Origin of the sequence: Kitasatospora sp. NPDC048722, assembly GCF_040650235.1 — a bacterium.
GTDB lineage: Bacteria > Actinomycetota > Actinomycetes > Streptomycetales > Streptomycetaceae > Kitasatospora.
Genome location: NZ_JBEZGX010000004.1, coordinates 226,380 through 267,056 on the forward strand (window position 1 = coordinate 226,380; position 40,677 = coordinate 267,056).

Below are 40,677 nucleotides of genomic sequence, written 5' to 3' on the forward strand. Positions count from 1 at the left end.
TGGTGTCGGCCATGTCCGTGTGCTCCTTCGTCGGGTGCCGGGGGCGGGGGTGCTCCAGGTGTGACCCGGCGTCACTCTCCTGGCCGGACCTCACGACGGCCCAGGGACCGACGGGACCAGGGAGGGGGCCACTGGTCCTGGAGGATCGCGCCGCAGCGGTGGTGAGCGCGGAGCGGACGCAGCTCGCGCCGGGAGCGCACTACTGGTCGACGCGCCCCCGGGACCCTCGGGACGTCCACCCGGGACGAGCGGCGACCGGCGAGGGACCGTTGTCCCCTGCTGCGCGGGGCCCCGCCCTTCGAGGATCAACCTCAGCGAACGCGGCCACCGGCGCCGCGCCACCTCTCCCGGACCGTCACGAAGGAGCTCCCCCATGCCCACAGCCGACCAGGGAAGACCACCGGCCGACAGCGCAGGACCGTCGGCCGGTCCGCCCCCGGACCGGGGCCGGACCTTCGGACTGCCGGCCGCGACGGCGCTGGTCGTCGGCAGCATCATCGGTACCGGGGTGTTCGCCCTGCCCTCCGCCCTCGCGCCCTACGGGCCGATCTCGCTGGTGGCCTTCGCCCTGGTGACCCTGGGCGCCCTGGCACTCGCCGCCACGTTCGGACGCCTGGCCGAGCGCGTTCCCGGAAGCGGTGGCCCCTACGTCTACGCCCGGGAGGCCTTCGGCGAGTTCGCCGGCTTCCTGACCGCCTGGTCGTACTGGATCACCGCCTGGGCCGGCAACGCGGCCATCGCGGTGGCCTGGGTCGGCTACGTCGAGGTGTTCGTGAACAAGGGCCACCACACCTGGGGGTCGGTCGCCATCGCCCTGGCCGGGCTCTGGTTGCCCGCCGCCGTCAACCTCGTCGGCGTGCGCAGCATCGGGGCCTTCCAAGTGGTCACCACCGTCCTGAAGTTCCTTCCGCTGGCGTTCATGGCGACGGCCGGACTGCTGTTCGTCAGGTCCGGCAACTTCGGTGCGTTCAACGCCTCCGGCACCCCGGCGGTCGGTGCGGTCTCGGCGGCCGCGGCCATCGCCCTGTTCAGCTACATCGGGCTGGAGACGGCCTCGGTGGCGGCCGGACGGGTCCGGGACCCGCGGCGCAACGTGCCCCGCGCGACCCTCTACGGCACGCTGGCCTGCGCCGTGATCTACCTGCTCGGCACCCTCGCGGTGTTCGGGACCGTCCCGCACGCCCGGCTCGTCGGCTCCACCGCGCCGTTCACCGACGCCTTCAACGCCATCGCCGGCGGCACCTGGGCCGGGAACCTGGTCGCCGCCGCGGCGATCGTCTCGGGCCTCGGCGCGCTCAACGGCTGGACGCTCATCTGCGCCGAGATGCCCATGGCCGCGGCCCGCGACGGCCTCTTCCCGGCCGCGTTCGGCCGCAGCCGCGGCGAGGTGCCCGCCTTCGGCATCGTCTCCGCGACCGTCCTCGCATCGGTGCTCACCGTCGTCAGCTACACCCGGTTCACCCGGGTCTTCACCGAGATCGTGCTGCTCAGCGTGCTCACCGCCGTCATCCCGTACCTGGTGTCGGCCGCCGCCCAGCTGTACTGGCTGGCCGTGCGGGGCCGGGCGGAGCTGGACGGCCGGAGGTTCGCCCGCGACGTCACCGTCGCGGCCCTCGCCCTGGCCTTCTCCTACTGGTCGATCCAGGGCAGCGGCTACCAGACCGTCTACTACGGCCTGTTCACCGTCCTGCTCGGCATCCCCGGCTACATCTGGCTCAAGCGGCCCCACCCCGTCCGGGCCGGCCAGGACCCGGCCGCCCAGAACTGAACGCGGGTTCCACCAGCACCCCGTACGAAGGAGTACCGCCCATGTCCGCTCTTCGAGTCGATTCCGAGGCCGGGCGCCTGCGCCAGGTCATCCTGCATCGCCCCGGCCTGGAACTGTCCCGGCTCACCCCGCGCAACGTCGACGAGCTGCTGTTCGACGACATCCTGTGGGCCAAGCGCGCCCGTGAGGAGCACGACGCGTTCGCCCAGGTGCTGCGCGACCACGGCGTCCGCGTCCACCACTACGCCGAACTGCTCGGCGAGACGCTCGAACTGCCGCCGGCCCGGGCGTGGCTGCTGGGCCGGGTGGTCACCCCGGCCACCGTGGGCCCGGCCCTGGTCGACCCGGTCCGGGAGCTGTTCGGCGAACTGGACGGCCGGACGCTGGCCGAGTACCTCATCGGCGGCGTCCTGAAGGACGACCTGCCGCTGCGCGACCCGCACAGCCTGCTCTGGCACACCCTCGGCACGCAGGACTTCGCCCTCCCGCCGCTGCCCAACCACCTCTTCCCGCGCGACAACTCCTGCTGGATCGGCGCCCGCTACAGCCTCAACCCGATGGCCCGCCCGGCCCGGCGGCGCGAGACCCTGCACACCGCCGCGATCTACCGCTTCCACCCGCTGTTCGCCGAGACCGCCCCGCCCCTGCTCGACGGCACCGATCCCGAGCCGGGCACCACCATCGAGGGCGGCGACGTCCACGTCGTCGGCGAGGGCGTGGTCATGGTCGGCATGGGCGAGCGGACCACCCCGCAAGCCGTCGAACAGCTCGCCCGGACCCTCTTCCAGTACGGCACCGCCCGGCGGGTCATCGCCGTCCGGCTGCCCGAGAGCAGGGCCTTCATGCACCTCGACACCGTGCTGACGATGATCGACCGGGACACCTTCGTCCGCTACCCCGGGCTGGCCGATCCGCTGCGCTCGTGGACCCTCGTGCCCGCCCCCGACCGGCCCACCGGCCTCGACGTCCGTCCCGATCCCGACCTCGCCCGCTCCCTCGCCGAGGCGCTCGGCCTGGAGGAGGTCCGCTTCCTCGCCGCCGACCAGGACGTCCGCGCCGCCGAGCGCGAGCAGTGGGACGACGGCAGCAACTTCCTCGCCCTGGAACCCGGCGTCGTCGTGGGCTACGAGCGCAACACCACCACCAACACCCACCTGCGCAAGCAGGGCGTCGAGATCGTCACCATCGCCGGGTCCGAGCTCGGCCGCGGCCGGGGCGGCCCGCGCTGCATGAGCTGCCCGATCCAGCGCGACGCCGTCCACTGACCCCACCCGAGGAGCCACAGCCATGACCATCGACCTGCGCGGCCGCCACTACCTCGGCGAACTCCACTTCACCGCCGCCGAGATCCACCACCTCCTCGACCTCGCCGCCGAGCTGAAGGCCGCCCGCCGAGCGGGCACCGAGACGCCCCGGCTCACCGGCCGGAGGATCGCCCTGATCTTCGAGAAGAACTCCACCCGGACCCGCTGCGCCTTCGAGGTCGCGGCGGCCGACCAGGGCGCGACCACCACCTACCTAGGTCCGGACGGCTCGCACATAGGCCACAAGGAGAGCATCGCCGACACCGCGCGCGTCCTCGGCCGGATGTACGACGCCATCGAGTACCGGGGCTTCGAGCACGACGCCGTCACCGAACTCGCGAACCACGCCGGCGTGCCCGTCTACAACGGCCTGACCGACGCCTGTCACCCGACCCAGAGCCTGTGCGACGTCTTCACCATGCGCGAGCACAGCCGCCGGCCGCTCACCGACATCTCCTTCTGCTACCTCGGCGACGCCCGCAACAACACCGCCAACTCCCTGCTGACGATGGGAGCCCTGCTCGGCATGGACGTGCGGATCGCCGCGCCGCGCGCGCTGTGGCCGGAGCCGCAGGTGGTCGCGGCGAGCCGGCAGCTGGCCCTCGGCAGCGGCGCCCGGATCACCCTCGTCGAGGACGTGGAGGAGGCGGTCGGCGGCGCCGACTACCTCTACACCGACGTGTGGGTCTCGATGGGGGAGGCGCCGGAGAGGTGGCGGGAGCGGATCGAACTGCTCCTTCCCTACCAGGTGAACGCCAAGACCCTCGCCGCCACCGGCAACCCGGACACGGCGTTCCTGCACTGCCTGCCCGCCCTGCACGACCGCCGCACCGACCTCGGCGCGCAACTCGCCGAGGAGCACGGCCTGGACGGACTGGAGGTCACCGACGAGGTCTTCCGTTCGCCGGCGAGCCTGGTCTTCGAACAGGCCGAGAACCGGATGCACACCATCAAGGCGATCCTGGTCGCCACGCTCGGGAGGAACTGATCATGCGCATCGTCGCCGCACTGGGCGGGAACGCCCTGCTCCGCAGGGGCGAACACCCCGACGCCGACGTTCAGTTGCGCCACGTGCGGGAGGCCGCGCGGTCGCTCGCCGAACTCGTCGAGGCCGGGCACGAGGTCGTCGTCACCCACGGCAACGGCCCCCAGATCGGCCTGCTCGCGGTCGAGAGCGAGACCGACCCGGCGCTCACCGCGCCCTACCCGCTGGACGTCCTCGGTGCCCAGACCCAGGGCATGATCGGCACCCTCCTCGCCCGGGAGCTCCTCGCCCGCCTGCCGGGACGGCCGGTGGCCGTGCTGGTCACCCACACCGAGGTCGACCCGGACGACCCGGCGTTCGAGCACCCCGCGAAGTTCATCGGGCAGCCGCTGACCGACCGACAGGCCGTCCGGCTGGGACGCGAACTCGGCTGGGCCACCGCGCAGGACGGGCCGGTGCGCCGTCGCGTCGTGCCCTCGCCCGAGCCGAGGGACGTCCTCGAAGCGCCCGTCGTGCGACAGCTCCTCGGCAGCGGCACGGTCGTGATCTGTGCGGGCGGCGGCGGCGTGCCGGTGGTCCGCGACCTCGACACCGGCCGCACGACCGGCGTCGAGGCGGTCGTCGACAAGGACCGCACGGCCGCCCTGCTGGCCGAACAGCTCGACGCGGACGCGCTGTTGATCCTCACCGACGTCACCCACGTGTTCACCGGCTTCGGCACCTCCCGCCCCCGCCCCCTGCTCACCGCCACCCCGGTGCAGCTGCGCGGGCTGGAGCTGCCCGAGGGTTCGATGCGGCCCAAGGCCGAGGCCGCCGCCTCCTTCGTCGAACGGACCGGCGGCCTCGCCGCCATCGGCCCGCTCGACAACGCCCTCGGCATCCTCCTGGGCACCACGGGGACCACCGTCCAGCCCTCCTCGACCGCCGTCCCGACAGGAGCACGCGCATGAACCCGCCGCAGAGCCGACCCGCCGTCGATGTCGAGGTGACGACGCGAGGAGCCGTGTCCCAGGCCGCGCCCGGCTACGCCCGGGCCAAGGTGGGGGCCGTGCTCGGACGGATCCACGAGCCCGTGCTCGGGGTCCGCGTGAAGCTGACCCAGGAGGCCCACCACGCGATCGTCCGTCCGTCCGTCGCCCAGGTCGTCGTGGACCTCGACGGACGTCCGGTCCGGGCGCAGGTGGCGGCCGCCACCATGCAGGAGGCCGTCGACCTGTTCGTCTTCTTCACCGACGCGGCCACCGGACGGGGCAACGTCCTCTACCACCGGTACGACGGCCACTACGGCCTCGTCACCCCCACGGCGGCGTGAGCGCCGGGCCGGGACGGGGGCCCCTGGTGGAGGGGCCGCTGGTCCCGGCCCGGCCGGGCCTGTCCGGTCCTGTCGCCGGCGCGCGGCCGGCGGGACGATGAGTGCGGCCGTTCGTCGAACCGGAAGGAGATGGCCGTCATGGAACTGCCCGTCATGGAACTGCCCGTCACGGTCGGGGTCGACGGCTCGTCCGCGAGTCTGCGGGCGGCCTGTCTCGCCGCCGAGGAAGCGCTGTCGAGGGGGCGCGCGCTACGCGTCCTGCACGCGTTGCCGCTCATGCCGCACCTGCTGTCGGGGAGGGACACGCGCCCCCGGTGCGGCGAGCGGGGCGCACTGGCGGAGGTGCGGCACGTGCTGGCCGTCCGCCACCCGGAGCTGCGCGTGCGGGCGGAGGAGGTGCACGACGTCGCCACGGCGGCGCTGGTGGCCGCGGGGGAGGAGGCCGAACTGCTCGTCGTGGCCGCGCGCGGGGACGGAGGCTTCCCCGGGCTGCGCGTCGGTTCGACCGCCCTCCACGTCGCGGCCCGCGCCGGGTGCCCGGTCATCGTGGCACCCGTCACCGAGGACCCGGTGTCCCGGGAGCACGTCCTCGCCGCGGTGGACGCCCGTCGCCCGGCCGAGGCCGTCCTCGACTTCGCCTTCGACCTGGCGCGCCGCCACGGTCTGGCGCTGCGCGTGCTCCACGCGTGGCCACCCGGGGGGCCGGGCCGGTCGGAGCGCGAACTGCTCTCGACGGCTCTCGAACCCTGGCGGGCCGCGTACCCGGACGTGCCGCTGACCGAGGACTGCGAACCGGGCGGTGCCGGGCGGGTGCTCGTCGAGGCGTCGGCGAAGGCGCGGTTCCTGGTCCTGGGCCGACGGCGGTGCGCACCGGTGGGCCGGCTCGGCCCGGTGGCCCACGCGGTGCTGCACCACGCCGAGTGCGCCGTCGCCGTCGTGCCCGAGGCATGACCCGGCCGGCGTGCCGACGGACGAACAGGAGACGGATCATGTCCTTCGAAGTCGTGGCGGGCGTCGACGGCTCCGCGCCGAGCGAGGCCGCCGCCCGCTGGGCCGCGTACGACGCGTACCGCCGGGGCGTCCGGCTGCGGCTGGTCGCCGTCACCCGGGACACACGTGCCTTCGGCGACGACGTGCCGCTGGGAGTGCCCGCGTTCGTGCCGGTGCTCCGGGACCGCCTCACCGACCTCCTCCCGGAACTGGCGATCACCTGCGAGGCGGTCCCGGGAACGCCGTGGAGCGTGCTGGCCTCCGCCGGCCGGCGGAGGGGCCTGCTGGTGCTCGGCTCGCGCGGTCCGGGCGGTCTGGCCGGGCCGCTCGCCGGCTCGGTCGCGCTCCGGACGGCGGCTGAGGCGCACTGCCCCGTCGTCCTGGTCCGCCCCGGAGCGGAGGACGCGGAGGCCGGGCGGGGCCCGATCGTCGTGGGCGCCGAGGCGGACCGGCCGTGCGGTGCCGTGCTCGACTTCGCCTTCGCGGAGGCGGCCCGGTGCGGGGCCGGGCTGAGGGTCCTGGCGGCCCGGGGCGGGGGCGCCCCCGCACAGGAGTCGCGGCTCGCGGACGTCGTGGCCCGCCGTAGGGACAGGTACCCGGACGTCCTCACCACGATCGAGGTGTCCGGCCGGCCGGCCGTCAGCCAACTGGTCGAGGCCTCGCACAGGGCGGCCCTGGTCGTCCTCGGCCGCCGCTCACCCGAACCTTCGCTTGCAGCACTGAGGTTGGGCCCGGTGGCACACGGCGTGATCCACCACGCGCACGGCCCGGTGGCGATCGTCCCGGGCCCGTGAGCCCGGGCCCGTGAGCCCGGGCCCGTGAGCCCGGGCCCGTCGGCCTGGTGGCACGGCGTCGGCCGGTCAGCCCGGGTCAGCGCCGCGTGCGGTAGTGGTCTCGCCAGACCAGGCGGTAGACCCTGGTCCAGCGGGGGACGGAACGGACTCCGGGGATGAACGGCACGAGGACCAGGGCGAGGCTGAGCACCGCCATGATCGCCCAGACTTCGGCATCGGCGTTCTTCGAGCTCTTGAACGGGTCGATCTGGTACCAGAACGTGTACAGCCAGAGCCAGGCCTGCCCGGGGTAGTTCCCGGTCTCGTTCATCATTCCCCACTGGGAGCCGGTGAGGTGCTGCGCGGTCGCGCGGTCCGACAGGTAGGAGCCGTCGGCGAGGAGCAGCATCGGCTTGGTGTAGTCGGTCTGGTAGAAGCGTCCCCGGGTCAGCAGCTGGCCGTCCAACGAGCCCGCCTGGGCGAGCGTCAGCAGGCCGGCGGCCAGGGCCGGCACCGGGCCGTAGTCGGCGGGGGCGACCTTCGCCGGGTCGCCGTCCGGCGCCTTGCCCAGGGCGTCGGCGTAGGCCGAGCTCCAGGCCTGGCGCTGGTCGGGCGTCGCCGCGTTCCACTGTGCGAGCGCCGTGGTCACCTCCGGCGGCTCGGGGGACTCCCGGAGCGGCCGCAGCACGAAGTCCTCGGCGGGATCGACGGGGATGCGGACCCCGGCGGCACGCTGCAGACCGACCGGGCCGATCTTCTGGCCCGCTCCGGGAGTGTCGTTGTAGGGCGGGCCGTACTGCGCGGAGGTGCTGGAGCCGGCGAGCTCGGCGACGGCCGTCGCGGTGAAGTCGTTCGGGGCCGCCGAGGACCAGGACGCCAGGGTGACCGGCGTCTCGTCCGGGGAGGAGAAGAGCCCGGCCAGCCCCGCGCTGAGCACGGCCACGACCACCAACGCGATCGTGAACTCCTTGAGGAGGTCGTACGGGCGGGTGGGGAAGGCCTCCGGCGCGGGCACCCGGGCGCCCTTCACCGCTCGTCCCCGGGCGCCCTTCACCGCTCGTCACCGGGCGCCGTGGCGCCGATCGGCGGCACGATCCCGCGCATCCGGACCAGCAGGACGTGCCAGACGGTCAGCAGCCCGATCACGAGCGGGAGCAGGACGATGTGCCACATCAGCATCTGGCCGAAGTCGAGCACGTTGAACCAGGCGCCGACGCCGACCGCGTTGAGCGCGTCCTTGGCCTGTCCGGAGATCCACTGGGAGTCGAAGTTCTGCTGCACCACGTACCCGGTGAACGCGGTGCCGATCGAGGCCAGGAAGGTGACGGCGCCGGTCATCCAGGTCAGGGCCCGGCGGCCGCGCCAGGCGGCCATGAAGAACTTGCCCCACAGGTGGATCACCATGACGGCCATGAACAGTTCCACGCTCCACAGGTGGACGCTGTTGACGTACTTGCCCACGCTCGACACGTGCCACCACGCGGGGCCGAACAGCGCGAGCACCCCGCCGGAGACCAGCACCACCACGAGGGCGGCCACGGTGAGCACGCCGAAGACGTAGATCCACGACGCCATGTACGCCGGCTGGCTCTCCGGGAGGAGCTTCTCCGGCGGCAGCTTCCGCAGGGCGTACCGCCGGAGCGCCCCGGTCCAGCTACTCGTCATCACGCTTCCCGCGGGGGAAGGGCAGCAGCAGCGCGGCCACGAAGACCACCACCATCAGGCCGATGACGACGAGGTTCGCCACCGAGATCTGGATGACGCCCCAGTGCACGTAGTGACCGGGGCGGTCGAGGTCGACGGGCGCCGTGAGGACGCGCGTCGCCGTTGCCGCTGCCATCGCGGCTCCCTTCCGACTGCGGGACGAGTTCTGGCGCCAGTCTCGTCCGGTGGGCGCGCGTCGGCACCCGCAGGTGGGCCGAACGCGGAGATCGCGGACCGCGCGAGGGGGTGCGCCGTCCCGCCGACCCGGCCGACCGAGCAGCTCCGCCGGCCCGGACCGTCCGGGGGGGGGGTGGGTTGTGCCCCGTGATCCAGGGAGGGACGGTGGAGGTGTGGTCGATGGCTCGGGCGGTGGGAGCGTGCCGCCCGTCCGGGAAGGAGCGGGTGCTGATGGCCGGCATGGCGGACCGCATCGCGGAGTTGTTCCGGATCAAGGCCGGCAAGGTCCTGGACCGGGCCGAGGACCCGCGTGAGGTATTGGACTTCGCGTACGTGCAGCAGGTGGAGCTGCTGCAGCAGGTACGGCGTGGTCTGGCGGACGTGGCGACGAGCCGGAGACGGGTGGAGCTGCAGATCGTCGGCCTGCGGAAGTCGGCGGGGAAGCTGGAGCAGCAGGCCCAGCAGGCTCTTGCCGCAGGCCGGGAGGATCTGGCGCGGGACGCGTTGGCCCTCCGGGCGGCCGTGCAGCGTCAGCTCGGTCGGATGGAAGAGGAGGAGCCCCTGCTGCGCGAGGAGGAGGACAAGCTCACGGCCGCGGCGCAGCGGCTGGAGGCGAAGGTGGAGTCGTTCCGCTCGCGCAAGGAGAGGCTCAAGGCCGAGTACACGAGGGCCGAGGCCGAGACCCGCATCGGCGAGACCCTCTCCGGCGTCGGGGAGGAGATGGGGGACGTCGGTGCGGCGGTGCAGCGGGCCCAGGACCGTACCGAGCAGTTCCGCGCCCGCTCGGCCGCGTTGGACGAACTGATGGCCTCCGGCGCTCTGGAGGATGCCACCGCGCCGAAGGGGCCGGAGGACGTCCGCTTCGAGTTGGAGCGGATCACCGCCGACCAGGAGGTGGAGGAGGAGCTGAGCCGGCTGAAGGCGAAGCTGCCTGCGGTCCCCGGCCCGGCGGACGAGGGACCGGCCACCGAGCGGCAGGCGGAGTCGGGCGGGGAGTCGTCGGTGTGACCGAGCGCGCGGCGAGCGACCCGACGGCAACGAGCGCCGTCTCGCGGAGGTCCGGGCGCCGCCGGAGGATGGATGGGGACGGGCCGCACGGACGCCCGGGGTTCGGAAGGAGCCGCAGTGAACGGCGACGCGGTCCAGGAGCGCGCACGGGGGGCGGGAGCCGACACCGGAGCAGCTGGGGATCCCGTCTGGGCGTGGGCCCGGGCGCAGCTCGACGGGCTGCCCGGCGGGCGTGGGCTGAACATCGCCCACGAGGCCGTCGACCGGCACGTGGCGGCGGGGCGCGGAGGCAGGACCGCTCTGCGCTGCATCGCGGAGGACCGTACGGTCACCGAGGTCACCTACACCGAACTCGGCCGGCGCAGCAACCGCTTCGCCAATGCGCTGCGGACCCTGGAGGTGCGCAAGGGGGATCGGGTCGCGTCACTGCTCGGTCGTTGCCCGGAGCTGTACGCGTCCGTGCTGGGCACGTTGAAGAACTCCTCGGTGTTCTGCCCGTTGTTCCCGGCCTTCGGGCCGGAGCCGGTGTCCCAGCGACTGCGTCTCGGGGAGGTGCGGGTCCTGGTCACGACCGCGGAGCTGTACCGCCGCAAGGTGGCCGACGGGCGCGGGCGGCTCCCGGAACTGGCCCACGTGCTGATCGTCGGCCCGGGATCCGAGGACCTTCCAGGGACCGTCGCCTTCGACAGCCTGACGGCCGGGGCGTCCGAGGACTTCACGATCCCCGCCACCGACCCCGAGGACATGGCGCTGCTGCACTTCACCAGCGGGACGACCGGGACCCCGAAGGGAGCGGTCCACGTGCACGGGGCCGTGGTCGCCCACCACGCGACCGCCGCCCTCGCCCTCGACCTCCGGCCGGACGACGTGTTCTGGTGCACCGCGGACCCGGGATGGGTGACCGGCACGTCCTACGGGATCATCGCCCCGCTCACGCACGGGGTCACCATGGTCGTCGACGCGGGCGAGTACGAGGCCCGGCGCTGGTACGGCATCCTGGCCGAGCAGCGGGTGAGCGTCTGGTACACCGCACCGACCGCGATCCGGATGCTGATGCGGATGAGCCCGAGGGGCGGCCCACCGGACCTGCCGCGCTCCTTCGACCTGTCGGCGCTGCGGTTCGTGGCCAGCGTCGGCGAGCCGCTCAATCCGGAGGCGGTGCGCTGGGGGCCCGAGATCCTGGGCCGGCCGATCCACGACAACTGGTGGCAGACCGAGACCGGCTGCATCATGATCGCCAACACCGCCGGCACCGAGATCAGACCCGGATCGATGGGACGGCCACTGCCGGGGGTCACGGCCGGCGTCCTCGCGCGCGGGCCGAACGGACGCGCCGCGGTCACCGGCGGCCGGGTCCGGGTGCTCGAGGAGGCCGGCGCGGAGGGCGAGTTGGCGCTGCGGCCGGGCTGGCCGTCGATGTTCCGGGGATACCTTGGCGCCGAGGCGCGCTACCGGGCCTGCTTCGCGGACGGCTGGTACCTCACGGGGGACGTGGTCCGGCGCGACGCCGACGGATACTTCTGGTTCGTCGGGCGGGCGGACGACGTGATCAAGTCGGCAGGCCATCTGATCGGCCCGTTCGAGGTCGAGAGCACGCTGATGGAGCACCCCGCGGTCGCCGAGGCCGGAGTGATCGGCCGCCCCGACCCGGTGGTGGGGGAGATCGTCAAGGCCTTCGTCTCGCTGAAACCCGGGTTCGAGGCGGGCGACCGACTGGCCCGGGACCTCACCGCGTTCGCCCGGCGGCGGCTGGGCCCGGCCATCGCCCCGCGCGAGATCGCCTTCGACCAGCACCTGCCGAAGACCCGCAGCGGCAAGGTCATGCGACGGCTGCTGCGTGCCCGCGAGCTGGGTCTGCCGGAGGGCGACCTGTCGACCCTGGAGGACTCGTCATGACCCGCCGAACCGCGGCGAACGCCCGCCGGGGCAGGACACGAGCGGCCGACGGGACCGACCCCCGCCTCGACCTCCTGCGCGGGATGCTGCGCATCCGCCGCTTCGAGGAGCGCTGCGTCGAGCTCTACAGCTCCGGTGAGATCCGCGGCTTCGTCCACCTGTGCATCGGGGAGGAGGCCGTCTCGGTCGGCGTGAACCGGGCACTCACCCCCGACGACGACGTCGTCACCACGTACCGCGAGCACGGCCACGCACTGGCCCGCGGCATCCCGGCGGAGGCGGTGTTCGCCGAGATGCTCGGCCGGGTCACCGGGTGCAGCAGGGGACGGGGCGGCTCGATGCACCTGTTCGACGTCGGCCGCCGGTTCTACGGCGGTCACGGCATCGTCGCCGGCGGCCTGCCGGTCGCGGCCGGGCTGGCCCTGGCCGGCCGCATGCGCGGTGAACCCCGGCTGACCTGCTGCTTCTTCGGTGACGGTGCGCTCGCCGAGGGCGAGTTCCACGAGACCGCGAACCTCGCGGCGCTGTGGGACCTGCCCCTGCTGCTGATCTGCGAGAACAACCTCTACGCCATGGGCACCCCGATCGCCCGCGAGCACGCCCAGATCGACCTGGCGGCGCGCGCGGCCTCCTACGGCATGGTCGCCTGGGCCGTGGACGGCATGGACGTGCTCGCCGTCGAGCGTGCCGCGCGCCGTGCGGCGCAGGCCGTCCGGGAGGGCGGCGGTCCGTACTTCCTCGAACTGCGCACCTACCGCTTCCGAGCCCACTCGATGTACGACCCCGATCTCTACCGCGACAAGGCCGAGATCGAGCGCTGGAAGGAACGCGACCCGATCACGTTCCTCTGCGACCGGATGCGGGCCGACGGCGGTCTCGACGAGGACGGACTGCGGGGCGTGGAGAAGGAGGTGGCCGAGGAACTCGACCGGGCGGTCGAGGAAGCCCGTAAGGGCGGGCTGGAACCCGTCGAGGAGCTGCTGCGCTTCGTCCGCACCCCCGCCGGAGAGCCGTCGTGACCGGGGTGAAGGCCGAGCCGAAGCCGGTCACCTACCGCGAAGCCCTCCGGGAGGCCATGCGCGAGGCGCTGGCGGACGACGAGCGGGTCTTCCTGATGGGCGAGGACGTCGGTCGTTACGGCGGTGCCTTCGGCGTGAGCCTCGGGCTGCTGGACGAGTTCGGACCGGACCGGATCCGCGACACGCCGCTGTCCGAGTCCGCGTTCGTCGGCGCCGGCATCGGCGCGGCCATCGCGGGCCTGCGACCGATCGTCGAGGTGATGACCGTCAACTTCAGCCTGCTCGCCCTGGACCAGATCCTCAACAACGCCGCAACGCTGCTGCACATGTCCGGTGGGCAGGTCGCGGTGCCCCTGGTGATCCGGATGACCACCGGCGCGGGCCGACAGCTCGCCGCCCAGCACTCGCACAGCCTGGAGGGCTGGTACGCGCACATCCCAGGCATCCGGGTGCTGGCACCGGCCACGCTGGAGGACGCCCGGCACATGCTGGCGCCGGCCCTGGCCGACCCCGACCCGGTGGTGATCTTCGAACACGGATCGCTCTACAACGTGTCGGGCACACTGCCACCCGGAGCCGGGCCGGTGGACCTGGACAGCGCGGCGGTGCGTCGCCCCGGCAGCGATGTCAGCCTGATCACCTACGGCGGCTCGCTCGGCAAGGCCCTGGACGCCGCGGACCGGCTCGCCGCCGACGGCGTCGACGCGGAGGTGATCGACCTGCGGACCCTCCGTCCACTGGACGACGCGACGATCCTGGGATCCGTCGCACGGACCCACCGGGCGGTGGTGGTCGACGAGGGCTGGCGGACCGCCGGCCTGTCGGCGGAGCTCGCGGCGCGGATCACCGAGCAGGGCTTCTACGACCTCGACGCCCCGGTGGAGCGGGTCTGCGCCGCCGAGGTGCCGGTGCCGTACGCCCGGCAGCTGGAGGAGGCCGCGCTCCCGCAGGCCGACGGCATCGTGGCGGCGGCCCGGCGGGCGGTCGGCTGAGATGGCCGAGTTCACCATGCCCGCACTCGGTGCCGACATGACCGAGGGAACGCTCCTGGAATGGCTGGTCCACCCCGGGGACCGGGTGGCACGCGGCGACATCGTGGCCGTCGTGGACACGGCCAAGGCCGCGATCGAGGTCGAGTGCTTCCAAGCCGGCACGGTCGAACGGCTGCTGGTGGACCCCGGGACGACGGTACCGGTGGGTGCGGCCCTGGCCGTCATCACCACCGGGGCGCCCGAACGCGCGCCCGCACCGGCGCAGGGGACGGCCCCCTCGGTACCGGCCGCCGAGCCGGTGGTCACACCGCTCGTGCGTCACCTGGCCGAGGAGCGCGGCGTGGACCTCGCCACCGTGCACGGCAGCGGCCCCGGCGGGCGGATCACCCGGTCGGACGTCATGGCCGAGGTGTCGACCGGGGCGAGCGCAGCGGGCGGGCGGCCGGCACCCGCGCCGGCACCCGTGGCGCGGGCGCCGCGGACCGGGGCCAGGGTCCGGGCGACGCCGCTGGCCCGCCGTGTCGCGGCGGAGTCCGGGCTCGACCTCGCCACGGTGACCGGCACGGGAACGGGTGGAGCCGTCCGGGTGTCCGATGTGCGTGCCGCCCTGAGCGGCACGGTCCCTCCCGGGCGCCCGGCGCCGGCCCCCGGCGCCGTCGTGGCACGGGCGCCGGTCGGCCGCCAGGAGGCGATGCGTCGGGCCGTCGGCGACCTGATGGCCAGGTCCAAGCGGGAGATCCCGCACTACTACCTCTCCACCACCGTCGACCTCGGCGCCGCGGTCGGCTGGCTGCGCGAACTGAACCGCCAACTCCCGGTGTCCGAACGCCTGGTGCCCGCAGCCCTGCTGCTCAAGGCGGCCGCGCTGGCAGCCCGTGAGGTGCCACAGCTGAACGGCTCCTGGACGGACCGCGGATTCGTCCCCGCAGAGGCGGTCCACCTCGGCGTGGCGGTCTCCCTGCGCGGCGGCGGACTGGTTGCGCCGGCCCTCCACGACGCCGCCGACCTGACACCCGCTGAGCTGATGGCACGGCTGCGGGACCTCGTCGCCCGGGCCAGGGCCGGGCGGCTGCGGGGTTCGGAGACCTCCGACCCGACGATCACCGTCACGAGCCTGGGAGACCAGGGAGTGGAGGCGGTCTTCGGCGTCATCTACCCTCCGCAGGTCGCGCTGGTGGGCCTCGGAAAGGTCGTCGAACGGCCGTGGGCCGTCAAGGGCATGCTCGGTGTTCACCCGGTGGTCACCGCGACCCTCTCGGCGGACCACCGCGCCAGCGACGGCGCGACCGGCGCCCGCTACCTGGCGGCCCTCGACAGACTGCTGCAGAAACCGGAGGAGTTGTGAACCGCGATCAGGCCCTTGCCCTCCTGCAGGAGGTGCTCACCGGCATCGTCCCGGACGCCGACTTCGGTCGGATCGGACCGGACACCGATCTCCGGGACGCCCTCGAACTCGACTCCATCGACTTTCTCACCCTCGTCGAGCGGCTGTCCGAACGGGCCGGCTGCCGGATCGACGAGGACGACTACCCACGCCTCACCACCCTCGCGGCCGGAGCGGACCTCCTGGCCGAGCGCGCCTGACCGGCCGACCGCCGACGCCCCCGTCGGCCCCGGTTCAGCCGAGGTGGGCGCGGAAGCCGTGGCGGGGACGCGATTTCGCCGGTTCGACCACCACGTACCGCTCCGCCCACCGCGGTTCCGAATCGACGTCGTCGATTCCTTCGGGGCGCTCGCGTTCCAGCCGTACCGGCCGGGGGTGCAGGGTCTGACGCCTGGACCGCACGTCCTGGAACTCCTCCACGAGCTCCTGAAGGCGTTTCGTGTCAAGGACTTGGCCGCCGGTGACGGCTCGGTCGGCGTCGAGGAGCCGACCGTACAGCCTGCCGTAGTCGGCGGTCAGCTGGGCTGCCTCCGCCGCGCCCCGCGAGTAGTTGCGGGCCTTGGGGTACGCCGTGACGAACGCCGTGAGCAGGGCCATCACCGTGACGAGTATCTCCGCCCACAGGGCGGTCGACGAGGAGACCACCGCCCACAGCGTCCCGGCCGTCAAAGCGGCGAGCAGCGTTGCCGCTGTCTGGAATGCGTCCGACTTGGCCTGGAGCTTCGCGCTGAACTCTCCGAGGTGCTGCGCCCAGTACCTGGCGTCGCGCAGGCACACCCCCAGCCGATCGGTGGACACGGGGATGTCGTTCTCCAGCGACGTGCAGATGACGTGAGTAGTCATGATCATCTACCCTCTACTGCTGCTCGGTGCACGGATCGATCAGTTCGGGAGCCGCTTGGACCAGCGGGGTTCGACCTGGTTCCACTCCGCCTCCCACTGGGCGTAACGGTGGTGGTTCAGCGCACGGACCGTTCCCTTCCACGCGGTCAGGCACAGGAGCGAGACGGATCCGGCCGCCGCGGCGGCTGCCGTCCAGCCTGCGGTGGCGGCCTGGCTGCGGGTGATCGGCGCGGAGACGACGGTGCCGTGGTCGTCGACCCACAGCGGGACCTGGGTCCCGGCGGGTTCCCCGGGCCAGACCTGGACGGTCGCCGTGCGGCCGGTGCCGTCGGGGGCCGTCCAGGCGGCGGTCGCCGGGACCTTGGTGTAGTCGCGGTTCACGGCGGCGTCGGTCGTCAGACGAGCCGTGACGGTGTGGCGGGCCGCGGACTGGAGCTGCGCGGTGCGCACTTGCGCGTGATAGGTCAGCAGGCCGACGCTGACGGCGGCGGCCGGGAGTCCGGCGACCACGACTGCGAGCAGGATCCGGGCGAGCCACCACTGGACGCGGTCCGAGGTCCGTCGCACCGGATTGCGCCGGTTCGTGTGCGTGATCATGGCGTCGGCCTCCCAGGGTCCCCGAGGCATCGGCTGGTGTCCTCTTCCAGCCTCGGTGACGCACCCGTGATGGTCATGGTCCGATCGGCCCACTCCGGCGCGGTGACCGGCCCCGGCCGGCCAGGGCCGGAGGCCGCGCGGCCGGGCCACCTGTTCGACACTGCCGGCGCTCCCGGCCCGGGCGCTGGGGCGCCGGGCCGGAGACGAGGTCCGTCAGGTCCCGGCCGCCGACGTGGCGGCGGGTGCCGTCGGCGGCGACCAAGCGGGCGCGCAGGCCCTCGGGTGCGGAGGAGAGGCAGCTGAGGGCGACGGATCCGCCGTCGCTCCGGCCGAGGGTCTCCCAAGGCTCGTCGTCGCAGAGCCGGCGGCGGATCAGTGAGTCGGCCCGGTGCAGCGCGTCAGTCCGCGTCGGCAGGGGCGTTGGCGGCGGAGTCGTTGAGCCCGGCACGCAGGAGCTGGTGGCCGAGGTCGATGAGGGCGCGCGCCGCGGCGAACTCGTCGCCGATCTCGGGCACCGGCGGGTCGTGCGGGCTGCGGCGCGCGGTGGTGCGGGTCTCCAGCACGTTGTCGCCGGTGTCGAGGACGGCGTGGACCTTGGTCTCGTCGCCCTCCTCGAAGAGGTCGATGCGCAGCTTCCACTGCTTGGTGCGCATCGTGGAGTTCGTGGTCATGTCGGGCCTCCCGGGTCGGGTCGGGACCGGGGCGGTGGTCCCCGGACCCGTGGCCAGGGTCAACCGCCCTGGGTGATCTGGATCTTGCGGGCGGGCTTCTTCTCCTCGCCGACCGGTGCGCGGACGGTCAGGACGCCCTGGTCGTACGCGGCGGTGACGTCCTCCTCGCGGACGCCGGCCGGGAGCCGGACGCTGCGGGTGAACGAGCCGTAGCGGAACTCGGAGCGCTGCCTGCCCTTCTTCTCCTCGCTGCGCTCGGCCTGGACGGTCAGCACGCCGTCGTCGACGCTGATCGTGATGTCCTTGTCCGGGTCGACGCCGGGGAGTTCGGCCTTGAGCTGGTAGACGCCGTCCGTTTCGGACTCCTCGATGCGGATCACGTGCTCGGCCGCGGGCGTGCCGAAGTCGGCGGGAAAGTCCTCGAAGAGGTCCGGCGGTGACGGCCATCCGTAGCCGAAGGGGAATCTTCTGAGCAGGTCGCCGGCCATGATGGCCTCCAATGCAGAGTGTTCGATGAGGGGCTCAGGCCGCGGTCTCGGGCAGCGCACTGCGGGAGACCGGGACGAGGAGGTCGAAGAGCCGCTGGACGACGTCGCGCAGCAGGTCGTCGACGGTGAGCATGCCGACCGGGCGGCCGTCGTCGAGCACCGGGATCCGGCGGACGTCGGAGCCGCGGAAGGTGCGGTACGCGGTGTCGAGGTCGTCGTCGGCGTCGACGGTGGTGACCGGCGTCGTCATGAGGTCCGCGACCGGCTGCCCGGGACCGTACCCGCGGGCGAGCCCGCGCAGGGTCAGGTCGCGGTCGGTGAGGATGCCGCAGAGCCGGCCGTCGAGGGTGACGAGGACGCAGCCGACGGCCTCCTGCGCCATCCGCCGGGCGGCGTCGAAGGCGGTCGCGCCGAGGTCGACGGTGACGGGCGGGGCGGTCATGAGGTCGGCGGTCCTCATGACGCGTGTCCTTCACCGGTGCGGTTCAGCGAGACCGTGACGGTGGGCGGGTGGTCGAGCGTGTTCTTCACCGTGCAGTGGCGGACGACCGCGAGCAGCCCGGCCGTCAGTTCGGGCGGCAGGGCGGGGGCGGTGACCTCGATCGCCACCGAGGCGATCCGGGCGGGGCGGTCCTCGGCCATCGTGTAGTCGGCCGTGACGTGCAGTCCGGCGCGGCTGAGCCCGTGCCGGTCGAGGTAGCCGCCGGCGTAGTGGGCGGTGCACGAGGCCAGGGCGGAGGCACAGAGCTCGACCGGGGTCGGCGCGGCGTCGCCGCCACCGGCCTGGACGGGCTGGTCGACGGCCAGGGCGTGCGAGCGCAGGTCGATGGCGTAGAGGTCACCGGCCACCGGATCCACCTCGATCCGTCCCGGTCGCAGCGCCCCCGGACGCTCGACGGCCGCGGCCTGGCGCATGAGCATCCCGGCCAGTTGCCGGGCCTCCGCAGGGGTGAGCGAGGCCCAGACCTCGTCCGTGTCGTACGGTTCGCAGGGCGTGTCGAGGATGACGCGGCCGGTGCCCGGAAGCACCTCCGGGGCGAAGCGGGACACCGCGATGGTCCGCCCGCAGGCGGTGCGCATCAGCTGCTGGGTCGTGGTGCGGGTGTCGTCGGTCAGCACGGCCGTGCCTCCGGGGCTCAGGGCCCGGCACGGGGAACCGGGCCTCCGGTGTCCATCACACCGCCATCGGGCGCCGCGCAGCAGGGCCGTTCGGCCCGCCGCTCGGCCCCATCGGCGGGGGCCGGAACGGACCACCGGGGCCCACCCCACGAGGCCGGACGCACCAGGAGACCAGGGCACGGGACCCGGACGGGCCCGGCGGCCTTCGCCGCCGTCACTCCGGGCTGTCGGCCAGGGTGCGTGCCATGCCGTTGAGTGCCAGTTCCATGGCCTGCCAGGGCCGTCCGCTGTGGAACGGGCGGCCGGCGCGGAACCGGACGGGGAGGTACAGGCCGAGGGCCTTCTTGCCGAGCCGCCAGGCCGGAGAGGTGCCGACGCGGTAGCGGTCCCCGGCGTCGGGTGCGACGCGGACGGGGACGGCGGGGTCGCCGGTCGCCTCCAGCGGCACCTGGGCGAAGGTCGCCTTGTCGAGCATGTCCATCACGCACATGCTGATCGGCTCGAACGGCCTCGGGCGGCCGAGCAGTTCCGGCTCGATGACGGTGCAGATGTGCTCGGCGACCGCGTGCGCCTGGAGGAAGGCCAGGAAGGCCTGCTTCACCGGGAAGTCCCCGGCGTCGCCCGGCGCGTAGACCTGCGGGTGCCCGGTCACCTGGCGGGTGCCCGGGTGGGTGTGCAGGAAGCCGCGGTCGTCGTGCGGCAGCGCGGGGAAGTCCACGGCCGACACGTACGGCGGGAACGCGACGAGCAGGTCGAAGGGACGGATCCTGCCGTCGGTGTACCGCACCTCGTCGTCGCCGACCTTCTCGACCACCGCCGAGGTGTGGCCGTCGATGTCCCGCGCCGCGAACTCCTGCTCCACCACCCGGTGCAGCTGCGGGCCGAAGGCCTGGACGTAGCCGCTCTCGTAGGTGGTCCAGGTCAGGTGGACGGGGGAGCGGGCGTTCGCCCGCCGGAGCCAGGTGTCGAGCATCAGCGCGATCTCGTACAGCGGTCCCGCGCACTTGTTGCCCGGCGGGACGAGGAACAGCACCTGCCGGTGCCGCCCGGCCAGCGCGTCCTCCCTGAGGTCCTGGAACTTCCGTCCCAGCGCCCGCATCTGCCCCGGTGTCCACACGGTCTCGGCGTGCTCGACGAGGCCGGGCACCTCCTGCGGGAGCATCGCGGCGCCGGTGGCGAGGACGAGGAAGTCGCCGCGCAGACGGGTGCCGTCGGTGAGCTCGATCCCGAGGGCGTCGGGGTCGGCGCCGGCCACCGTGCCCTGGTGGAAGGCGATGTGGCGGCGGAACAGCGGGCCGGGCAGTGGGATGTGGAGCCGGTCCCCGGCGCCGCCGAACGGCAGGTAGATCGTGTTGGGTTTGAAGAGGAACTCCTCCCGGTCGGCGACGAGCGAGATGCGGACGCGGTCGCCGAGGAGGAGCCGGAGGCCGAACGCGGTCTCCAGGCCGGCGAAGCCCCCGCCGGCCACGAGGACGTGCGGTTTCGCTGCCATGGCAGGCCTTTCCTATGCAGGCCCGACGATCGGCGGGCCCTCGGGGCGGATGATCCGGCCGCTGATGCCGGTGGGGCGGATCCGCATCCACGTGTCCCTGGTGCCGCCCGCCCAGGGGCTGGGGTCGGCGTGCTGCCGGAACCAGCGCACCGCCTCCTCGTCGGAGACGACCGCGAGGGTGCCGTTCACGAGCACGCTCCAGCCGGTGGCGAACACGTCGTCGAGCTGGTCGGCCTCGAAGGCGACCTCGGTGTCGGCCGCGGTCGCGAGAGTGCCGTTCTCGGTCGTCCGGAAGAGGATGGTCGCGTCCAGCACGCGGTAGTTCACGGGCAGCGCCACGAGGCCTCGCGGCGCCGTCAGCACCACCCGGCCGACACCGCCGGGGGAGAGCCTGGCCCAGCAGGCCGCCGGGTCGAGCTCCTCCAGACGCACGCGCGCGTTGGCGCGCGCCCGCCCGTGCGGCGTGTCGTGCCCGCCGCCCAGCAGGTCGGAGATCGTGGTGTCGAGCGCGTCGGCGAGCCGGGTGAGGGTGCCGACACCGACCGGGGTGGGATGCGTCTCCAGGTACTCCAGGAACCCCGGGTCGAGGCCGCCCCGCTCCGCCACCAGCTCACGGCTGAGCCCGAGTTCGGTGCGGCGGTGGGCGACCCGGCGCCCGAGGTCGCCGGCGTCGGTCGGTCGGGCGGGCACCCGGCCCCCGTGTGTGTCCTCGGTGTTCGGCATGACGGCCTCCGGATTCAGGTGTGGGTGCCGTTCGGCACGATGACCAGCGGCACCGTGCAGCGGTGCACCAGGGCGCGGCCCGTGGACCCGAACAGCAGGCCGCGGAAGCCGCCGAGGCCCCGGCTGCCGATGACCAGGCAGCGGGCGCGCGTCGCGACGGCCGCGAGCATCGGCGCGGGCGCGCCGGTGAGGACCTCGCGCCGCACCCGGACCTGCGGGTACTTCTCCTGCCAGCCGGCCAGCGACTCCGAGAGGTCCACCAGGGACTCCTCGATCAGGCCGGGCCGGTCGACCTCGGAGGTGCGCCGGACCTCCACGGCCTGGACGTCGGCCCCGGCGAGCGAGGCCTCCTCGAAGGCGAAGCCGATCGCGGCTCGGGAGGCCTCGGAGCCGTCCACGCCGACCACGACCGGCGCGGGACCGGAGAGGCCCTCGGCAGGTTCGGGAACGAGTGCGATCGGGCAGTCCAGGTGGCCGACCAGCGACGCGCCCTTGGAGCCGATCGGCAGCGCGGAACGCGCCTCGGTGAGCCGGCGGACGCCGAGCACGAGCTGCCCGGCCTCGTCGGCCGCCTCGCGCAGCACCCGCACGGGCCGACCCTCGACCAGCCTGGGCGTGATCCCCAGATCCGGGTGCCGCTCGGCGGCCAGCAGCCGGGCGGTGTCCAGCAGGGCGTCGCCCGCGGCCCGGAAACCGATCGCCCAGCGGTGGCCCTCCTCGCCCTCCGGCTGTCCGGTCGGCCACTCCTGCGCGTGCACGAGGTGCAGCGGCAGATGACGCCCGGCGGCCTCGTCCGCCGCCCAGCGCACGGCCCAGCGGCTCGCCTCCGAGTGGTCGACCCCGACGATCACGGGGCGGCGGGTGTCGAAGTCGTTCATCGCTGACTCCTTCTCGGCCCCGGCCGGCGTCGTCACCGACTCTGTGCAGGGCCTCGACCACCCTCATCGTCGGCCGGTGGCGCACGCGCACGGGAGGGCCGGTCGGTCCGAGGCGCTGGGCCGGTCGGCCGGGCGGGTCACGGTCGGAACCCCGGGCCGGGGTACCCGGGCCGTCGGCGCCGGGTGTGCGGTCGTGTACGACCGGTGATGACGGACATCGGCCCACCTTTCGAATCCCCACCACTTCGCGCGGGGGGCCGTGCGCGCCCGCACATCCCAAGAACGGTTCAACCCAATGGAGGACACGCCGGGGCATGCCCGCGCTGCCGGGCGGACACGGGAAAAGGGCTGGGCGGACACCGGCGGAGGGCCGGACGGCCCGTGCGGGACCGGCGGAACCGGCGGACAGTGGGGGTACGGAACCGCTTGCACCGCCACCGGCGGCGACCCGAGGACGGCGCCATGGACACCACCGCACCGCTCGTCGAACTGGACGAACAAGGCCTCGCCGCGCTCGTCGACGCCCTCCGGCAGCGCGGGTACACCGTGATCGGGCCCACCGTCCGGGACGGTGCGATCGTCCTCGCCGAGCTCGCCTCGGCCGAGGACCTGCCGCACGGCTGGGGCGTCGAGACCGAGGCCGGCACCTACCGACTGCGCCGTCGCGAGGACCGGGCGGCCTTCGCGCACTCCGCCGGGCCGCAGTCCTGGAAGACCTTCCTCCACCCGCCCCGCGCCCGGCTCTGGCAGGCCGATCGCTCCGAGGACGGCACCGTCGCCGTCCGGGAGGACGACGAACCGCCGCCCCGCTACGCCTTCCTCGGCGTGCGACCCTGCGACCTGCGCGCGATCGCCGTCCAGGACCGCGTGCTCACCGGCGGCGCGTACACGGATCCCGTGTACGGTCCCAGGCGGGCCGGCGCCTTCCTCGTCGTTGCCGAGTGCACGGAGCCCGGCGGAGTCTGCTTCTGCGCCTCCATGGGCACCGGACCCGGCCTGCCGGACGGCTCGGCCCACGACCTCGCGCTCACCGAGACCGTCGAACCCGACGGCCTGCACTACCTGGCCCGCGCCGGCAGCCCCGAGGGCGCGGACATCCTCGCGGAGCTCCCCACCCGCACCACCGACGGTGCCCGCGCCCGTGCCGCCGTCGCCGACGCCGCCGGACGGATGGGCCGGAGCATGGACGCGACCGACCTGCGCTCGCTGATGGCCGGGACCATGACCGCCGAACGCTGGGACCAGGTCGCCGGGCGCTGCCTGACCTGCGGCAACTGCACCATGGTCTGCCCCACCTGCTTCTGCACCACCACCGAGGAGGTCACCGACCTCACCGGCGACCACGCCGAGCGCTGGCGCCGCTGGGACTCCTGCTTCGACCTCGACTTCTCCCACGTGCACGGCACCGGCCCGGTCCGCTCCTCCGCCCGCAGCCGCTACCGCCAGTGGCTCACCCACAAACTCGGCACCTGGCACGACCAGTTCGGCTCCTCCGGCTGCGTCGGCTGCGGCCGCTGCATCGCGTGGTGCCCGGTCGGCATCGACATCACCGAGGAGGTCGACGCCCTGCGGGCCGAGGCCGCCGCCCCGGAAGGATGAGCGCCGTGCACGCGACGACCCCCGTCCCCTACCGGGTCCTGGCCCGCCGCCGGGAGACCGCCGACAGCGTCACCCTCGACCTCGTCCCGGCCGCCGTCCCGCTGAGGGCGTTCCGGCCGGGACAGTACGCCATGCTGTACCCCTTCGGCACCGGGGAGATCCCGGTCTCCACCAGCGGCATCAGCGGCCACACGCTCGGCCACACCGTCCGTGCGGTCGGCAAGGTCAGCGAGGCGCTGTGCCGCGCCGAGCGCGGTGACTGGATCGGGGTCCGGGGCCCGTACGGCACGGCCTGGGGGACCCCGCCGGCCGGCTCCGACGTGCTCGTCGTCGCCGGTGGCATCGGGCTCGCCCCGCTGCGCCCGCTGATCGTCGAGACCCTCGACCGGGTCGGCGAGTTCGGGACGGTCTCGGTGCTCACCGGCTACCGGGACCCCGGCGGACAGCTGTTCCTCGACGACCTCCCGGGCTGGCGCTCCCGCGCGGACGTCCTGGTCACCGTCGACCGCCCCGAACCCGGCTGGCGCGGCGCCACCGGGCTCGTCACCGGCCTGCTGGACACCGTCGGCTTCCGCCCCGGCCACTGCGCCGCCTACCTGTGCGGCCCCGAGGTGATGATGCGCGCAGCCGCCCGGGAACTGCGGCGGCGCGGCGTCCCGGCCGAGCGGATCCAGGTATCGCTGGAGCGCAACATGCGCTGCGCCACCGGCTGGTGCGGCCACTGCCAGCTCGGCCCGGTGCTCGTCTGCCGGGACGGCCCGGTCTTCGGCTGGGACCGCGCCGAGCACCTGCTCTCCACCCCGGAGCTCTGAGCACCATGGGCACACCGCGCCTGGCCGTCTGGAAGTTCTCCTCCTGCGACGGCTGCCAGCTCACCATCCTCGACTGCGAGGACGAACTCCTCGCCCTCGCCGGGAAGATCGAGATCGGCTACTTCCTCGAAGCCTCCCGCCGGGAACTCCCGCCACCCTACGACCTCTCACTCGTCGAGGGTTCCATCGCCACCGCCGCCGACCTGGAACGCATCCGGCGGGTCCGCGAGCAGTCCCGCCACCTCGTGACCATCGGCGCCTGCGCCACCGCGGGCGGCGTCCAGGCGCTGCGCAACCTCGCGAGTCTGCCCGAGTACCAGGCCGTCGTCTACGCCCGGCCCGACTACCTCGACAGCCTCGACGGCTCCACCCCGATCTCCGCCCACGTCAAGGTCGACCTGGAACTGCGCGGCTGTCCGATCGACAAGCGCCAGCTGCTGGAGGTCATCACCGCCTACCTCGCCGACCGCAAGCCCGACGTCCCCACCCACAGCGTCTGCTTCGAGTGCAAGCTGCGCGGCACCACCTGCGTCACCGTCGCCCACGGCACCCCGTGCCTCGGTCCCGTCACCCAGGCCGGCTGCGGCGCGCTGTGCCCGGCGTACGGGCGCGGCTGCTACGGCTGCTTCGGCCCGGCGGAAGGCGCCGAGGGGGCAGGGCCGAACACCCGCGCGCTCCTCCCGCTGCTGCACCGCGACGGCGTGGCGGGGCCGGACATCGCCCGCCTCTACCGTACGTTCAACGCCGAGGCCCCCGCTTTCGCGGAGGCGGCCCGACAGGCCACGGAGGACGACGGATGACCCACCGCACCCAACGGACGCTCACCGTGGGGGCGCTGGCCCGGGTCGAGGGCGAGGGCGCGCTGCACGTCGCGGTGCGCGGCGACGAGGTCGAGGCCGTCCGGCTGGAGATCTACGAGCCTCCCCGCTACTTCGAGGCGTTGCTGCGCGGGCGCGGACACACCGAGCCCCCCGACCTCACCGCCCGCATCTGCGGGATCTGCCCGGTCGCCTACCAGATGAGCGCCTGCCGCGCCGTCGAGGACGCCTGCGGGGTCGTCGTGGACGGCCAACTCGCCCTGCTGCGCCGACTCATGTACTGCGGGGAGTGGATCGAGAGCCACACCCTGCACGTCTACCTGCTGCACGCCCCCGACTTCCTGCGCCTGCCCGACGCGCTGACGCTCGCCCGCACCGACCCGGACCTGCTCAGGCGCGGCCTGCGGCTGAAGAAGGCCGGCAACGAGATCGTCGAGGTCCTCGGCGGGCGGGCGATCCACCCGGTCAACGTCCGGGTCGGCGGCTTCCACCGGCTGCCCACCCGGCCCGAACTCGACCGCCTGGCCACGGTGTTGCGCCAGGCCCGGACGGACGCCGAGGACACGCTCGGCTGGGTGTCCGGGTTCGAGTTCCCGCCGCTGACGGTCCGGCACGAACTGCTCGCCCTCACCGAACCCGGGGGCTACGCCATCGACTCCGGCACCCCCACCGCCGTCCTCGCCGGCCCCTTCGCGCTGCGGGAGTTCGAGGACCGGGTCCGGGAACACCAGGTGCCGCACTCCACCGCCCTGCACGGCGCCCTCGACGGTCGGCCCCACCTCACCGGCCCGCTCGCCCGCTGGAACCTCGGCAGTGAGCGCCTGCCCGCCCCGATCCGGGCACTGGCCGCCGCGGCCGGGCTCGGTCCGACCTGTGACAACCCGTTCCGCAGCATCGTGATCCGGGCGGCCGAGGTGCTGTGGGCCGTCACCGAGGCGCAGCGCATCATCGAGCGGTACGAGCCGCCGCCCGCCCCCGCTGTCCCCGTCCCGCCGAGGGCCGGCACCGGGTACGGCGCCACCGAGGCCCCGCGGGGCCTGCTCTACCACCGGTACGACATCGACGAGGCCGGGCTCGTCCGGCGGGCGGTGATCGTTCCGCCGACCGCGCAGAACCAGACCGCGATCGAGGCCGACCTGAGGGCCTTCGTCCAGCCCCGGCTGCACCTGGACGACGCGGAGCTGACCCGCCAGTGCGAGCAGGCGATCCGCAACTACGACCCGTGCATCTCCTGCGCGGCGCACTTCCTCACTCTCACCGTGGACCGGAGGTGACCGGCGTGGACGGCCGACGCATCGTGGTCATCGGCGTCGGCAACGAGTACCGCCGCGACGACGGCGCCGCCGTGGCCGTCCTGGCGGACCTCGCCGCCGGGGGCCTGGGCGCCGACCGGATCACCCTGTGCGACGGCGAGCCCACCCGGCTGATGGAACTGTGGGAGGGCGCGGACCTCGCCGTCGTCGTCGACGCCGTGCACGGCCACCCGGGTGAGCCGGGCCGGATCCACCGGGTCACCGTCGATGCCGACCACCTGCTCGCCGACCCCCTGGTGGACGACGAGGCGGCGGCCGGGACCCACGGCCTGGGCCTCGGCCACGCCGTCGCCCTGGCCGCCGCCCTGGCCAAGCTGCCGCGCGAACTGCTGATCGTCGCGATCGAGGGCGCGGACTTCTCGATCGGCGAGGGCCTGACCCCGGCCGTCACCGCCGCCGTCCCGCGCGCCGCCGCCGAGGTCCGCCGCGCGGTGGCCGACCACCGGTCGGCGGCGTCGGGGGAGGACTGAGGCAACACCGGTCGAGTGCCGCGGAAGTCGGCGGAGTACCTCACCGGCCGCCGTGCGTGGGGCACTCCAGCGGTCATGCGGTGGTACGCCCGCAGGAGCGTCGGCGTGCCTGGCGTGCCAAGCCCGACGCCGGTCCGGGGCCTTCACGTACGGCCGCCGGACGGCTCCGGTGCGCTTCGCGCTTCTCAGATCCATTCCTCCGCGGCAAGGGCCGCGAGGAGCCCGACACAGGTGACCATCAACGACAAGGGGTACCAATGCGGGTAGGAATCGACTCGCCGCTTTGTGATGGCCGCGACCACCGCCAGCGTGATCTGTGCGGACGAGATCAGGATGATTGCGGCCCTCATGCGTTCCCCTGCGAGTCATGTGCGGGCCTTTCCCGCCGTTCCGTGGCGGAGGGTCGCGGTGAAGTGCGTTCCTTTCGCCGCCTCATCGGCAGCGAGCGCCGGTGAATGAATCTATCCGTACCCGAATTCGATCGGCCCGTTGTTCCTGCGGCATTTCCTGCGAGGAACCGTCCGGTCCCTTGCAGGTTCGTGCAGGGGATCAGATCCAACGCCGGTCGCGGGCCGCCAGGGCCGCCTGGAACCGGTTGGGTGCGTCCAGGCGGCGCAGCAGGGACGCGACGTGGCCGCGGTAGGTGCGCAGTGACATGCCCAGTTCCCGCGCGCCGGCCTCGTCCTTGTCGACCCGCGCCATGACCTGGAGGACCTGTCGCTCGGCGGTGGAGGGCAGTTCGTCCGCGACCGCGCACGACTGTGACCAGCGGCGTTCGAACAGGCTCAGGAGGTGGGCCAGCAGTCCGGGCTGGCGGACGATCAGGGCGCCGCGGGTGATGTCGTCCGGGTCGGTCGCCACCAGGGCGGTCCGCCGGTCGAAGATCACCATCCGCTCCAGCGGCCCGGTGGTGCCGCGCACCTGGGCGCCCTGCTCCGCGAGCTCCGACGCGAAGCGGTCGACCTGCCGGCAGTCGAGAGCGCTGGTGTGCAGGATGGTCCGCATCCGCAGCCCTCGACGAAGGTACTTCAGGTCCGAGCTCCTCACGGCGTCGAGGGCTGCGGTGAGGATCGGCCCCGGGTGCGTGGTGAGTCGTTCCTCCCGGGCGAAGAAGGACAGCTCGTCGACGCAGGCGATCACCTGGTCCAGGCCCTCGACCTGTTGCAACTCGTTGACCGCCGCGCGTTGCCCCGCCTGTTGGTCCTCGGTCAGGGCGTCGATCAGATGTCGGGAGGAGGCGACCTGCCGGATCTCGCCCTGCAGTCCGTGGATGCGCAGCCGCGCCAGCCGGTCGACCGCGGTCGCGGGGTCGACACCGCTGAAGGCACTCCGGTCGGTGGCCCCCCGCACCACGCCCAGGTCCCGCAGCCGGTCCACGGCGGCGGCCGCCCCGTCCTCGTCCGCCCCGCAGGCGTGGGCGATCACTGCGAGTCCGATTCCGGGGGAGCGCAGGAGCAGGCGGTAGACCGCCTCCTCCTGCGCGCTCAGACCGAGCACCGCGAGTGCGTTGCCTTCCATGGGACCCCCGGGTGCGGCGTGGACGAGGTGAGGTGCGGCGGCCCGGGACGGGCCTGCCATCCGGAAGATCGTGCCCCGGCGCGCCGAGCGGCCCCAGGGGCCTCCGCCTCGTGTTGGTCAGGACCAATGTCCCGGATGTTGCAGGAGCCTGCAGTCCGGTTCTGCAGGAAGTGGCGCGGAATCCAGCACCGTATTCCCGTGCGTGTGCGGATAGGTTTGACGGGCCTTCGTGGATGGAGGTGAGAAATTCCCCGCCGGTACGACACCAGAACGTCATCCTTCGTACATCACGCCTTTCGCCGGACGATTCCAGGTCTCACCGCTCTCGCCGTGGCGGCGGGCACCCCGTTCCTCTCACTCGGCACCGCGCACGCCGAGACCGCGGGCGACTGCTCCGTGGCCAAGGTCGAATACTCCGTGGACGGTGGCCACACCTGGAGCGCGGCCCGCCGGACGAGCGAGCCGCACGGCGTCCTCGACGTCCGGCTCGCGGCGGAGCCAGGGGCCGGCTGCGCCTGCAAAGTCTCGCTGGCCTCGTACGACACCGAGGGCCCGACGTGGTCTACGGCGTCGGCGGTGCGGCCCTGCTCGCCGCCGGCACGGGCGCCCTGGTGGCCGCCCGCCGCCGGGCCGCACGCCGCTGACGCTCCCGCCCCTGCGGCCTCCCGGGCCGAACGGCTCAGTCCGCCGCCTCGGCGGCGGCCACCGCCCGCTTCACGGCGGCGAAGCTGTCCGGGGTGACGGAGATCGAGTCGATCCCGGCCTGCACCAGGAAGCGGGTGAAGTCCGGGTCGTTGCTCGGCCGTTGGCCGCACAGGCCGACGTGGCGACCGGCCGCGTGGGCGGTCGCGATCAGCGATTCGATGCTGCGCGTGACGGCCGGGTTCCGCTCGTCGAAGAGGTGGGCGAGCAGGCCGGAGTCCCGGTCCACGCCGAGGGTGAGCTGGGTGAGGTCGTTGCTGCCGATCGAGAAGCCGTCGAAGCGCTCGGCGAACTGCTCGGCGAGCAGGATGTTCGACGGGATCTCCGCCATCACGTACACCCGCAGGCCGTTCGCGCCGCGCGTCAGCCCGTTGTCGGCCATCACCGCGAGGACTTCGTCGGCCTCCTGCGGGGTGCGGCAGAACGGGATCATCACGACCACGTTGGTCAGCCCGAGTTCGTCCCGCGCCCGGCGGAGCGCCCGGCACTCCAGGGCGAAGCCCTCGCGGTACCCGGGGTCGTAGTAGCGGCTCGCGCCGCGCCAGCCGATCATCGGGTTGGCCTCGGCGGGTTCGAAGGGCGTGCCGCCGATCAGCCGGGCGTACTCGTTGGTCTTGAAGTCGCTGGTGCGCACGACGACGGGGTCCGGCCAACGGGAGGCGGCGATGCGGGCCACGCCGTGGGCGAAGCGGTCGACGAAGTAGTCGGTGCGGTCGGGGTAGCCGTAGGTCAGCTCGTCGACCAGCCGCCGGTCCTCGACCGACAGCCGCTCGGGGTGGACGAGGGCCATCGGGTGGATCCGCACCTGGTGGGCGACCACGAACTCGGTGCGGGCCAGCCCGACGCCGTCCGCGGGCAGCCGCCACCATCGGAACGCGGCGCCCGGGTCGGCCAGGTTGAGCATGACCTTGGTCCGGGTGGCCGGCAGGGAGCCGAGGTCGGTCTCGGTCGACTCGTACGCGACCCGGCCCGCGTAGACGTGGCCCTCCGCGCCCTCGGCGCAGGAGACCGTCACCTCCCGGCCGTCCGTCAGCACGGCCGTGGCCGAACCCGTGCCGACCACCGCCGGCACACCCAGCTCGCGGCTGACGATGGCCGCGTGCGACGTGCGCCCGCCGTGGTCGGTGACGATCGCGGCGGCGCGCTTCATCAGCGGCTCCCAGTCCGGGTCGGTGATCGACGTGACCAGGACGGCCCCCTGCGGGAAGCGCTCCAGCCCGACCGGCTCGGCCAGCGCGCACACGGGACCGGCGCCGATCGCCTCGCCCACCGCGATGCCGTCCACCAGCGGGTCCCCGGTGCCGGTCAGCCGGAAGCGGCGCAGCACCTCGCCACGGCGCCGGGACTGGACGGTCTCCGGCCGGGCCTGGACGAGGAAGAGCTGCCCGCTGATGCCGTCCTTGGCCCACTCCAGGTCCATGGGGCAGCCGTAGTGCTCCTCGACGGCCACCGCCCACTCGGCCAGCGTGCGGATGTCGCCCTGGCCGAGCACCGGGCGCATCCGCTCCGGCGGGTCGGTGTCGACGGTCGTCGTGGAGCCGTTCTCGGCGTACACGGCCTTGCGGCGCTTGGCTCCGAGCTGCACGTTGACCACCGGGTCGAGGTGGTGGTCCTTGAGCGTCGGTTTGAACACCGTGTACTCGTCCGGGTCCACCTGGCCGCTGACCACCGTCTCGCCCAACCCCCATGCGGCGCTGACGACCACGACGCCGGGGAAGCCGGTCTCGGTGTCGAGCGTGAACGCCACGCCCGCGCCCGCGAGGTCGGAGCGGACCATGAGCTGGACGCCGACCGACAGGGCGATCGAGAGGTGGTCGAAGCCCATCCGCTCCCGGTAGTCGATCGCCCGGTCGGTGAACAGCGAGGCGAAGCAGCGGCGGCAGGCGTCCAGCAGCGCCTCGGCGCCGCGCACGTTGAGGAACGTCTCCTGCTGGCCTGCGAAGCTCGCCTCCGGCAGGTCCTCGGCGGTGGCGCTGCTGCGCACGGCGACGTCCGGGTCCTCCCGTCCGGCCTCGTGGGCGAGCTGCTCGTACGCCGCCACGACGTCCTGTCCGAACGCGAGCGGCAGGGGAGAGGCCAGGACGGCGGTGCGGATCGCGGTGCCCACCTCGGCCAGCGGGGCGCCGCCGTGCAGCCGGTCGACCTGCTCGGTGATCAGCTCGCGCAGTCCGCCGGTGCCGAGGAGTTCGCGGTAGGCGTCGGCGGTGGTGGCGAAGCCGTCCGGCACCCGGACCCCGGCGGGGCCCAGGCCGTTGATCAGCTCGCCGAGCGAGGCGTTCTTGCCGCCGACCAGGCCGACGTCCTCCCGGCCCAGGTCGCGGAAGCGGATGACACGGCGCATGGCGTCCTCCAGACGCGCTGGCAGGGTGCCCCCGCGCCCGTCGGACGCGTCGAGGGCTCCGTCCCTGCCACTGTCCGCCCGGCACGGCGGCGCAGGGCAGGGCCGCAGGCCCCCGGCCGCGGGCCCGGTCGGTCGTTCCACCGGGGCCGTTCGGCCCAACCGGCCCGCCGGGCGGCGTCCAGCCGCGGGTGAGCACCTCGCGGGCGCCGTGGGCGCCGGCGACGAGCACCGTCACCAGCCCGATCACCACGGCGGCGGACACGCCCGGGCGACCCGGGCTTCACGGCGCCCGGTGCCCGTGCTGGGCGGAGACACGGTGGGCGTGCGCGACGATCTCGGCGGCCGCGCGCTCCCCGACGCCGAGCGCGTGGGTGAGCCGGTGGGCGCTCCAGCCGTGCCGGGCGAGCAGGACGGGCAGTGGGTGGTGCGGGGTCTGCTCGACGGGAACCGGTACGGGCTCGGGCGGCACGGCGGGCGCCGGTGCGGCCGTCCGGTGCCGGACGACCGCGCGGCGCAGTTCGTCCGCGCCCCAGACCAGGAACGGGAACGGCGCCACGGTGAGCAGTTGGGCGGGGGAGAGGGCCGCCGTGCCGAACACGCCGTGCAGCGCGGGCAGATAGACGATCGCGGCGGCGAACGTGAGCGAGAAGCCGATGCCGCCGAGCAGCTGGCGGTTGGTGAACACGCCGACGGCCCGCAGCGGGGCCCGGTCGGTGCGGGCGGCGAAGGCGGTGCCGATCTGGCAGGTGACGATGCCCAGCCACGCGACGGTGGTCGCCTGTTGGTAGGGCAGGTGGAGCGCGGTGCCGGGGCCGGTCGGGTCGCCGGGGTGCCAGCCGCCGAGGCGGAGGGTGAGGAAGTAGCCGCCCATGACGAGCGCGGCGGAGATCAGGCCCAGGAAGCCCCATGCCCGGGCGAGCATGGCGGGCCGGATCACCCGCTCCGAGCGGGGCCGGGGCGGCCGGTCCATCAGCCCGGGTTCGGCGTGCTCGCGGGCGAGGGCGAGGGCCGGCAGGGTGTCGGTGCCGAGGTCGATGGCGAGGATCTGCATCACCGTCAACGGGAGCGGCACGGCGCCGCCGGCGAGCGCGAAGACCAGGAACGGGACGACCTCGGGGACGGCGTGGGTGAAGATGTACACGATGAACTTGCGGATGTTGTCGTAGGTGCGCCGACCCTCCTCGACGGCCGCCACGATGGTCGCGAAGTTGTCGTCGGTGAGCACCATGGTGGCGGCCTCGCGGGCGACTTCGGTGCCGGAGCGGCCCATGGCGACGCCGATGTCCGCGCGGCGCAGTGCGGGCGCGTCGTTGACGCCGTCCCCCGTCATGGCGACGGTGTGTCCCTCGGCCCGCAGCGCGTCGGCGATCCGCAGCTTCGCCTCGGGCGAGGTCCGGGCGAAGACCACCTCCTCGCCCTGGGCCAGCAGCGCGTCCAGGCGGTCGTCGCCCAGCGCGTCGAGCTCGGTGCCGGTGACGATGCGCATGCCGCGCCGACCGATGCCGACCTGCTCGGCGACGGCGGCGGCGGTGAGCCCGTTGTCGCCGGTGACCACGTGCACGGTGATCCCGGCCCGGTGGGCCCGGCGGATGGCGTCCGCCACCTCGGGCCTGGGCCGGTCGGCCATGGCGACCAGGCCGATCAGGCACAGGTCGTGCTCGGCGTCCTCGCGCCGGGCCGGAGGTGGTTGACCGGGTGCGAGCGGCCGGCGTGCCACGGCGAGGACGCGCAGTCCCCGGGCCGCCAGCCGGCCGACGGCGTGGACCACCTCGGTGCGGTCGGCGGGGGTGAGCGGCCGCGCGGTGCCGCGGTCGAGCAGGCGGGTGGCGTGGGTGAGCACCTCCTCCGGGGCGCCCTTGGTGTGCAGGACGATCACGCCGTCGCGGGCGTCGGCGGTGGTCATCAGCTTGACGTGCGGGTCGAACCGGAACAGCGCGCGGCGCTCGTGCTCCCGGCGCTCCGGCGGGAGGCCGGCGCCGAGGCGGGCGGCCAGGTCGAGGAGGGCGAGTTCGGTGGGGTCGCCGCGGCCGGCCGCCGGATCGGCGGTCGTACAGGTGGCGGCGGCGTCGGCGAGTGCCAGGGTGCCCTCGTCCGGCGCGGGTGCCGTCCCGCCCGGGTCCGTACCGGGGGTCCACACCGCGGTGACCCGCATCCGGTTCTCGGTCAGCGTGCCCGTCTTGTCGGTGCAGATCGCCGTGGTCGACCCGAGGGTCTCCACGGCGGACAGCCGCTTGACCACCGCGCCGCGCCGGGCGAGGTCGCGCACACCGGAGGCGAGCGCGAGGGTGATCGTCGGCAGGAGGCCCTCGGGCACGTTGGCGACGAGCAGGCCGATGGCGAAGGCCACCGCCGCGCCGAGCGGGAGACCCGCGGCCAGGCCCATCGGGAGGAACGCCAGGCCGACCCCGATCGCGATCACGGCGATCAGCCGGGCGACCCGCTTGACCTGCTGTTCCAGCGGGCTCTCCTCGCGACGGGTGCGCTGGCTGAGCGCGGCGATCCGGCCGAGCTCGGTGTGCATGCCGGTCGCCGTGACGACCGCCCGAGCCTGACCGCCGGTGCACGCGGAGCCGGAGAACAGGAGGTCCCGGGCGTCCAGGAGCGGACCGGAGTCGTCCGAGAACTCGGCGGAGCGGAACACCGGCACGGACTCGCCGGTCAGCGTCGAGAGGTCGACCTCCACCCCGCCCGACAGCAGCCGCGCGTCGGCCGAGACCCGGTCGCCCTCCTCCACCACCAGCACGTCGCCCGGTACGAGGTCGGTCGCGGGCACCGGCCGTGAGAGGCCGCCCCGGATCACCGTCGCCTCTTCGGGTAGGAAGCCGGCCAGGGCCTCCACCGCGCGCTCGGCCTGCCGCTCCTGCGCGAAGGCGAGGGCGGCGTTCAGGACGATCACCGCCACGATCGCGGCCGCCAGGTTCGGAGCCCCGCTCACGCCCGCCAGTACGGCGGCGAAGGCGAGCAGCAGCGCCAGGGGGTGGGTGAACTGGCGGGCGAGCTCGCGCGGCCAGCGACGGGCCTCGCGCCGTGCGAGCGCGTTGGGCCCGTACACGGTCCGACGCCTCGCGGCCTCGCGCTCGGTGAGTCCGCCGGGCGAGGTCCGCAGGGCGCGGAAGAGGAGACCGAGGGGCTCGCGCGGGTCGGGGGCGCCCTCACCCGGACCCGGCGGGGCGGCCTGGAGGGCGGTCCGGCCCTCGCCGGTCACGGTCGGCCCCGGTCCTGCACGGTGGATCCGGGCGCCGGCGCGGGGCGTTCGCCGATCGTCATCTCGTCCTCCACCGGGTGGTGCGGTTCCCCCTCGGCACCACCGTAGGAACGGGCTCCGCCCCGGCATCAGGGCCGACCGGCCCCCTCGGCCGGGGGCCGTCCGCACCCGCCGCAAGCACCCGGTCGGGCCTGCGCGGCGCGCCCGAGGACCCCTGCCCGCCTGCCGCGGCGGCGACCAGAGTGGGAGACGAGCCCGATTCCCGAGGAGGTGGCGGAGATGATCCGCATCAAGGTCGTCACCCGGCCCCGCCCGCAGCAGCCCCCGGCCCTGGACCTGCGCACGCCGTCCGGCAGGCCGCTGCGCTACTGACACCGGGAACCGCCGTGAACACCCGAAGGCCGCTGCTGGCCGCGACCGGCGTCCGCAAGGTCTACCGCACCGGGACGGTCGAGGTGACCGCCCTGCGCGACCTCGACCTGACCGTCGGGCACGGGGAGCTGGTCGGCGTCATGGGTCCGTCCGGTTCGGGCAAGACCACCCTGCTCAACTGCCTCTCCGGCCTCGACGACATCGACGCCGGCCGGGTCGAGGTGGACGGCCGCGACCTGTTCGCCATGTCGGACGCCGAACGCACCGAGCACCGGGCACGGGCCATGGGCTTCGTCTTCCAGGCCTTCAACCTGATCCCCGTCTTCACGGCGGCCGAGAACGTCGAACTCCCGCTGCTCCTCACGGGCACCGCACCCCGCGAGGCCCGCGCCCGAGCGATCGGCATGCTGGAGCGGATCGGGCTCGCGGACCGGGTGGCGCACCGCCCGAGCGAGCTGTCCGGCGGAGAGCAGCAGCGCGTCACCATCGCCCGGGCCCTGGTCGCGCGCCCGGCCGTGGTCTGGGCTGACGAGCCCACCGGGAACCTGGACAGCGCCATGGCGGCACAGGTGATGGACCTGTTGACGTCGCTCAACCGGGACGAGGGCCAGACCATCGTGCTGGTCACCCACGACGAGGCGATCGGGCGCCGCCTCCCCCGCCTGGTGCGGATGCGTGACGGCCGTCTGGTCTCCGACCACCGGAGGGCCGTACTGCAGGACGCGGGCTGAACCGTGTACCCGAACCTCTTGGTGCCGGTGGTGGGTTCGGTCGCCGTTGCCCTGCTCGCCCTCGCGCTGATCGCCGTGCGCCAGCCCGTGGTCCGCCGCCTGGCGCTGCGTCAGGTCGCCCGGCGCCGCACCGAGGCGGCCCTGGTCGTCACCGGCTCCGTGCTCGGCACCGCGATCATCGTCGGCGCGCTCGTCGTCGGCGACACCCTGAACTTCTCGGTCCGTCAGCAGGCGTACCGGACGCTCGGCCCGGTCGACGAACGGATCGTCGCCACCGGTGCCGCCGGACGGGCCGTGGCGGACCGGCTGCACCCGCTCGCCACCGATCCCGAGGTCGACGGCGTGCTCACGGCCCGGGTGGCCCAGGCGTCCGCCGCGAACCCGGGCGGCCCCGGGCCGGTCGCCGAACCCCGGGTGCTCGCCTGGCAGATGGACCTCGGCGCGGCCGGCCGCTTCGGCGCGGCCGGCGGAGGTTCCGGCCTGAACGGACCGACACCGGGTCCCGGCCAGGTGGTGCTCAACGAACCCCTCGCCCGCTCGCTCCGGGTGGACAGCGGGCAGACGATCACGCTCTACCTCTACGGACGACCGGTCGACTACCGCGTCGAGCGGGTGGTGCCGCAGCAGGGCCTGGCCGGGACCGGCCTCGGTGGCCGCGCGAACCGCGACGCGTTCCTGCCGCCGGGTGCCCTGGACGCCGCGGCCGCCGCCGCTGGCGCGGAGCCCCTGTCGGTGACGGTGGTCTCCAACCGCGGCGGTGTGGAGGGCGGCGAGAAGCTCACCGATCCCGTCACCGCGAAGATCCGCACCGCCCTCGGCCCCGATGCGGCCCGCACGGCGGTCGACGCCCCCAAACACGCCGTGCTCCAGGAGGCCCGGCGGACCGGGGACACCCTCGGGGCCCTGTTCCTCATGATCGGGAGCTTCAGCATCATCGCCGGCGCACTGCTGCTGGTGAACATCTTCGTGATGCTCGCCGAGGAGCGGAAGCCGCAGCTGGGCATGCTCCGGGCGGTCGGCCTCAAGCGCTCGCGGCTGGTCGGCTCCTTCACCCTGGAAGGCGCTGTGTACGCCCTCGCCGCCGTGGTTCCCGGAGTGGCCGTGGGAGTCGGTGTGGGCCGGGGCGTCGCGCTGATCGCCGCCCGGGTCTTCCGCGGCTGGTCGGCGGACGGTGGCGGGCTCTCCATCGCCTTCGCGGTCACGCCCACCAGCGTGCTCAACGGCGCCGCGATGGGGCTGGCGATCGCGCTGGCCGCGATCGCCGTCACCAGCGCCCGGATCAGCCGCTTCAACGTCATCGCCGCCATCCGCGAGCAGCCCGCGGGAACGGGCCGCGGGCCCCGCCGCCGGATCCTGGTGCTCTCCGGCGCGCTGGCCGCGCTGTGCGCGGTGGCCGCCGTTCCGGCCATCGCCCGCAGCCAGGCGGAGCAGACCTACCTGTTGCCCGCACTGGCCGTCGCGTTCGCGGTGCCGGTGGCTCTCCGCAGATGGCCGCGCCGCGCGGTCGCCAGCATCGCCGCGGGTCTCGTCCTCGTCTGGTCCCTGACCGCCAGCGTGGTGCGCCCGCGCGTGTTCGACACGCCGTCGATGGCCGTGTACGTGATCCTCGGCAGCCTCGCCGCCTTCTCCGCGGTGGTCCTGGTCAGCGAGAACCAGCAGGTCCTGCTGCGACCGTTGCGCCGGGTCATGGCGCGTCCCACCCAGCAGGGCCTCGCCCTGCGGCTGGCCGCCGCCTACCCGCTGGCAAAGCGCTTCCGCACCGGCTCGACCCTCGTGATGTACACGCTCATCGCGCTCGTCCTGGTGCTGCTCACGGAGATATCCGGCCTGGTGAACGCCAGCGTCGGCCAGGCCACCAGGGACGCGACCGCCGGCTACACCCTGCGGGTCGACTACAACCCGCAGGCGGCAGGCGGCGATCCGCTCACCGCCCTGCGCACCGGGCCGCTCGCGAGCCAGGTCACCGCGTTCACGCCGCTGCTCGGCGCGCGCGGGCAGGCGACCGATCCCGGGCACCGCACCACGCGGCCACTGGACACGGCGGTCGTCGGCGTGCCGGACGGCGCGCTCACGGACATCACGTTCCGGGACCGCCTGCCCGGGCTCCCGGACGACCGGGCGGTGTGGCAGGCGCTCGCCACCCACTCCGAGTACGTGGTGGTGGACGGCGTCTTCGGCTCCACCGGCGGCCCGCCGGGGAAGTTCTTCGCCCCCGGTGACACGCTCACGCTCACCGACCCCGGTACGGGGCGGTCCGAGCAGAAGGTGATCGCCGGCGTCCTGAAGAGCGGGCTCGCGTTCTACCCCGCCGACGGGAACAGCGCCACCAGCTACCCGTTGATCGCCGGCGAGCGGGCCGTGGCCCAGCAGTTCGGCGCCGACGCGCGGACCGCCAGTGCCCTGGTCCGCACGGCCCCCGGGGTCTCCCCGGAGGCGACGGCCGGCCGCCTCCAGGGCGAGCACCTCTCGGCCGGGCTGGTGGCCAGCCCGATCGCGGCCGACGTGCACCGCCTGTTCGCCGCCAACACCGCCTTCTTCCAGCTGATGCAGGGATTCCTCGCCCTCGGCCTGCTGATCGGGATCACCGGCCTCGGCGTCGTCATGGTCCGGGCGGTCCGGGAGCGCCGGCGCACCATCGGCGTGCTGCGCGCCCTGGGCTGCCAGGCGCGGACGGTCGAACGCTCGTTCCTGTGGGAGAGCGGCTTCGTCGCCCTGGAGGGCGTCGTGCTGGGCAGCGTCCTGGGCGTGCTCACCACCTGGCTGATGTACCAGCGGAGTTCCGCGTTCGCGGGCCTCGAAGGCGGCTTCCCGATCGAGTGGTGGTCCATCCTCGCCCTGGTCGGCGCCACTCTGCTGGCCTCCCTGGTGGCCGCACTCGGCCCGGCCCGGCACGCGGCCCGGATCAGGCCGGCACTCGCGGTGCGGGTGTCCGACTGAGCTCCACACCGCGACGGTGGCCTTACCCGGCTCGCTGCACGCGCGGCGGGGCCGGCGGAGGTCCTGCGCCTGCGTGGACACCGTATCCGGCCGTCCACGGCGCTCGCTTCACTGCAGGATGTTGATCGCACGGGCGATCACCAGGGCGGCCACGACGAGGGAGGTCGCGGCCTCCGCCATCATCAGCAGCTTGGCCCACCTCCTGATAGCGGAGACGTCGGTGGGGCTGAACGCGGTGGCGGTCCAGAAGGCCAGCGACAGGTAGTCGGCGAAGTGCGGCACCCAGTCGGCCGGTGCGTGGGCGCCGTGCTGCATTTCGGGGAAGACGAACGCCGGTTTCGCGGAGGGCTGGTGGGCGCGGGCGGCGGCGCCGCCGCGGTCCAGGTCCCAGTACCAGAGCGCGAAGGCGATCACGTTCGTCGCCCAGGCCACTCCGCCGGTGGCCAGCAGGCCGGTGGCGTTGTCGGCGAACAGCTTGTTGTTGCTCAGGATGTCCGCCACCAGGCGGACACCCACGTACAGGTTCGACACGGTGACGAAGGCGATCAGGGCCTCGGTGACCACCCGCAGCCAGGTCCTCTGACGGTCGATCCGTCCCGGGTCACCGGCGATCAGTACCGCCAGCAGCGTGAACATGACCGCCGGGGCCACCCATGCGGGGTCCAGCCGGTATGCCGCGGGCAGTGCCACGTGGAGCACGGCGGCCGTTGCGATCGCCGTCGCGACCGGCCACCAGTGCTCGCCGCGCGCGGCGGCCGGACCGGCTGTCGCCGGCGGCTGATCGGCCGGGCCGGGGCTTGGTCGCATGCCTCATTGTGACCTCCCGGGCCCTGGTGTGCCGCTCGCGGGGCCCGCCGGCCCCGCGAGCAGGGGACCCGGGCGACCGCACGGCCCGACCGAACAGGTTGCGGCCGCTCACCGCAGGGCGCAGCAGGTGCGGTGTCCCCGGCGACCGTGACGCCCGCCGACCGGGGACGGCCAACCGGCCGGTTGGCTGCTTCGTATCCTGGGCGCATGGCATGGGATACCACGAAGACCAAGCGGCTGCTGCTGGAGGCGGCCGTGGAGGAGTTCGCCGCGCACGGGCCCGAGGGCGGGCGGATCGACCGGATCGCGGCTGCGGCAGGGGTCAACAAGGAGCGGATCTACCCGTACTTCGGCGGCAAGCGGCAGTTGTTCGACGCCGTGGTCCAGCGTGAACTGGAGCAGCTCGCCGCCGCCGTGCCGATGGAGGAGGACGGGCGGCCGGTGGAGCTTCCGGAGTACGCGGGCCGCGTGTTCGACTACCACCTCGCCCACCCCCATCTGCTGCGCCTGCTGCAGTGGGAGGCGCTGTACGGGGAGGTGGCCGCTCCGGTCGCGGGCGAGGAACTGCGGGCCGCCTACTACGCCGAGAAGGTGAGCGCCCTCGCTCGCGCGCGCGGGGAGGGGGCGGACGCGGTGCGGGGCGGCGTGCCGCTGTCGCCGGGGGACCTGCTCTATGCCGTCGTGGCGCTGGCCGGCTGGCAGTTCGCCGTGCCGCAGCTGGCCCGGATGATCCTCGGCGGGACGGCCGACGAGGATCCGGCCGCGAGGCGGGCGGCCGTTGTGGAGCTGGTGCGCAGGCTCGGGGTCTGAAGCGTTCCGGGGTTCAATTCCAACCAGCTGGTTGGAATAACTGGCGCCGATCATTGGGCCTCCCCGCCGAGCGGCACCCCGACACCTTCGACACCTGCGGCAACCTCTTCGGCGCCGCC

Annotated in this window: 39 protein-coding genes (1 of these 39 cut by a window edge); 21 read left to right on the forward strand and 18 right to left on the reverse strand. The window is 73.8% G+C overall.

What is annotated here, in order from left to right; translation table 11 throughout:
* On the reverse strand, positions 1-13 hold the 5' portion of the coding sequence (locus AB0C76_RS05715; RefSeq protein WP_359960187.1) for a hypothetical protein. The gene continues 620 nt to the left of window position 1, outside the view; 13 of the gene's 633 nt are visible here — the first part of the coding sequence; its start codon is at positions 11-13; its stop codon lies off the left edge, out of view.
* A 360-nt stretch (positions 14-373) separates the two neighbouring features.
* Between AB0C76_RS05715 and AB0C76_RS05720 the strand changes: the two genes are divergently transcribed.
* The 7 genes from AB0C76_RS05720 (at position 374) to AB0C76_RS05750 (ending at position 7,153) form a co-directional block, all read left to right on the forward strand.
* On the forward strand, positions 374-1,768 hold the full coding sequence (locus AB0C76_RS05720; protein WP_359960190.1) for an amino acid permease: 1,395 nt from the start codon (positions 374-376) through the stop codon (positions 1,766-1,768).
* Between the two features lie 41 nt (positions 1,769-1,809).
* Positions 1,810-3,033: an arginine deiminase gene (locus tag AB0C76_RS05725; RefSeq protein ID WP_359960193.1), complete on the forward strand. Its 1,224-nt coding sequence runs from the start codon at positions 1,810-1,812 to the stop codon at positions 3,031-3,033.
* Between the two features lie 22 nt (positions 3,034-3,055).
* Positions 3,056-4,060 (forward strand): ornithine carbamoyltransferase, encoded by a 1,005-nt coding sequence (gene argF / locus AB0C76_RS05730; RefSeq protein WP_359960196.1) that lies wholly within the window; start codon positions 3,056-3,058, stop codon positions 4,058-4,060.
* A gap of 2 nt (positions 4,061-4,062) precedes the next feature.
* On the forward strand, positions 4,063-5,007 hold the full coding sequence (locus AB0C76_RS05735; RefSeq protein WP_359960199.1) for a carbamate kinase: 945 nt from the start codon (positions 4,063-4,065) through the stop codon (positions 5,005-5,007).
* Positions 5,004-5,369 (forward strand): sigma 54 modulation/S30EA ribosomal C-terminal domain-containing protein, encoded by a 366-nt coding sequence (locus AB0C76_RS05740; RefSeq protein WP_359960202.1) that lies wholly within the window; start codon positions 5,004-5,006, stop codon positions 5,367-5,369. The genes AB0C76_RS05735 and AB0C76_RS05740 overlap by 4 nt, the downstream gene beginning before the upstream one ends.
* A 138-nt stretch (positions 5,370-5,507) precedes the next feature.
* Complete coding sequence (locus AB0C76_RS05745; protein ID WP_359960205.1) at positions 5,508-6,320, forward strand: universal stress protein; 813 nt, start codon at positions 5,508-5,510, stop codon at positions 6,318-6,320.
* Between the two features lie 38 nt (positions 6,321-6,358).
* On the forward strand, positions 6,359-7,153 hold the full coding sequence (locus AB0C76_RS05750; RefSeq protein WP_359960207.1) for a universal stress protein: 795 nt from the start codon (positions 6,359-6,361) through the stop codon (positions 7,151-7,153).
* A 76-nt stretch (positions 7,154-7,229) separates the two neighbouring features.
* On the opposite strand, the gene AB0C76_RS05755 is transcribed toward AB0C76_RS05750, so the two are convergent.
* Genes AB0C76_RS05755 through AB0C76_RS05765 form a run of 3 tightly spaced genes read right to left on the reverse strand, consistent with a single transcriptional unit; the run spans position 7,230 to position 8,972 of the window.
* The gene (locus AB0C76_RS05755; RefSeq protein WP_359960209.1) at positions 7,230-8,162 is read right to left on the reverse strand and encodes a hypothetical protein; all 933 of its coding nucleotides are present in this window, start codon (positions 8,160-8,162) and stop codon (positions 7,230-7,232) included.
* A 20-nt stretch (positions 8,163-8,182) separates the two neighbouring features.
* Positions 8,183-8,797 (reverse strand): cytochrome b N-terminal domain-containing protein, encoded by a 615-nt coding sequence (locus AB0C76_RS05760; protein WP_359960211.1) that lies wholly within the window; start codon positions 8,795-8,797, stop codon positions 8,183-8,185.
* Positions 8,787-8,972 (reverse strand): hypothetical protein, encoded by a 186-nt coding sequence (locus tag AB0C76_RS05765; protein ID WP_359960214.1) that lies wholly within the window; start codon positions 8,970-8,972, stop codon positions 8,787-8,789. The genes AB0C76_RS05760 and AB0C76_RS05765 overlap by 11 nt, the downstream gene beginning before the upstream one ends.
* A 272-nt stretch (positions 8,973-9,244) precedes the next feature.
* Between AB0C76_RS05765 and AB0C76_RS05770 the strand changes: the two genes are divergently transcribed.
* From AB0C76_RS05770 to AB0C76_RS05795, 6 genes are all read left to right on the forward strand, one after another.
* The gene (locus AB0C76_RS05770; RefSeq protein WP_359960216.1) at positions 9,245-10,021 is read left to right on the forward strand and encodes a PspA/IM30 family protein; all 777 of its coding nucleotides are present in this window, start codon (positions 9,245-9,247) and stop codon (positions 10,019-10,021) included.
* A gap of 117 nt (positions 10,022-10,138) precedes the next feature.
* Positions 10,139-11,917, forward strand: coding sequence for an acetate--CoA ligase (acsA, locus tag AB0C76_RS05775; RefSeq protein WP_359960219.1), 1,779 nt, complete (start codon positions 10,139-10,141; stop codon positions 11,915-11,917).
* Entirely contained in the window at positions 11,914-12,936 is a 1,023-nt protein-coding gene (gene pdhA, locus AB0C76_RS05780; protein ID WP_359960220.1) for a pyruvate dehydrogenase (acetyl-transferring) E1 component subunit alpha, read from the forward strand. The genes acsA and pdhA overlap by 4 nt, the downstream gene beginning before the upstream one ends.
* Positions 12,933-13,928 (forward strand): alpha-ketoacid dehydrogenase subunit beta, encoded by a 996-nt coding sequence (locus AB0C76_RS05785; RefSeq protein WP_359960223.1) that lies wholly within the window; start codon positions 12,933-12,935, stop codon positions 13,926-13,928. The genes pdhA and AB0C76_RS05785 overlap by 4 nt, the downstream gene beginning before the upstream one ends.
* A gap of 1 nt (position 13,929) precedes the next feature.
* Positions 13,930-15,273, forward strand: coding sequence for a dihydrolipoamide acetyltransferase family protein (locus AB0C76_RS05790; RefSeq protein ID WP_359960226.1), 1,344 nt, complete (start codon positions 13,930-13,932; stop codon positions 15,271-15,273).
* Positions 15,270-15,512, forward strand: a complete 243-nt coding sequence (locus tag AB0C76_RS05795) for an acyl carrier protein (protein WP_359960229.1) — start codon at positions 15,270-15,272, stop codon at positions 15,510-15,512. Before AB0C76_RS05790 ends, AB0C76_RS05795 begins: the two co-directional genes overlap by 4 nt.
* A 34-nt stretch (positions 15,513-15,546) precedes the next feature.
* On the opposite strand, the gene AB0C76_RS05800 is transcribed toward AB0C76_RS05795, so the two are convergent.
* The 9 genes from AB0C76_RS05800 to AB0C76_RS05840 all read right to left on the reverse strand — a co-directional run bounded on the left by AB0C76_RS05800 (position 15,547) and on the right by AB0C76_RS05840 (position 22,123).
* A complete protein-coding gene (locus AB0C76_RS05800) occupies positions 15,547-16,155 on the reverse strand; it encodes a hypothetical protein (protein ID WP_359960232.1) in 609 nt (202 codons plus the stop codon).
* A gap of 39 nt (positions 16,156-16,194) precedes the next feature.
* The gene (locus AB0C76_RS05805; RefSeq protein ID WP_359960234.1) at positions 16,195-16,752 is read right to left on the reverse strand and encodes a hypothetical protein; all 558 of its coding nucleotides are present in this window, start codon (positions 16,750-16,752) and stop codon (positions 16,195-16,197) included.
* Positions 16,753-17,150: 398 nt separating this feature from the next.
* Positions 17,151-17,423 (reverse strand): dsRBD fold-containing protein, encoded by a 273-nt coding sequence (locus AB0C76_RS05810; protein ID WP_359960237.1) that lies wholly within the window; start codon positions 17,421-17,423, stop codon positions 17,151-17,153.
* Positions 17,424-17,482: 59 nt separating this feature from the next.
* Positions 17,483-17,911 (reverse strand): Hsp20/alpha crystallin family protein, encoded by a 429-nt coding sequence (locus AB0C76_RS05815; RefSeq protein WP_359960240.1) that lies wholly within the window; start codon positions 17,909-17,911, stop codon positions 17,483-17,485.
* A 34-nt stretch (positions 17,912-17,945) separates the two neighbouring features.
* Complete coding sequence (locus AB0C76_RS05820) at positions 17,946-18,371, reverse strand: CBS domain-containing protein (protein ID WP_359960243.1); 426 nt, start codon at positions 18,369-18,371, stop codon at positions 17,946-17,948.
* Positions 18,368-19,030: an OsmC family protein gene (locus AB0C76_RS05825; protein ID WP_359960245.1), complete on the reverse strand. Its 663-nt coding sequence runs from the start codon at positions 19,028-19,030 to the stop codon at positions 18,368-18,370. The genes AB0C76_RS05820 and AB0C76_RS05825 overlap by 4 nt, the downstream gene beginning before the upstream one ends.
* A gap of 214 nt (positions 19,031-19,244) precedes the next feature.
* Entirely contained in the window at positions 19,245-20,522 is a 1,278-nt protein-coding gene (locus AB0C76_RS05830) for an FAD-dependent oxidoreductase (RefSeq protein ID WP_359960248.1), read from the reverse strand.
* Between the two features lie 12 nt (positions 20,523-20,534).
* On the reverse strand, positions 20,535-21,245 hold the full coding sequence (locus AB0C76_RS05835; RefSeq protein ID WP_359960251.1) for a pyridoxamine 5'-phosphate oxidase family protein: 711 nt from the start codon (positions 21,243-21,245) through the stop codon (positions 20,535-20,537).
* 14 nt (positions 21,246-21,259) lie between these two features.
* Positions 21,260-22,123 carry a universal stress protein gene (locus tag AB0C76_RS05840; RefSeq protein WP_359960254.1) on the reverse strand — a complete coding sequence of 288 codons (864 nt, stop codon included), beginning with the start codon at positions 22,121-22,123 and terminating at the stop codon, positions 21,260-21,262.
* Positions 22,124-22,585: 462 nt separating this feature from the next.
* On the opposite strand from AB0C76_RS05840, the gene AB0C76_RS05845 reads away from it, so the two are divergent.
* Genes AB0C76_RS05845 through AB0C76_RS05865 form a run of 5 tightly spaced genes read left to right on the forward strand, consistent with a single transcriptional unit; the run spans position 22,586 to position 27,135 of the window.
* On the forward strand, positions 22,586-23,722 hold the full coding sequence (locus AB0C76_RS05845) for a 4Fe-4S dicluster domain-containing protein (RefSeq protein WP_359960257.1): 1,137 nt from the start codon (positions 22,586-22,588) through the stop codon (positions 23,720-23,722).
* A complete protein-coding gene (locus AB0C76_RS05850) occupies positions 23,719-24,534 on the forward strand; it encodes an FAD/NAD(P)-binding protein (protein ID WP_359960260.1) in 816 nt (271 codons plus the stop codon). The genes AB0C76_RS05845 and AB0C76_RS05850 overlap by 4 nt, the downstream gene beginning before the upstream one ends.
* A 5-nt stretch (positions 24,535-24,539) precedes the next feature.
* The gene (locus tag AB0C76_RS05855) at positions 24,540-25,334 is read left to right on the forward strand and encodes an oxidoreductase (protein ID WP_359960263.1); all 795 of its coding nucleotides are present in this window, start codon (positions 24,540-24,542) and stop codon (positions 25,332-25,334) included.
* On the forward strand, positions 25,331-26,626 hold the full coding sequence (locus AB0C76_RS05860; protein ID WP_359960266.1) for a nickel-dependent hydrogenase large subunit: 1,296 nt from the start codon (positions 25,331-25,333) through the stop codon (positions 26,624-26,626). Before AB0C76_RS05855 ends, AB0C76_RS05860 begins: the two co-directional genes overlap by 4 nt.
* Before the next feature lie 5 nt (positions 26,627-26,631).
* Complete coding sequence (locus AB0C76_RS05865; protein WP_359960268.1) at positions 26,632-27,135, forward strand: hydrogenase maturation protease; 504 nt, start codon at positions 26,632-26,634, stop codon at positions 27,133-27,135.
* 185 nt (positions 27,136-27,320) lie between these two features.
* Here AB0C76_RS05865 and AB0C76_RS05870 read toward each other — a convergent pair whose 3' ends face one another.
* From AB0C76_RS05870 to AB0C76_RS05885, 4 genes are all read right to left on the reverse strand, one after another.
* On the reverse strand, positions 27,321-27,485 hold the full coding sequence (locus AB0C76_RS05870) for a hypothetical protein (protein ID WP_359960271.1): 165 nt from the start codon (positions 27,483-27,485) through the stop codon (positions 27,321-27,323).
* Between the two features lie 199 nt (positions 27,486-27,684).
* Positions 27,685-28,653 (reverse strand): helix-turn-helix transcriptional regulator, encoded by a 969-nt coding sequence (locus AB0C76_RS05875; RefSeq protein WP_359960273.1) that lies wholly within the window; start codon positions 28,651-28,653, stop codon positions 27,685-27,687.
* Between the two features lie 679 nt (positions 28,654-29,332).
* The gene (gene ppsA / locus AB0C76_RS05880) at positions 29,333-31,696 is read right to left on the reverse strand and encodes a phosphoenolpyruvate synthase (protein WP_359960276.1); all 2,364 of its coding nucleotides are present in this window, start codon (positions 31,694-31,696) and stop codon (positions 29,333-29,335) included.
* A gap of 280 nt (positions 31,697-31,976) precedes the next feature.
* Positions 31,977-34,901, reverse strand: a complete 2,925-nt coding sequence (locus AB0C76_RS05885; RefSeq protein ID WP_359960279.1) for a cation-transporting P-type ATPase — start codon at positions 34,899-34,901, stop codon at positions 31,977-31,979.
* A gap of 386 nt (positions 34,902-35,287) precedes the next feature.
* Between AB0C76_RS05885 and AB0C76_RS05890 the strand changes: the two genes are divergently transcribed.
* Positions 35,288-36,004, forward strand: a complete 717-nt coding sequence (locus AB0C76_RS05890; RefSeq protein ID WP_359960281.1) for an ABC transporter ATP-binding protein — start codon at positions 35,288-35,290, stop codon at positions 36,002-36,004.
* Positions 36,005-36,007: 3 nt separating this feature from the next.
* Positions 36,008-38,941 carry an FtsX-like permease family protein gene (locus tag AB0C76_RS05895; protein ID WP_359960284.1) on the forward strand — a complete coding sequence of 978 codons (2,934 nt, stop codon included), beginning with the start codon at positions 36,008-36,010 and terminating at the stop codon, positions 38,939-38,941.
* 108 nt (positions 38,942-39,049) lie between these two features.
* Here AB0C76_RS05895 and AB0C76_RS05900 read toward each other — a convergent pair whose 3' ends face one another.
* The gene (locus AB0C76_RS05900) at positions 39,050-39,748 is read right to left on the reverse strand and encodes a hypothetical protein (RefSeq protein WP_359960287.1); all 699 of its coding nucleotides are present in this window, start codon (positions 39,746-39,748) and stop codon (positions 39,050-39,052) included.
* Between the two features lie 207 nt (positions 39,749-39,955).
* On the opposite strand from AB0C76_RS05900, the gene AB0C76_RS05905 reads away from it, so the two are divergent.
* Positions 39,956-40,558, forward strand: coding sequence for a TetR family transcriptional regulator (locus tag AB0C76_RS05905; protein ID WP_359960290.1), 603 nt, complete (start codon positions 39,956-39,958; stop codon positions 40,556-40,558).
* Positions 40,559-40,677: the final 119 nt, after the last annotated feature.

Bases quoted from the DNA above. Each gene is read 5' to 3' on its own strand.
- AB0C76_RS05720 (WP_359960190.1), top strand. From the start codon at position 374: ATGCCCACAGCCGACCAGGGAAGACCACCGGCCGACAGCGCAGGACCG.
- AB0C76_RS05725 (WP_359960193.1), top strand. From the start codon at position 1,810: ATGTCCGCTCTTCGAGTCGATTCCGAGGCCGGGCGCCTGCGCCAGGTC.
- argF (WP_359960196.1), top strand. From the start codon at position 3,056: ATGACCATCGACCTGCGCGGCCGCCACTACCTCGGCGAACTCCACTTC.
- AB0C76_RS05735 (WP_359960199.1), top strand. From the start codon at position 4,063: ATGCGCATCGTCGCCGCACTGGGCGGGAACGCCCTGCTCCGCAGGGGC.
- AB0C76_RS05740 (WP_359960202.1), top strand. From the start codon at position 5,004: ATGAACCCGCCGCAGAGCCGACCCGCCGTCGATGTCGAGGTGACGACG.
- AB0C76_RS05745 (WP_359960205.1), top strand. From the start codon at position 5,508: ATGGAACTGCCCGTCATGGAACTGCCCGTCACGGTCGGGGTCGACGGC.
- AB0C76_RS05750 (WP_359960207.1), top strand. From the start codon at position 6,359: ATGTCCTTCGAAGTCGTGGCGGGCGTCGACGGCTCCGCGCCGAGCGAG.
- AB0C76_RS05760 (WP_359960211.1), bottom strand. From the start codon at position 8,797: ATGACGAGTAGCTGGACCGGGGCGCTCCGGCGGTACGCCCTGCGGAAG.
- AB0C76_RS05765 (WP_359960214.1), bottom strand. From the start codon at position 8,972: ATGGCAGCGGCAACGGCGACGCGCGTCCTCACGGCGCCCGTCGACCTC.
- AB0C76_RS05770 (WP_359960216.1), top strand. From the start codon at position 9,245: ATGGCCGGCATGGCGGACCGCATCGCGGAGTTGTTCCGGATCAAGGCC.
- pdhA (WP_359960220.1), top strand. From the start codon at position 11,914: ATGACCCGCCGAACCGCGGCGAACGCCCGCCGGGGCAGGACACGAGCG.
- AB0C76_RS05790 (WP_359960226.1), top strand. From the start codon at position 13,930: ATGGCCGAGTTCACCATGCCCGCACTCGGTGCCGACATGACCGAGGGA.
- AB0C76_RS05800 (WP_359960232.1), bottom strand. From the start codon at position 16,155: ATGACTACTCACGTCATCTGCACGTCGCTGGAGAACGACATCCCCGTG.
- AB0C76_RS05805 (WP_359960234.1), bottom strand. From the start codon at position 16,752: ATGATCACGCACACGAACCGGCGCAATCCGGTGCGACGGACCTCGGAC.
- AB0C76_RS05810 (WP_359960237.1), bottom strand. From the start codon at position 17,423: ATGACCACGAACTCCACGATGCGCACCAAGCAGTGGAAGCTGCGCATC.
- AB0C76_RS05815 (WP_359960240.1), bottom strand. From the start codon at position 17,911: ATGGCCGGCGACCTGCTCAGAAGATTCCCCTTCGGCTACGGATGGCCG.
- AB0C76_RS05820 (WP_359960243.1), bottom strand. From the start codon at position 18,371: ATGAGGACCGCCGACCTCATGACCGCCCCGCCCGTCACCGTCGACCTC.
- AB0C76_RS05830 (WP_359960248.1), bottom strand. From the start codon at position 20,522: ATGGCAGCGAAACCGCACGTCCTCGTGGCCGGCGGGGGCTTCGCCGGC.
- AB0C76_RS05835 (WP_359960251.1), bottom strand. From the start codon at position 21,245: ATGCCGAACACCGAGGACACACACGGGGGCCGGGTGCCCGCCCGACCG.
- AB0C76_RS05840 (WP_359960254.1), bottom strand. From the start codon at position 22,123: ATGAACGACTTCGACACCCGCCGCCCCGTGATCGTCGGGGTCGACCAC.
- AB0C76_RS05845 (WP_359960257.1), top strand. From the start codon at position 22,586: ATGGACACCACCGCACCGCTCGTCGAACTGGACGAACAAGGCCTCGCC.
- AB0C76_RS05850 (WP_359960260.1), top strand. From the start codon at position 23,719: ATGAGCGCCGTGCACGCGACGACCCCCGTCCCCTACCGGGTCCTGGCC.
- AB0C76_RS05855 (WP_359960263.1), top strand. From the start codon at position 24,540: ATGGGCACACCGCGCCTGGCCGTCTGGAAGTTCTCCTCCTGCGACGGC.
- AB0C76_RS05860 (WP_359960266.1), top strand. From the start codon at position 25,331: ATGACCCACCGCACCCAACGGACGCTCACCGTGGGGGCGCTGGCCCGG.
- AB0C76_RS05870 (WP_359960271.1), bottom strand. From the start codon at position 27,485: ATGAGGGCCGCAATCATCCTGATCTCGTCCGCACAGATCACGCTGGCG.
- AB0C76_RS05875 (WP_359960273.1), bottom strand. From the start codon at position 28,653: ATGGAAGGCAACGCACTCGCGGTGCTCGGTCTGAGCGCGCAGGAGGAG.
- ppsA (WP_359960276.1), bottom strand. From the start codon at position 31,696: ATGCGCCGTGTCATCCGCTTCCGCGACCTGGGCCGGGAGGACGTCGGC.
- AB0C76_RS05900 (WP_359960287.1), bottom strand. From the start codon at position 39,748: ATGCGACCAAGCCCCGGCCCGGCCGATCAGCCGCCGGCGACAGCCGGT.
- AB0C76_RS05905 (WP_359960290.1), top strand. From the start codon at position 39,956: ATGGCATGGGATACCACGAAGACCAAGCGGCTGCTGCTGGAGGCGGCC.